The organism is Candidatus Cloacimonadota bacterium (assembly GCA_020532085.1).
In the GTDB taxonomy this organism is placed as follows: Bacteria; Cloacimonadota; Cloacimonadia; order Cloacimonadales; family Cloacimonadaceae; genus Syntrophosphaera.
In genome coordinates, this window is record JAJBAV010000010.1 from 1 (window position 1) to 57,671 (window position 57,671).

37 protein-coding genes and 1 tRNA gene (1 of these 38 running past the window's edge) are annotated in these 57,671 nt (G+C 55.9%); 7 read left to right on the forward strand and 31 right to left on the reverse strand.

All coding sequences use genetic code 11. The features are described from left to right. Positions 1-1,349 (forward strand): DUF3987 domain-containing protein (locus tag LHW45_03930; GenBank protein MCB5284725.1); only part of this gene is annotated, 1,349 nt, incomplete at its 5' end. 803 nt (positions 1,350-2,152) lie between these two features. Here the strand turns inward: LHW45_03930 and LHW45_03935 are convergent. After that, positions 2,153-2,290: a hypothetical protein gene (locus tag LHW45_03935; GenBank protein ID MCB5284726.1), complete on the reverse strand. Its 138-nt coding sequence runs from the start codon at positions 2,288-2,290 to the stop codon at positions 2,153-2,155. A 530-nt stretch (positions 2,291-2,820) separates the two neighbouring features. Here LHW45_03935 and LHW45_03940 point away from each other — a divergent pair. Next, the gene (locus LHW45_03940; protein MCB5284727.1) at positions 2,821-3,267 is read left to right on the forward strand and encodes a hypothetical protein; all 447 of its coding nucleotides are present in this window, start codon (positions 2,821-2,823) and stop codon (positions 3,265-3,267) included. A 108-nt stretch (positions 3,268-3,375) separates the two neighbouring features. On the opposite strand, the gene LHW45_03945 is transcribed toward LHW45_03940, so the two are convergent. The 21 genes from LHW45_03945 to radA all read right to left on the reverse strand — a co-directional run bounded on the left by LHW45_03945 (position 3,376) and on the right by radA (position 30,338). After that, positions 3,376-4,959 carry a serine protease gene (locus LHW45_03945; GenBank protein MCB5284728.1) on the reverse strand — a complete coding sequence of 528 codons (1,584 nt, stop codon included), beginning with the start codon at positions 4,957-4,959 and terminating at the stop codon, positions 3,376-3,378. Between the two features lie 77 nt (positions 4,960-5,036). Further along, complete coding sequence (locus LHW45_03950; protein MCB5284729.1) at positions 5,037-8,078, reverse strand: type I restriction endonuclease subunit R; 3,042 nt, start codon at positions 8,076-8,078, stop codon at positions 5,037-5,039. Positions 8,079-8,175: 97 nt separating this feature from the next. Then, entirely contained in the window at positions 8,176-8,994 is an 819-nt protein-coding gene (locus tag LHW45_03955) for a hypothetical protein (protein ID MCB5284730.1), read from the reverse strand. A 23-nt stretch (positions 8,995-9,017) separates the two neighbouring features. Then, positions 9,018-10,835: a DUF4209 domain-containing protein gene (locus LHW45_03960; GenBank protein ID MCB5284731.1), complete on the reverse strand. Its 1,818-nt coding sequence runs from the start codon at positions 10,833-10,835 to the stop codon at positions 9,018-9,020. A gap of 8 nt (positions 10,836-10,843) precedes the next feature. Continuing rightward, a complete protein-coding gene (locus LHW45_03965; protein ID MCB5284732.1) occupies positions 10,844-12,043 on the reverse strand; it encodes a restriction endonuclease subunit S in 1,200 nt (399 codons plus the stop codon). A gap of 4 nt (positions 12,044-12,047) precedes the next feature. Beyond that, the gene (locus tag LHW45_03970) at positions 12,048-13,598 is read right to left on the reverse strand and encodes a type I restriction-modification system subunit M (protein MCB5284733.1); all 1,551 of its coding nucleotides are present in this window, start codon (positions 13,596-13,598) and stop codon (positions 12,048-12,050) included. Between the two features lie 479 nt (positions 13,599-14,077). Further along, complete coding sequence (locus LHW45_03975) at positions 14,078-15,856, reverse strand: ABC-F family ATP-binding cassette domain-containing protein (protein ID MCB5284734.1); 1,779 nt, start codon at positions 15,854-15,856, stop codon at positions 14,078-14,080. 12 nt (positions 15,857-15,868) lie between these two features. After that, a tRNA-Arg gene (locus tag LHW45_03980) sits at positions 15,869-15,945 on the reverse strand. A gap of 41 nt (positions 15,946-15,986) precedes the next feature. Continuing rightward, positions 15,987-17,414, reverse strand: a complete 1,428-nt coding sequence (thyX, locus tag LHW45_03985; protein ID MCB5284735.1) for an FAD-dependent thymidylate synthase — start codon at positions 17,412-17,414, stop codon at positions 15,987-15,989. A 5-nt stretch (positions 17,415-17,419) separates the two neighbouring features. Beyond that, complete coding sequence (gene deoC, locus LHW45_03990; protein MCB5284736.1) at positions 17,420-18,193, reverse strand: deoxyribose-phosphate aldolase; 774 nt, start codon at positions 18,191-18,193, stop codon at positions 17,420-17,422. Next, entirely contained in the window at positions 18,190-19,233 is a 1,044-nt protein-coding gene (gene rlmN / locus LHW45_03995) for a 23S rRNA (adenine(2503)-C(2))-methyltransferase RlmN (protein MCB5284737.1), read from the reverse strand. The genes deoC and rlmN overlap by 4 nt, the downstream gene beginning before the upstream one ends. Further along, entirely contained in the window at positions 19,227-20,096 is an 870-nt protein-coding gene (locus LHW45_04000; GenBank protein ID MCB5284738.1) for a Tpl protein, read from the reverse strand. The genes rlmN and LHW45_04000 overlap by 7 nt, the downstream gene beginning before the upstream one ends. Then, positions 20,089-21,297 (reverse strand): hypothetical protein, encoded by a 1,209-nt coding sequence (locus LHW45_04005; protein ID MCB5284739.1) that lies wholly within the window; start codon positions 21,295-21,297, stop codon positions 20,089-20,091. The genes LHW45_04000 and LHW45_04005 overlap by 8 nt, the downstream gene beginning before the upstream one ends. Positions 21,298-21,318: 21 nt before the next feature. Next, positions 21,319-23,376: a PBP1A family penicillin-binding protein gene (locus tag LHW45_04010; protein ID MCB5284740.1), complete on the reverse strand. Its 2,058-nt coding sequence runs from the start codon at positions 23,374-23,376 to the stop codon at positions 21,319-21,321. Next, positions 23,360-23,908 (reverse strand): Gx transporter family protein, encoded by a 549-nt coding sequence (locus tag LHW45_04015; GenBank protein MCB5284741.1) that lies wholly within the window; start codon positions 23,906-23,908, stop codon positions 23,360-23,362. The genes LHW45_04010 and LHW45_04015 overlap by 17 nt, the downstream gene beginning before the upstream one ends. Positions 23,909-23,917: 9 nt before the next feature. After that, positions 23,918-24,643, reverse strand: a complete 726-nt coding sequence (locus tag LHW45_04020; protein MCB5284742.1) for an ATP-binding cassette domain-containing protein — start codon at positions 24,641-24,643, stop codon at positions 23,918-23,920. Further along, positions 24,630-25,034 (reverse strand): VanZ family protein, encoded by a 405-nt coding sequence (locus LHW45_04025; GenBank protein ID MCB5284743.1) that lies wholly within the window; start codon positions 25,032-25,034, stop codon positions 24,630-24,632. The genes LHW45_04020 and LHW45_04025 overlap by 14 nt, the downstream gene beginning before the upstream one ends. A gap of 3 nt (positions 25,035-25,037) precedes the next feature. Beyond that, positions 25,038-26,315, reverse strand: coding sequence for a hemolysin family protein (locus tag LHW45_04030; protein ID MCB5284744.1), 1,278 nt, complete (start codon positions 26,313-26,315; stop codon positions 25,038-25,040). Beyond that, entirely contained in the window at positions 26,308-26,769 is a 462-nt protein-coding gene (ybeY, locus tag LHW45_04035; GenBank protein MCB5284745.1) for an rRNA maturation RNase YbeY, read from the reverse strand. Before ybeY ends, LHW45_04030 begins: the two co-directional genes overlap by 8 nt. Continuing rightward, positions 26,766-28,880: an HDIG domain-containing protein gene (locus LHW45_04040; GenBank protein ID MCB5284746.1), complete on the reverse strand. Its 2,115-nt coding sequence runs from the start codon at positions 28,878-28,880 to the stop codon at positions 26,766-26,768. The genes ybeY and LHW45_04040 overlap by 4 nt, the downstream gene beginning before the upstream one ends. A 93-nt stretch (positions 28,881-28,973) precedes the next feature. Then, complete coding sequence (gene radA, locus LHW45_04045) at positions 28,974-30,338, reverse strand: DNA repair protein RadA (protein ID MCB5284747.1); 1,365 nt, start codon at positions 30,336-30,338, stop codon at positions 28,974-28,976. On the opposite strand from radA, the gene LHW45_04050 reads away from it, so the two are divergent. From LHW45_04050 to LHW45_04065, 4 genes are read left to right on the forward strand one after another with little or no spacing between them, the layout of a single operon-like run. Beyond that, positions 30,304-30,735, forward strand: coding sequence for a glutathione S-transferase N-terminal domain-containing protein (locus LHW45_04050; protein MCB5284748.1), 432 nt, complete (start codon positions 30,304-30,306; stop codon positions 30,733-30,735). The two genes, radA and LHW45_04050, sit on opposite strands and share 35 nt — an antisense overlap. Before the next feature lie 14 nt (positions 30,736-30,749). Then, a complete protein-coding gene (locus tag LHW45_04055; GenBank protein MCB5284749.1) occupies positions 30,750-31,205 on the forward strand; it encodes a MarR family transcriptional regulator in 456 nt (151 codons plus the stop codon). Next, complete coding sequence (locus LHW45_04060; GenBank protein ID MCB5284750.1) at positions 31,205-31,636, forward strand: OsmC family protein; 432 nt, start codon at positions 31,205-31,207, stop codon at positions 31,634-31,636. Before LHW45_04055 ends, LHW45_04060 begins: the two co-directional genes overlap by 1 nt. Next, on the forward strand, positions 31,633-32,154 hold the full coding sequence (locus LHW45_04065; protein ID MCB5284751.1) for a thioredoxin family protein: 522 nt from the start codon (positions 31,633-31,635) through the stop codon (positions 32,152-32,154). Before LHW45_04060 ends, LHW45_04065 begins: the two co-directional genes overlap by 4 nt. A 117-nt stretch (positions 32,155-32,271) precedes the next feature. Here LHW45_04065 and LHW45_04070 read toward each other — a convergent pair whose 3' ends face one another. The 6 genes from LHW45_04070 to LHW45_04095 form a co-directional block, all read right to left on the reverse strand. After that, entirely contained in the window at positions 32,272-32,838 is a 567-nt protein-coding gene (locus LHW45_04070; GenBank protein ID MCB5284752.1) for a hypothetical protein, read from the reverse strand. 54 nt (positions 32,839-32,892) lie between these two features. Further along, positions 32,893-35,502 carry a DNA gyrase subunit A gene (gene gyrA, locus LHW45_04075; protein MCB5284753.1) on the reverse strand — a complete coding sequence of 870 codons (2,610 nt, stop codon included), beginning with the start codon at positions 35,500-35,502 and terminating at the stop codon, positions 32,893-32,895. A 17-nt stretch (positions 35,503-35,519) separates the two neighbouring features. Continuing rightward, the gene (gyrB, locus tag LHW45_04080; protein ID MCB5284754.1) at positions 35,520-37,418 is read right to left on the reverse strand and encodes a DNA topoisomerase (ATP-hydrolyzing) subunit B; all 1,899 of its coding nucleotides are present in this window, start codon (positions 37,416-37,418) and stop codon (positions 35,520-35,522) included. Positions 37,419-38,371: 953 nt separating this feature from the next. After that, positions 38,372-40,336 carry an OmpA family protein gene (locus tag LHW45_04085; protein MCB5284755.1) on the reverse strand — a complete coding sequence of 655 codons (1,965 nt, stop codon included), beginning with the start codon at positions 40,334-40,336 and terminating at the stop codon, positions 38,372-38,374. Positions 40,337-40,352: 16 nt separating this feature from the next. Then, positions 40,353-41,315 carry a hypothetical protein gene (locus LHW45_04090; protein ID MCB5284756.1) on the reverse strand — a complete coding sequence of 321 codons (963 nt, stop codon included), beginning with the start codon at positions 41,313-41,315 and terminating at the stop codon, positions 40,353-40,355. Positions 41,316-41,325: 10 nt separating this feature from the next. After that, positions 41,326-52,119, reverse strand: coding sequence for a chitobiase/beta-hexosaminidase C-terminal domain-containing protein (locus tag LHW45_04095; protein ID MCB5284757.1), 10,794 nt, complete (start codon positions 52,117-52,119; stop codon positions 41,326-41,328). A 2,199-nt stretch (positions 52,120-54,318) separates the two neighbouring features. Here LHW45_04095 and LHW45_04100 point away from each other — a divergent pair. Then, a complete protein-coding gene (locus LHW45_04100) occupies positions 54,319-55,467 on the forward strand; it encodes a class I SAM-dependent RNA methyltransferase (GenBank protein ID MCB5284758.1) in 1,149 nt (382 codons plus the stop codon). A 4-nt stretch (positions 55,468-55,471) separates the two neighbouring features. On the opposite strand, the gene LHW45_04105 is transcribed toward LHW45_04100, so the two are convergent. The 3 genes in view from LHW45_04105 to LHW45_04115 are tightly spaced (at most 6 nt apart) and all read right to left on the reverse strand, a layout consistent with a single transcriptional unit that may run on beyond the window. Beyond that, on the reverse strand, positions 55,472-56,257 hold the full coding sequence (locus LHW45_04105) for an MBL fold metallo-hydrolase (protein MCB5284759.1): 786 nt from the start codon (positions 56,255-56,257) through the stop codon (positions 55,472-55,474). Positions 56,258-56,261: 4 nt separating this feature from the next. After that, complete coding sequence (locus LHW45_04110) at positions 56,262-57,212, reverse strand: HD domain-containing protein (GenBank protein MCB5284760.1); 951 nt, start codon at positions 57,210-57,212, stop codon at positions 56,262-56,264. 6 nt (positions 57,213-57,218) lie between these two features. Then, a protein-coding gene (locus tag LHW45_04115) for a T9SS type A sorting domain-containing protein (GenBank protein ID MCB5284761.1) crosses the window boundary here: on the reverse strand, positions 57,219-57,671 show its 3' end. Its footprint extends 1,449 nt past the window's final position; only the last 453 of its 1,902 coding nucleotides appear in the window; its start codon lies off the right edge, out of view; its stop codon occupies positions 57,219-57,221.

A 57,671-nucleotide genomic window follows, 5' to 3' on the forward strand; every position in this document is an offset into this window, starting at 1 on the left:
TCACCATGCGTAGAGAACTGATAGAACTCTTCGGGAAGAAGCCCTCCGTGGATCTGGACCTGGACAAAGTCCCGCTGCTGCTGCGTGACTACATCAAACTAACCTCCAAAAGCACCGACTGCCATCCTGGCCTGTTGATCAGCGCCTGGCTGCCCCACATCGCCGTCAACCTCGGCAACCGGGTCTTCATGCTCTCCAACTCCAACCGCATCTATCCGAACATCTGGAGCTGCCTGCTTGGACCTTCCTCCATTTCGCGGAAAACCACGGCCATCACCTACGCCGGATACACCATCAGACCGCACGAGGAGCTCTACGAGGACATGCCCCTGGACGTGTACGAGGCGGAAACGCAGCTGCTCTCCAACGTCACCTACTCCAAGATGCTCTCAATGCTGTCCCTGAACGGCACCCGGCTCTTCATCCACCACGAGCTATCCGCCTGGCTGGCCGAAATGAACAAACACTTCAATTCCGGCTATAAACAGACAATCACGGAGCTCTACGACGGCGTTTCGAAGACCGTGAGCAACCAAACCAAGACCGAGAGGATCCGCAAACCCGCCCTGAGCATCTCCACCGCCACCACCGAAGCCTGGATGTACCGCAACATCCGCGAAAACTCCGACCAGCTCGGCGGCTTCCTCCAGCGCTTCATCTACTTCGTGGTGCGGGACATCAACCTCGAGGACATCGACCTCGATACCAAGGAAGGCGAGGACCTGGAGGAACGTTTGGCCATTTACGAAGGCATGTTCAAACACTTCCGCGCCATCCCCGGCTCCCACAGGATCAGAATGTCCGATGAGGCCGTCGCTTTGCGGGATTCGCTCTACAAGGCCCAGTACAAGACCTGGTTCGCCAAAAACAACGACGACCTTATGAGCTACTTCACCCGCATCTATGACGGCTATTTCTACAAGTTCTGCGCCATCTTCAGCCTGGTGGAAATCTGGGAGGAGCTAGGCGAGGCCATCCAGCGTGGCTGTTGCGAACGCTTCTTCGAAGGCCTCCGCGTCTCCGAGGAAACCGCCGCCCAATGCCTCTACCTCTGTGATTTCTACTTCGCCAACACCATCCCCTTCCTGGAGATCGTGAGTGAACAGGATAAGCTGTCCGGAGAACGGAAACTGGTCGAACTGCTGGTGAACAAGTACAACGGGAAAGTAAGCCATACAGCCCTGATGAACATGTCGCACATGAAGAAGCGGGAGTTCAAAGAGTGCATAGAGTCATTAATTGAGAGAGAAGCCATAACCGTCGATACATTCCAGGCCAGAAACTACCATAATACCAAGTACTACATCCTGGCCGAGGAGATCCTCAAGTCATTTCAGTCAACCGGCTGAAATCCATGAACATACCAGCATGAGGGCGGTTTCGGCCGCCCTTCTTTTTGGAGGCAAAAAAGCAGTGTGGTTTTAGTTCCCGCTTTTTTGCTTCTCGTTGAATGACAGCAGGTTAGGAGGCAAAAAAGCAAAAATCACCTCTCTTATATATATCCAGTTTCAGGCCCCCCCCCGTGCTGAAATCCCCGCATAGAGGTGTTGATGCTAATGTAGTTTTATATATTATATAATATATTACTATTATATATATATTATATCTATATACATCTTATACATCATCTTAGCATATCCTTCTATCTGATCCAGCTCTAAAACTTCTCTATATGTATAAGAGACCCCTTTTTTGCTTTTTTGCCTCTTAACTCATTGTTATACAATCATAAGCAAACAAGCAAGCTACTAAACAGCTTTGCTTTTTTGCCTCTCGTTTCTTCTCAAAAGCCCCGCCAGGGGCGATATAACGATAGCGAGGGTGTGAAGTGACCGGGGTCCCCGCGGAGGAGCGAAGCGATGCCGTGGGGCGGGAACGCAACCCCTCGAACCAGTACCAAAACCAATATCTGAGCCCCTTGTGGGCGACATACCCCAAATCACCTGTTCTGTCGCCTCTGCGAGGCTTGGTGTTTGTATGGCCTCATACGAGGGGCTACGCTTCGCTCCGCGCCCTCGCTATCGTTCTGCCGCCTCTGCGAGGCTTGGTGTTTGTATGGCCTCGTACGAGGGGCTACGCTTCGCTCCGTGCCCTCGCTATCGTTCTGCCGCCTCTGCGAGGCTTGTCTTTGCCAACCACCCGCCCCAAACTGTCATTCCGGGATGGGGGCTTCAGCCCCCGGGGCCCAGTCGGGGTCCTCGCCGGACAACTTGTTGGCCGGTGGGGTGATTCGAATCCAGGCCTTGCGGGAATAGCCCACAGAGGGTGTCGATCCAGACTGCGTCTGCATCGACACCGCCTTTGTCTGACAGCAGTTTGTATTTGCCATCTGGATTCCGGGACCCCGGCGTTAAAACGCCACCCCGGAATGACAGTCCGGTTTGAACCCGTACAACCAATCAGCGTGAACCCTTTTGTGTAAATTCGTGGAATTCGTGGATAAACTCCTCTGTCTCTCTGTGCCTCTGTTTTTATTGATCCGCGTAAATCATAATAATCCGCGTCATCTGCGTTCTATTCTTCTTTTTCCGTGACGAATCCCTCTTTTGTTACCCACTATATATAGGGGCTCTCTGTGCCGCTTCCCATCCACATCCCATTCACTTCCCGCTGACTTCCCAACGCTTCAATGGGAACTGAACGGGAGGCGGGCAAGAGGTTGACACGCAAGCTGTAAGATGGAAAAAACAAACAGAAAAAACAGAGGCACAGAGACACAGAGAAATGATCCGCGTAAATCATAATGATCCGCGTCATCAGCGTTCTATTCAATTCGTGCGAATTCGTGCCATTCGTGGACAAATACAAAGGAGGAAAAACATGAAAGTCTACTTCAAAAACATGCTGCAAGCCTATCACGGCGCCTGCGACGGACTGATCTACTACTACAATCCCCGGCTCAACCGCCTGCTGGTGAGGCCGCACGTGAAACCCCGGCTGAACGAGAACAACCGCCGCTTCGCCGCCATCGCCCGCAACCTGAAGCGGATCGCGCCTTCCCAGGCCTTCATCACGGACATGACGGTTTACACCGACATCCACAGCCGCCACGCCAGGGAAGGAGACCGTATCTACAGCACCTGGTACAGCGCCTTCCTCAAAATGATGTACGCGCTGCAGGCCTCGGATCCCGGCATCGACCTGGAATTTCTGGAGCGGGTCCACATCGAAGCCAACGACCTCCCCTGCCGCAGCGTCAAACGCGCCGTGTCAGCGGGATTGCTTGAGCCTGTGCCAGGCTATGAGCTGCTCGACAAGCTGATGTGAGGAGGATAAAGAAATTAGCCGGAGTTATCTACTCCGGCTAATTCTATATTTAGTCTGAATCCATCAATAAGTCATCAGGCTACGATTGACAGATAGGTAGCTGATATTCTAATACTCTGCCTCTATGATAAATACAGCTGATTTGAAATTCTCCACCATTGAAGATAAGTTCGTTGACGCCTGGCTTTTTTTCTCCATTACAATGTTTTCGTCCAACAATTCAACCAGATTTTTCAAGTATGATATCTTGACTGCGTATGAGACATTTTCTGCGTTCTCAATTTTTGCGTTGACGATCCCGATTACATTCCCACGAGAATTGAACAAAGGCCCCCCGCTGTTACCAGGTTGGGCGGGGGCGCTGATTTGATAGCTTGACACATCGCCCTGATATCCAGTTACTGAGCTTATGATCCCATTTGTAACCTTGATCTCATTCCCCATTACTTTTGTTAAGGGGTATCCCATGCAAAACACAGATTCACCCGTTTTGTTTGTTGTATCTTCAAATCCATATGGTATTCTCATTGTATTCATAGTACCGGCCAATCCTGGAACTTTCAAAATACAAATATCGTTTCTCTCATCTGATAACTCAATAGTCGCAGATAACCGAGACTGACTACCATCGTTAGAAATCACATAAACATTCTTGGAATTTTTCACAACGTGCAGATTGGTGGCCACATAACCGCCACCGCTGATTAAGAATCCAGACCCCACGGATGTTTCATAAACAGAAGAAGAGCCCATTTCTTCTGAGTTTGGATAGTCTTTAATATAAGTTGACGAGGTCATTTTTTTATGTTCTTCTTGCATACTGAGCTCAAGAAGCCCTTCCGGTGTTATAAATGCCGTAGAGGGCAATTCCAGTTTTGTATCAGTATAATAGACTATCGAATATACATTGGAGTTGGCTGTTTTTCTCAATTTAACACGTATTTCTCCTTTATACCAAACAAAGTTCTCATCCAAGACTATAGCGTAATAATCGTATTTATCATCTTCAACAGATATTATAGCTATTCTGGATCTGTCAAATAGGGCTTCTCCGCCCATCGCCAGAGGAGACCAAATCCCTTCTATCTGATTTAATCTTAGTAGATTGTTATCCAAATAATCTTTAACTTGATTTATATCCTTACTGTAAAACCTATATTTATCTGATTCAATTTTATCTATATAATTCCTTAGATATCCGATCATTAGATTTTCATCATATCCTTGATAGTATCGTTTTAAGATTGATGTTGCTTGATTGTACATATCTGCCTCTCCATATACGTTGGCAGACACTTTAAACCTCATCACCTCACTAAAATCAGTAGTGCCTAATTGAACTGCTTCCAAGGTTATAAACAAGTTATAAAACTCATCTCCACCGTAGCGGTTGAGATAATAGTTATACGAGCATGTTAGTGTGGCTAGTTTATCGTTCATCTCCATTTTTCCAAATTCATCAAGATCAATGGGAATTATGCCCGCGTTTCTGAAAGCATTCTCAACTTCCGAATTTGGACTAATAAACACCTTGTTATTGTTGTTGAAAACAACTACATATTTGAACCTATTAAGATTCTTGTATGTCATCGGTGGTTTTTCTACATACCCCTGCGATACTGCACATCCAGATAAGAACATAGTCATCAGTACTGTAATGATTATTCCTAGGTAAATCACAATACTTTTCATTGATATCACTCCTTGCGAAAGACAGTTTATGTATTGCTTAAACAAGCATGTCGATCCTTAAACAAGCCTTCCGCAAATCACGCCGCGAAATCTCCGCAGATAAGTTCGGCTTGTTCGATCACCAGGTCGGTGGCTTCCTCGGTTTTGTCCGGGGGATAGCCGTATTTCTTGAGGATGCGTTTCACCATCACGCGCATCTTGGCGCGGGCCTGTTCCCGCACCGCCCAGTCGATGGTGACGTTCCGGCGCACGCTGTCGATCAGCTCCAGGGCGATCTTTTTCAGGGTCTCGTCGCCGAGTTCCAGCACGGCGCTGTCGTTGTTGCCCAGGGCGTCGTAGAAGGCCAGTTCATCGTCGTTCATCTTCAGTTTTTCGCCCCGTTTTTCCGCATCCTTTACCTCTTTGGCGATCTTGATCAGTTCGGCAATGATGGCCGCGGCCTCGAGGGTGCGGTTCTGGTATTTGCGGATGGTTTCGGCCAGCATTTCGGCAAAGGAGCGGGAGAGAACGGCGTTTTTGCGGAAGCGGGCCTTGATCTCGTCGTTGAGAAGTTTTTTCAGCAGTTCCACGGCCAGGTTCTTGTGGGGCATGCGGCGCACCTCCTCCAAAAACTCGTCGGAAAGGATGGAGACGTCCGGTTTTTCCAGTCCGGCTGCGGCGAAAATATCCACCACGCGGTCGCTGGAAATGGCTTTGGAGACCAACTGGGCGATGGCGCTTTCCATTCCCAGGGGATCATGGTCCGCCCCGGAGCCGGAGGATTTGATGACGGCGGCCTTGACGGACTGGAAGAAGCCGATCTCCTCGCGAATTTCCAGGGCGCTGGGATGGGGGACGCTGAGGGCGAAGGCCTTGGTGAGTTTGGCCACCGTTTCCACCAGCCTGGTTTTACCGTTTTCCTGGGCCAGAATGAATTCCTGAGCCGGAGCGATCAGATCCAGCTTGTCCTTGGGTGTTCCCCGCAGCCAGGCGCTCCAGTCGAAACCGTGAAACAGCCGCTGGCATTGTTCGTATTGTTCCATCAGAACGGCCAGGGCTTCGTTCTGGTCGAGGGTGATGGTCCCTTTGCCCTTGGCCTGGGTGTAGGTGGCCAGGGCCCTCTTCAGTTCTTCCGCCAGGCCCAGATAATCCACCACCAGGCCGCCGGGTTTGTCCTTGTAAACCCTGTTTACGCGGGCTATGGCCTGCATCAGGCCGTGGCCGTGCATGGGCTTGTCCACATACATCGTGTGCAGGCAGGGAACGTCAAAGCCGGTGAGCCACATATCCCGCACAATAGCGATCCGGAGAGGATCGGCCGGATCCTTGAACCTCTCGGCGATCTTGTCGCGGCGGTCCTTGCTGCGGATGTGGCCCTGAAACTCGAGGGGATCGGCCGGATTTCCCGTCATGACAACCTTGATGGCGCCCGCGCGGTCATCCGGTGAATGCCAACCGGGACGCAGTTTTGTAAGGGCCTGGTACAGCTCAACGCAGATGCGGCGGCTCATGCAGACGATCATGGCCTTGCCTTCCAGGGTCTCGCTGCGGGTTTCCCAGTGGGCAACGATATCCGCGGCGATGAGATCTATCCTCTTTTGCGAGCCGACCACCGCTTCCAGGGCGGCCCACTTGCTCTTCAGCTTTTCCTTCTCGTCCGGCTCCCGGTTTTCGGTGATCTCCTCAAACTCCGGGTCCAGCTTGGGTTTCTCGGCTTCGTCCAGTTCCAGCTTGGCCAACCGGCTTTCATAATAGATCGGCACCGTGGCGTTGTCCAGCACCGCCTGTTGAATGTCGTAAACGCTGATGTAATCGCCGAACACGGCCCTGGTGTTGCGGTCGGTGAGTTCCACCGGGGTGCCGGTGAAAGCGATGAAACTGGCGTTGGGCAGGGCGTCGCGCATGTTTTTGGCGAAGCCGTCGATAAAATCGTACTGGCTGCGGTGGGCCTCATCGGCGATCACCACGATGTTGCGCCGCTCGCTGAGCAGAGGGTAATCCACACCCACTTCATCGGGCATGAATTTCTGGATGGTGGTGAAGATCACACCGCCGGAAGCCACTTTCAGCAGATTCCGCAGATCGGCGCGGTCATCCGCCTGTTTGGGCGTCTGGCGGATCAGGTCCCGGCAACTGCAAAAGGTGCGGAAGAGCTGATCGTCCAGGTCGTTGCGGTCCGTTATCACCACAATGGTGGGATTTTCCAAAGCCGGATGTTGAACCAGCCTGCCGGCGTAGAAGGCCATAGTGAGGCTCTTGCCGCTGCCCTGGGTGTGCCAGACCACGCCGCAGCGCCTGTCCCCCTGCCGGGATATGGCCTGGATGGTCTTGTCCACAGCCGCGTTCACCGCGTGGAACTGGTGGTAGCCGGCCAGCTTCTTGATGGTGCCGGAGCGGTTTTCCTCAAATACGATGAAATGGCGGATGATGCTAATCAGCCTGGATGGCTCGAAGATCCCCCGAAGCAGCACTTCCATTTTGGAGGTCTCGCTGTTCTCGATCTCCTCGCCGGAGATGGTGCGCCAGGGCATCATCCGCTCCCGGCCGGAACTGAGCGTTCCCACCCGGGCGTCCAGGCCGTCGGTGATCACCAGCAGGGAATTGTAGGCAAAGAGCGAGGGGATCTGGCTGATGTAGGTCTGGATCTGATTGTAGGCGCTCCAGATAGTGGTGTTCGGGTCGGAAGGATTCTTCAGTTCCAGCACCGCGAGGGGCAGGCCGTTCAGGAAGAGCACGATGTCCGGGCGGCGGATGTGCTTGTCCTCGATCACCGTCATCTGGCTCACGGCCAGAAAGTCGTTGTTCTCCGGGAAAGCGAAATCCACCAGCCTGGCCGAGCTGTGAACCGTCTTGCCTTCCAGCCGGTAGGAGACTGGAACCCCCTCCACCAACAGCTTGTGAAAAGCCCGGTTCCTGTCCAGCAGCGAGGGCTGTTTGAGCCGCAAAACCTGATGCGCGGCCTCCGCCAGACAATCCACGGGTAACGTGGGATTGAAGCGGGCCAGCATGGCCTGGAGGGTCTCCAGACGGAGCAACTCAGGAATGTCGCTATCTTCCAGGAGATGGGGATAGGACTTGATCTGATAGCCCAGATCTTCCAGGAGATGCAGGGCTATGGATTCAACGGATTTTTCGAGCATTTTTCTATCCAATTATCACTTAATCACAAACTGTAATCTGAACGACAAAGCACTAGTATCTCATAAACAAGTTTTTGGTGTTGGTTATATTTTGACATCATTGTGTCATGTGTTTGTAATTCTTTTCAACATAATCTTCAGGGATAGGTTCGTTTATTGACCTGATATGGTAAACTATTCTATGACCGTACAAAGATGATTTGCAGCTTCTACTACATAACCTGCACATAAAATATACTGTCACTATTAAAGATAACGCGAAACCAATGTAAACGGCTAAAGGGAAGTTTAGCATCAACGGCTTCTTAATAATAGATACGAGTAAGAACCAGATGAATGTCCAAAAATTGATAATCCCCCATAACGTCATATTGAATAGACTTACAGTCAAATTGATTTTGGAAACCGAGGGAGGTTTTGTTTTACTTGTTATCATTTTCCTCAATTCCTTTTCAGAGTTTGTGCTTTTTAGTGTTTTTTTATTGACTTCGTCTATTGAAAACATGTGTAGCTTATAAGATGGACCCATTATCGAGTTTTCAAGGTAATCAATCTGATATTCCCAATTTTCTTGCCAGTATTTGCTTCCTTTGTTTACGAGGAACCATGCATATGAAAGAAATAGACCCACACAAGAAACAAAGTATAAGACAGCAGTCTGCAATTCTTCCATTGGTTGTTCAATGTCCATTATTTTCATATCTAATGCTATTTTACCAAAAAGCGTCCATATCAAACTAATAAATACCCAAAAGTAGGCCGCCCTGCGCCAATATAGGTTTATTTCCAACTCACGGTTATCTTTAGCGTTTTTAAGAGCTTCTGGTGCTTTTTCTTTTGAAAACCCGATATCAATCATATAAGGTAAAGGATTCTCAAGTGGTACATCCCTTGATTCGCATATGTAATCTCGCATAACTACTCCAATATAGAATACTACTAATCTTGATTTAACGTCTGTTGTTGTCTGATATTTGACAATACAAGTCGCAGGCAAAAATACCATGTATACACTGAAGAGTAAGTAAATCCAACATAAGAATCCACCAGACCATGAGCTATTTCATTCCGCATGTTGAATCCTACAGGATCCGTAAACACAGCTTTCGTCTCGAATAATAGGTCATTATCGAGCACTTGACTTATGTCCTTGTCCTCTAACAACTTGCTTAGGCTTTTTTCTGTCTCAATACCATTCTCATCGGTGAATGTCGTTTTAATACCATTCCTCTTCATCGAAATCCTTACATAGTTTTCAACTTGTGGTGTTAATAAGTGCACCGCAGTAAGAAAATCACTTTCGAATCCACAGTATATTCCTTTGGCCCACAATAACATTCTGTCTTTGGGCACAGCTATGGATAATGAGCACAGGTCTATCATAGTAGACAAAGAGATAAGATGTTCGGCATTCAGTATCTTCAAGGCCGGTAAAATCATGACACTTACAGAGAAAGAAATGTTGTGAGCAAAGTCTTCTAACATCTGAACCCATAAAGCCTTCTTGTTTTGTGGGCCGTCAGGATCGTTTAACGAGATGCCAGATGTTTTGCATACTACTCTTCCATCCCTTGAATAGTGTGTTTTAGAAACCAGGGCTGATAATATGCTATCTTTCATTCTTTCTATAGCTTTTTCACTGTATTCTTGCTCTTTCTGTTGTTCAATAAGGGAAACAAAGGCATAGATTGCATCTGGTAAATTATGTCCTTTAACATGACCTTCAACAGCGGTTAGTATTTCAGTCACGTTCATAGTCGGTGAGGTTATAAGATTCATTTCTGTTGTTGCTTGTTTGTTTGCCCCCTCAATCATTTCATATAGCTCTTTTATTCTATCTTCGCTTACATATTGAATTCGAATTTTTCTTGGGATTTTTCGGTATGCTTCGATAGCTAAATGGTAATATTCTGCAGCAAACATACTACTCGTTGCAGAAGTCCCCTGTTCAACATAAGACTCGGCAATTCTACATTTTATTTCAAACAATCTTGGGTCATTATAGTTTTTTTTCGCAATTAAATCAAAGGCTCGATCCAACAGAGTACGCTCTGAATCTAGTTTGGTTGTATGTGATGATTCTAGAAGTATTTCAATAACTATATCTGTACTGCTTCCAAGACCATTCCTTATCAATAAATCAGACACGATGTCGACAATTCTATGATTCTTAACATTATTTCGAAGTGTCTCAATTAGATAGTCGTGAATTTTGGTAACTCGATCTCTCGTTAAATCTCTATGGATATGACATAAATATATCGCACGTTTGTATGGATTCTCACATTCAAAATAATGTTCGTTTTCTTCAAATCTATAATTCAAATAAGCATCTATAGCTATTAATGCATAATCTGGATTTCTAGGATGCACAATGTACCAACATATATCTGCTATTCTAGACCTCAATCTATAATCGCTGATTTTCGATACTATCTCTTGGAAGAAAGTTATATCCGTTAATAAAAAATCCTCTGGAAGTGCAGACCTCCTGCCCCCCATCGAACAAAAAGGTTTGTAAGGTTCATTAGGGCTCTCCGGTACTAACATCATTGAACTTGCATCTGCTAAAAGCCATAGGACCTTACCTTCCTTTAACTTTCCATTATCAATACATTCTTTGGCAGCATTGGAGAAGTGCTCATGAAAGGAACTAATGTCTTTCTCGTGTAGTCTTTCAATGATCGCGTCCACTCCAGCATTGATATAATCTTCTAAATGAACATCTAGCTTCTCATCATATCTGTATTGTATCATGGGCTTCCTCAGGAGTTATGGAAAAAATGCTCGAATAATAGCGTTCGATTGTTTGATAATATCGACGATTGAGAAACGTTGGTATTCATATAGCATAGAAATGATTTCATTAAAGCGCCATATTTCAACATAGTATTTTTATCAGGAACTACTATATCCATACACCCCATAATATTGTCCCATTTAGCGTATGGTATTGTGCTCCCTTCAGAATGATTAGTAGCATGCTCTATTGTTTTTTTCTGGTTTATAAGCATTAATGCATATCCAACTTCTTGAGGCCGGGCTCGTAGTACAAATGCAGTTGTTCTGGTTGTACCCTCAAATGGTGCTATACAAACTTTATGAAAATACGGCCGCATAGCTCCAAATAAAATGTCCCCTTGATCGAATATTATCAAACTGCTTTGAGCTTTTACACCTGGTAAGGAGTTCCATAAACACAACGTTTTAGGAGATATGCATTCTATGGGGACGTATGGCATTGATTCCTTTCTCTCAGATACACTTACTCTGTTTACAACGTTGTCCACTAATTCTTTTAACTGCCCTAACCTCCATCCTTTTGGAACCAGTCCCAGTTCGGAATCAACCATTTCCCCGCCGGAGGTTTTGTATGGTTTGCCTTCCTCATTGGGGAATTCGAAATCTATGAACCAGTGTTTGAAAAGGGCCTGGGCAATCTCCTCCAGGGTTTTGTTCATCCTGCGGTTGAGTTCGATCTTGTCATCCAGGGTTCCCAGGACCTGGGCAATTTCTTTTTGGGTTTCTATGGGAGGAATATTGATTTCGATTTCCCCAATTACATCAAACGTTATTTGTGGAAATGTGCCTGAACGGCTTTCTGCTTGAGCCTGTAAATAATCAATTGTGGTTTGAGATTTAAGGTATTGATATATATACCGTGTATCATATAATTGCCGGACCCTGAGAACCATTAGCTTTGTAGATACAACATATTTGCTACATTCATCATTCACATAGGCGAATCTTTTGTTTTTTGGCCTTATTTCACTGTACAAGATATCATTTTTACGTATTCTTTTCTTAGCTTGACCGGGAAGATTTTTGGCAGGCATACTTACTCTATTAATAACATAGCCGTCGTAGATATCTGATGTATTCAAAAAAATTGCTATCTCATCAGGACTAGTAAATTTGTAAGTGTCCGACACAGAATCAATTACTTCTCGTAGTTTTACTAACATGTGTTTAGAAGCCCAACTTCTTCAGATTGGCTTTGATCTTTTTTTCCAGCCGGGCGGATTCCTCGAACTGGGCATAAAGTTCCTCGGTCAAGCGCCGCATCTTAGCTTCGAAGGGTTCGCCGTCTTCATCATCCCTGAGCGCCATGCCCACATAGCGGCCGGGGGTGAGCACATGGTTTTGGCTGGCGATCTCCTCCGTGGAGACTGATTTGCAGAATCCGGGGATGTCCTGGTATTCACCCGCGTCTTTGTCTCCCCGCCAGGCGTGATAGGTCCCGGCGATCCTGTCCAGGTCATCTTCTGTGAGTTCCCGGTGGATCTTGTCTATCATCTGTCCCAGTTCGCGGGCGTCGATGAAAAGAGACTCTCCCCGGCGGTCCCGGAAGCGGCCGTTGTTTTTGCCGCGGGAGAGGAACCAGAGGCAGGCCGGTATTGAAGTTGAGTAGAACAGGTTCCCCGGCAGGGCGACCATGCAGTCCACCAGATCATCTTCAATGATGGCCTGGCGGATGGCGCCTTCGCCGGATTGCTGAGAACTCATCGAGCCGTTGGCCAGCACGAATCCGGCCAGCCCCTCCGGGGCCAGATGCCAGAGGAAGTGTTGGATCCAAGCGTAGTTGGCATTTCCTTCGGGCGGAATTCCGTATTGCCAGCGGGGATCCTTGGCCAGTTGGTTTCCGCCCCAGTCCTTCATGTTGAAAGGAGGATTGGCGATCACGAAATCGAACTGGCGGTCCTTATGGAGGTCCTTGAGAAAGCTGTCCCCGTTTTCCGGACCCAGATCGGCCTCTATTCCCCGGATGGCGAGGTTCATCTTGGCCAGGCGCCAGGTGGTGGGGTTGGATTCCTGTCCATAGATGGCAATGTCGCCGATGTGTCCGCCGTGGTCTTCGATGAATCTCTCGCTCTGGACGAACATTCCCCCGGAACCGCAGCAGGGGTCGAAGATCCTCTTACCCGGCACCGGGGCCAGCATGGCCACCAGAAGCTGCACCACACAGCGGGGGGTGTAGAATTGGCCGCTCTTTTTCCCTTCGGCGCTGGCGAATTTGCCCAGAAAGTATTCATAGACCCGGCCCAGGATGTCTTTGGAGCGGTTTTCCTTTTCGCCCAGGCCGATTGTGCCGATCAGGTCCATCAGTTCGCCCAGTTTGGCCTGATCGAGGTCCTGGCGGGCGTAGTTTCCCGGCAGGATGTTCTTCAGGCTTTTGTTGTCCTTTTCTATGGCGGCCATGGCTTCATCGATCAGTTTGCCGATCTCCGGGGTGTGGGCCTTGCCCTGGAGATAGTTCCAGCGGGCGGAGGACGGCACCCAGAAGATGTTGGCGGCGGTGTATTCATCCCGGTCCTCGGGATCGGCCAGGGGTTCCTTCAGCAGTTGATTGTGGTGTTCTTCGAAGGAATCGGAGATGTATTTAAGGAAGATCAGCCCCAACACCACATGCTTGTATTCAGCCGCGTCCATGAAGGGAAGCAGCTTGTTGGCGGTCTGCCAGAGAGTCTCTTCAAAGCCCAGATTGGCGCCGCTGGAATTGTTTGCTGCGCGTTTTGCCATGTACAAACCTCTTTACTTATCGTGTAAAAAAAGACTTATTTCAGACGATATGAACCGGGGATATCTGTCAAGCGGGATTTTTCTGGAGAGGATTATAGTGCGGAAAACAAGGGTCAGTTTGGTCTGGATTCGAATCCCCCCACCGGCCAACAAGTTGTCCGGCGAGGGCTGGATTCCGGGGCCCCTGTCGCTGGCGCGACTTCCCCGGAATGACAGCAAGGCTGTGTCTTCAGAACAAACAGCGGAGCGGCAGCTTCCCCGGAATGACACAGCGGGGCTGGGCGTAATCGGAGTCGCGGGCGTCCCAGCCTGCGAAGGACCGGAGGGGCTTGTTGTTTTAACCAGGAAAGGTCCGTTGGACCTTGGCAGACGGGGACGTCTGCCGCTCCTGTATCTGTGTCTGCCGCTCCTGTATCTGTGTCTGCCGCTCCTGTTATCTGGCAGACGAGGACGTCTGCCGCTCCGATCCGGCGCGGGGTTTAGCTTCCGGCTTTGTCGTCGAGTTCCAGCCAGCGCTGGAGCTTGTCCTGATGGAGGGCGTGGAGGCTTTGCAGATCGGCGCTGATGCGGGCGTAATCGAGGTGGGAGAGCTGTTCGCCGGGTGAATTGAGGGTGTCCTCGAGTTCCGCCACGCGTGCTTCGAGGCTGTCGATCTCCCGGGTAAGGAGGTCGAACTCGCGCTGTTCGTTGTAGGAAAGGCCTTTCCGGGCGCGTTTGGGACGCAGGAGCAGAGCTGGGGCAGCCTGTTCAGCGGCTTCCTCGCGCTGGAATTTCTTCACCAGCAAATAATCGGAGTAGTTGCCGGGGAATTTGCGGATGGAAGTGCCTTCGAAGATGAAGAGGTAATCCACGCAGCGGTCGAGGAAAAAGCGGTCGTGAGAAACCACGAGGAGGCAGCCGGCAAAGGCGTCCAGATAGTCCTCGAGGATCTCCAGGGTGCGGATGTCGAGGTCGTTGGTGGGTTCGTCCAGGATGATGAAATTCGCGCCGAACATGAGGGATTTGAGCAGGTAGAGGCGCTTGAGCTCACCGCCGGAGAGGGAGGAGAGTTTCTGCTGCTGCATTTTGGCGTCGAAGAGAAAGCGCTTCAGCATTTCGGCGGCGGTCACCTTGCTGCCGTCGCGGGTCTTGATCACCTCGGCGTATTGGGCGATGTAGTCGTAAACGCTGAGGAGGGGATCGAAGCTTTCGTCCTCCTGCCGGTAGTAGGAAAAATGGGTGTTCACGCCCACTTTGACGCTGCCGAGGTCGGGCTCCACCTCGCCGGTGATGACCTTGAGCAAAGTGGTTTTGCCGCAGCCGTTGGGTCCCAGGACGCCGATCCGCTCGCGGGGCTGGAAATTGTGGTCGATATCGGTGAACAGCTCCTGGGAACCGTAACTTTTACTGAGTTTATGCAGCTCCAGGATGGTCTTGCCGAGGCGGTCCGTCTGAAAGGAGATATCGAGCTCGGCGTTGGAGATGAGGTAGCTCTTGGAAAGGAGTTCGCGCACGCGGTCAACGTGGTTTTTGGGCTTGGTGGCGCGCGCTTTGGCGCCGCGGTTCAGCCAGTCGAGCTCTTTTTTGAGCTGGGCCTGGCGGCGGGTTTCCTTGCGCTGGGCCCCGGTGGCGCGGATGAGGTGGCCGCGCACGTAGGCGGAATAATTGCCCTCGTGGATGTGGCAGCGGCCGTGGGCGATCTCCAGAACCCGGGTGCAGACGGCATCCAGGAAATAGCGGTCGTGGGTTACGAAGATGACGGTCTTTTTGGTTTCGGCCAGCAGGTCCTGCAGCCATTCGATGGCTTCGAGGTCCAGGTGGTTGGTGGGTTCGTCGAGCACGAGGATGTCCGGTTCGGCCACCAGAACGCGGGCGAGGTCGGCCTTGCGGCGCTGTCCTCCGGAGAGGAGGGCGAGGGGTTTGGCAAAATCCGTGAGACCGAGTACGGTGAGCATGGCCTTGTAGCGGTGTTCCTCGTCGCTTTCGGCGGCAAAGGGGACGGGTGGCTGGATGTAGTCCAAAACGCTCATATCCGCGGTTTGCGGAGCTTCCTGAGGCAGATATCCGAGCTTGAGGCCGCTGCGGATGACGAGGCTGCCTTCCGTGGGATCGATCTGGGAAGCGAGCACTTTGAGCAGGGTGGATTTGCCGCAGCCGTTCACGCCCACCAGGCCGATCTTGTCGCCGGAATGGATGCCGAGGTCGAGCCCGGAAAAGATCACCTTGCTGCCTATCTGCTTGGCCAGGTTGGCAAGGGTGATGACAACTTCGGAGGCCACGATCAGAAAACCTGGCGTCCCTGAGGCGATTCGAACGCCTGACCTTCACCTTCGGAGGGTGCCACTCTATCCAGCTGAGCTACAGGGACGCGGAAACTTGTTAACATCGATTTTGAAAGGGGCAAATCTGTCAATCGTTTTGGAAAGCGCGATCCGCCTTACAGGCGTCGAATTCGCTTTTCCCGCATAGGAATGCCGTGGCCTGGGGAGCCACGCCGCGAAGCTGTTCGGCAATGGCGTGGGCCAGGATGTTGATCTCCCACTGGGCGTGTTCGTCGCAGCGGAGGCGGATGAGGTGGTAGAGCTCGCGGAGGTTCATTTTCACCAGCACCTTCACGCGATCGGCGTTGAGGCGCGCGTAGCAGGCAAGCTCGTCCGAGATCGAGGCCAGAGCTTTCTTCAGGTCCATAACCCGGGGCAACAGATCATGCCATTGGGAGGAGCGGCCTGCCTCCCCGATCACCTCGGGCAGCACCCAGAGACGCGAACTGGGATGTTTCTGCCTGATCACGGATCCCACCCGGTGGCGTTTGAACTGGGCCCAGCAGCTTTCCGTCAGGCTGAGCTCAAAAGAGAAATCCACCAGTTCAAAGGCGCGGGGCATCTTTGTCCAAGGGCGGATATCCGCGAAGACCTGGTCCCACATGTCCTGTTTCACCTTGGCAGCAAAGCCGGACGTGGCGTCGAGGCATTGCTGCCAACTGCCCTGAGTTTGTTCATACAGCAGCGCCGCGAGGATCGTGTCATCGGCGTTCGGGGTATGTGTCAGCAGGCGCACGAGCTCCTCATCCTGAAAATCGTCGCGGGGAATTTTGGGGTTGAGGGCGCGGAAACTTCCCGTGAAAGGTTCCGCCTCCACGTGGCGGACCAAGGAGGGGCATACTTCTCTGGCCGGCTTCAGCAAAGCGGCGTGCAGTTCCCGGGCTTCCCTGAGCGGACTGGCGATCAGGCGCCGGAGCAGGTTTTCCAGGCTGCGGGCGTTGAGGGTCATCCCCAGCTGGGTGGTGGTGGCCAGAGGCAGGATGTAGCGGGCGTCTTCCTTGGCCATGCCGTCCCGGGCCTGAGCGGCAAGCTCCGGAAAATCCGAGGCGTACAAGCTCTTCAGGGCTTTGTAACTGGCCTGGTATTCGGCGAACAGCGCGTCCATAACGCTGATGTATTCACGCCTAAGAGCGGAATGGGCCGGAAGTTCAAGCTCAGCCGGGATCACGTAGTCCCTGGCAAAGGTAACATAGCGCTGGGATTTTTCGGTGAAAGAGGCGAAGCGCAGGGTTTCCAGGCTTTCGGTGAGGAGACGGGAAACTCCGATCACATCGAAGTTGAAGACGGCGTGTTCGGCCACGGAGGCGTGGCCCAGGTCAAAGACGATGGCCTGGTTCGATTTTCTCGCCTGGGCGACATCCGCCAGCGCCTCCGCGCGCAGTTCGGAAACGGATTTGGCGCTGCGGCTGATGCGGGCGTAAGCGGCTGAGATCACCTCCGGAGTGGCGGAAGCCTGGTCCAGAGAGCGGATCAGAGAGCTGTCGATATTGTAGCCGGCGAGGGTGACTTTCAGCATATCGCTCAAAGCAGGGCGGTGACGCTGCTGGCGCCGATGCGGTTGGCGCCGGATGCGATCATGGCCAAAGCTTGTTCGTGGGTGCGGATCCCGCCGGAGGCCTTCACGCCGATCTTGGGGCCCACCGTCTGCCTCATCAGGCTTACGTTGGCCACTGTGGCCCCGGCAGGGCCGAAACCGGTGGAGGTCTTCACGAATTCCGCGCCGGCTTTCTTGGCGTAGAGCGAGCAGGCGATGATCTCCTCTTCCGATAGGAAACAGGTTTCCAGGATCACCTTGAGCAGCACCCTGTTGCTGCGGCAGAGTTCCGCGATGTTGCGGATGAGTTCAAAGGAATGCAGGATGTGGCCGCTTTTCACGGCACTGAGGTTCTGCACCATGTCCAGTTCCTCGATGCCGGTGTTGATCACGGCCAGGGCCTCCGCGGCCACAGCGTAGGTATAGCCGGCGCCGAGGGGGAAATTGATCACGGTGCAGGACTTGACGGCGGCGGAAAGGCGCAGTTGCAGGGGATGGGAAAAGTGGGAATTAACGCAGACGGAGGCGCATTTATGGTCGTTGGCGAGGTCGCAGAGGGCGTTCACCTCGGCCTGGGTGGCGTCGGCGCGGAGGAGGGTGGCGTCGATGATGGAGGCGATCCCGGCGGCGGGGTCGTAAAGCTGGTCCGGCTTGGCGGCACGGCAGACGGCGCAGCCCAGGCAGATGGCGTGGGCGCCGCCGCATTTGCAGGGAGGATTGTCTCCAAAGAGACGCCGGGCGATGCTTTCGATCTGGTTCATGAGGAAACTCCTGTGGGTTTGTTGATGGCCCCCGCGACCAACTGGCCGCAGGCCCCGCTGATATCCGCGCCTTTGCTGCGGCGGAGCATCACAGCCTGGGGCAGGTCGCGCGCGTGGCCCATGAAAGCCTCGATCTCGGCTTCCGTGGGGGCCCGGAACGGCAGGGAGGGCACGGGGTTGTAAGGAATGAAATTGAGCTTGCAGGAAAGGTCGCCGCAGAACTTGCGCAGGGCTTTGAGGTCCGGGGCGGCCATGTTCACATCCGGAATGATGATGTATTCCAGGGTGATCCGGAAGGGGCTGTGCTGCTGATAGTAGAGCAGGGCTTTTTTCAGCACCGGCAGGGGAAACTTGTGGTTCACCGGCATCAGTTGGCCGCGTACCTCATCCCGGGCGGAATTGAGCGACACCGCCAGCTTCACCTTGAGGCCGGATTCGGCCAGACGCTGGATGCCGGGCACGATCCCGCAGGTGGATACGGTAACGCGGCGCGGGCTGAAGGCCAGGGCGCGGGCGTGCTGGATCAGTGAGACGGCGTCCAAAACGTTGTCCAGATTGTCCAGCGGCTCGCCCATGCCCATGAAGACAAGGTTGGTGAGGGCGGGATCGGCCTCAGAGGCTGCCAAAAGGATCTGCTGCACGATCTCGTGACCGCCCAGGTCTCGCTTCCTGCCCATCCGGCCCGTGGCGCAGAAAGCGCAGGCACGGGCGCAGCCCACCTGGGTGGAAACGCAGAGGGTCTGTTTCCTGGCCTGGGGCATCAGCACCATCTCGATCTGGGCGCCATCAGCCAAAACCAGCCGATATTTGGCGCTGCCATCCGCGGAGAGTTTTTTTTGGGCGACAAAGGGCATGGCAAGATCGAAAGCGCCAGTGAGGGCGGCGCGGAAATCCGGGGCCAGATCGGTCATCAGGGTGGGATCGAAGACGTATTTGCGGTAAACCCAGTTCAGCAGCTGGCGCACCCGGTAAGCCGGGAAAGCGGCGCTGAAAAAGCTCTCCAGCTCTTCCGGCCGGATCCCGTAGAGGCTGCTCAGCATGGCTCGATGTCCGGCACGGAGATGACTTTGAGTTTTTGGAAGCTCTCCAGATCCACCTCGGTGAGGCTTTGATCTTCGTCTGAAAGGTGGATCCGCTGGTTCAGGACATCGGTCTTGAACACGTACATCCGCTTGCCTTTGAGCTCCACGCAGGTGCCGGGGATGGGATAGCCGCGGGATTCCTCCACGTAGAAATCCTCCTCGAAATTGAGGCAGCAGAGCAAACGCCCGCAGGGACCGGAGATCTTGGCCAGGTTGCCGGCCAGGTTCTGGTCCTTGGCCATCTTGATGGTGACCTGGTTAAAGCGTTTCAGAAAATTCCCGCAGCAGTACTGGAGTCCGCACATGCCATATCCGCCCAGGCGCTTGGCCTCGTCGCGCCCCGTGGTTTGATGCAGTTCGATGCGGGTGCGGAAAACGTTGGCCAGTTCACGCACGAAGACCCGGAAATCGATCCTGCCCTCGGCAGTGAAGAAAAAGGTGAGTTTGTTGCCATCGAACTGATAGATGGTCTCGATCAGCTTCATTTCGAAGGAATAGCGGGAGAGGATGTCGGCGTAGGTTTGGGCGGCTTTTTCCTCTTCCAGGGGCAGGCTGCGGAGCTTTTCTAGGTCGAGTTCGGTGGCGACGCGCCTGATCCTGTAAACCCGGCCGGTTTGTGGCAGTTGGGCGCCGATCTCGTCTCCGGACACGCTGAGGTGGGTAACCTGGGCGATGTCCTCACCGCGCTCCACTTCCACAATGATGAGGTCTTCCGGAGCGATGGGCAGATTTTGGGTGTTTTGGTAATAACCCAAACGGCCGGTCCGGAATTCCACTTCCATGTATTCCTGGATGGGCACTTCAAGGTTGCGCTCAGACACCGGACCTCCCGTGCAAAACGCGGAACACTTCAGTTTCGGCGGGGCTGAACTCCAGATCGCGGCGTGCTTTCACCAGGGTGGCGGTGGCGCAGAAACGATCGAAGCGATAGCTTTCAAGTTCAGAAGCCTGGCCCCAGGAAAAGTCCGGGATGAAGCCCGAGATCAGGTGCGGACCCCAGAGGTTGGAGCCAACGCCGATCACGCAGCCAGTGTTGATGCTGGTGTTGATGCCCAGTTTGGCGTGATCGCCAATGAGAGCGCCCAGGAACATGGAGCCGGAATCGACCCGGGAACCGCTGAGATAGGAGTAAAAACCCACGCTGCCGTAGGTGTTCTTGAGGTCGCTGTTGTTGGTGTCAGCACCGAGGTTGACCCATTCTCCGATGAAGCTGTGGCCCAGAAAACCGTCGTGCTGCTTGTTCGAATAGGCCTGGAAGATGCTGCCCTCCACTTCTCCGCCGACCTTGCAGACAGGGCCGATGGAAGTGCCGCCGTAAACCTTGGCACCCACGCGGACCAGGGATCGTTTACCTATGTAGGCCGGGCCTGTGATCACGGCGTTGGCCAGCACCCGCGCGCCCTGATCGAGTACGATCGGCCCGTCGGAGGCGTCCAGCACCACACCCGGTTTCAGATCCACGTTCTCACCTATCCAGATGCTGTAGGGATTCAGGGCGGTGACGCCCAGTTCGGTTTCAAAGTAGTTGTCGTTATCGTAGAAAAGGTGCTCAAAATCGAAGCGCAGCAGGCGATCGTTGTCGTGAATGATGTCGCTGAGGTTGTGGTAGAGCTCCAGATCGGAGGGCAGCAGCGTGTAGCCTTGGCCGGCAAGACCGTCCAGGGTGGGCAGGGCCGGTGTCTCTTTCAGGGTGCGCAGGGCCAGGATGACCTCCCCCTGGTGAAGACAGTGGCCCGCAGGCAGATTTTTCACGGCTTCGATCGAGGCCTGATCCACCCGCAGGCGCGAATTCACCAGCAGGGTATGGGCCGGGGCGGGTTGGTTCACGCGCCACTCGGGTTTACGCTCCCGGTATAGCTCTGTCAGCAGGGGATCCGTCCAGACGGCGGTATCGTCGGAGTCTTCCAAAAACTGCTGCAGCCTCTGCCGCAGCTTGAGAATGCCGCAGCGCAGGTCGCCCACGCTCCGGTTTTCGGCCAGGGGAAAGAAAGCCGCCCGGTGCTGGTCGTCAAAAACTAACATGGTTCACACTCCTCACGGGGTTCAAAGTTCCTGCTCAAACTGGTCCTGGAAATTGTAGCTGGGCGCGAAATTGTAGGACAGCGAATCGCGCGACACCACCGGTTCATAGCCTTCGATGAAGACTTCCGAGATGCCGCCGCCCCTCACTACGAAACCGGTGTAGGGATTGATGTTCAGATGCACGATCCGGGGCGGTTCCACAAAGGTGTAGCGGGAATCGTTGGCACTGGGGGTGCGGCCGTTGTTGTCGATCTGGATGGCCTTGGTCATGATCGGCCCCCAAATGCTGGCCGCGAGGGCGGAACCCGATTTCAGGTTGCGGTTGTCGAATCCCGTCCAGATGCCCAGAGTGTAGGCCTTGTTGAAGCCGATGAACCAGGAATCGTTGTTTTGATTGCTGGTTCCTGTCTTGCCCGCATTATCCCAGTAATAGCCGTTCCGCGAGGAAGCCCCGGTGCCGGATTTGGCAACAGTTTGCAGCATGCTGGTCATCAGATAGGCCACCTGAGGCGAACAAACGTTGTATTTCTGCGAGTTGATCCGCTCGATCAGCTTGCCGTTCATGTCCTCGATCTTGGTCACGAAGACGGGTGCCGCGCGCTTGCCGTCGTTGGGAAAGGCCGTGTAGGCGGCGATCAGGTTCAGCGGGGTTACTTCATAGGCCCCGAGAGCCGCGGTGAGATCTTTGGGATCGGCTTTGAGGCCAAACCGGCGAAAGGCGTCCCGCACCGCGGGCAGTCCGATATCCTCGGCGCACCGCACCGCCCAGGTGTTGTAAGACCACTGCAGAGCCACGCGCATACGCGTGTTTCCGTGGTAGGAGCCGCCGGAGTTTTTGGGAGACCAGTTGCCGATGGTGATCGGGGCGTCGGGCAGGATCTTGGCAGGATGGTAGCCCTTTTCCACCGCGATGGTGTAATAAATGGGTTTGATGGATGATCCCGGCTGCCTCCTGGCCTGGGTCATGCGGTTGAATTTGCTGTGCTCGAAACTGCGTCCGCCGATCAGCACGCGGACGTATCCGGTCTTGTTCTCGATCAGGGCCAATCCGCCCTGGATGTATTTGGTGTCGATATCCTGGGCGTCTTTGGGGACCGATGAATAGCGGTTGGGAAAACCGCCGCTGTTTTCCACCCGTCTCAGGTAGGCGTTGAACAGGGAATCCGCGGCCGAAGACATCTCCGAATCCAGGGTGGTGTAGATCTTCAGCCCGCCCTCGAAGAGGCGTTCGGTGCCATATTTGTTTTCCAGATAGGAGCGCACCTGCTCGATGAAATAGTCCGAGGCGAACCGGGCGTAGCTGCCTCCCCGCTGGGAATTGACAGGAGAGGCAAGGGCTTCCTGGTATTGTTCCTCCGTGATCTTGCGGGTTTTGAGCATGCGCCCCAAAACGAGGTCACGCCTGCTTTTAGCCCGCTCGGGATGCTTGAAGGGATCATAATAATTGGGGCGCTGGATCATGCCCACGATCAGGGCTGATTCCGGCAAGTTGAGATCGCGGGCGTGTTTGTTGAAATAATAGAGGGAGGCCGTCTCCACGCCGTGATTTTGGGAGCCCCAAAAGATCTTGTTCAGATATATCTCCAGGATCTCGTCCTTGGAGAAAGTGGCCTCGATCTTCAGGGACAGCACGATCTCGCGCATCTTGCGGGCGATGGTTTTATCCAAAGTGAGAAACATGTTGCGGGCCATCTGCTGGGTGATGGTGCTGGCGCCTTCCGAGAAATCACCCGTTCTGATGTCGGTCATCAGAGCCCGCACCATGCGAATGGGGTCCACGCCCAGGTGATAATAGAAGCGTTTGTCTTCCGTGGCGATCAGAGCGTCGATCAGATGGGGAGGAAGTTCCTTGAGGGAAACCAGCTTCCGCTTCTCGAAGGCGAACAGGTAGATCATCCGGCCGCTGCGGTCGTAAACCTCGCTGCCGGTGCGCAGGGTGTAATTCTTCAGCTCCACCGTGGGCGGCAGATCGTCCTGATAATACCACAGGGCGCCGATGAACACGCCGATCAAGACGCACGCGGCGATGCCTCCGATCAGGAGGATGCTGCGCCATTTCTGTTTATTCTCTTTCTTCATGATATCCATTCTTATGTTTTGCGAATCTTTCTTTTACCCTTAGCAGGACCCAAGCTGTGAGGATTCCGCTGAGCAAGCCTAAAAACAGCAGCAATGGTGTCAACACAAAAACTTGCGTGCCCGGCAAAACCACCGTTTGAACCAGCACGAGTTGCACAATGTTGTGCGCCACCGCCCCGCTGACACTCACCCCGTACTCCGTGAAGCCAAGGTTCGCGGCAAGGGCGGCCCACATGGCGAAAATGGCCGCGAGGCCTCCGCAGAGAGAGAGCAAGGTGGCCGGAGACAACAGGGTGAAGGTGACGGCTCCCGCGACCAGAGATTTGGTGATGGCCACCACGAACGCCTGCAGGGGTTTTCTTTCGAACAGCAGATGCATCACCACGATATTGGAAAGGCCCAGCCGGAGAAAAGGCAGCGGCAGCAAGCGCATGATCAGGTTTTCAAACACATGGATGCTGCAGGCTGTGGCTGTGAGAAAAGCCAGCATCAGCAAGGGATTGGGCTTGACGGTCCGCAGGGTTGAACTCACGGCAGCATCTCACTCACCGATCCGCAGGAATTGCCTGATCAGGGGATCCCCGGTTTGCCACAATTGGGCCAGTGGCCCGTAATGGAGCACCCGGCCTTCGTCCAGAAACAGCACCTGGTCGCCGATGGCCTCCAGATCGCGGGTATCGTGGGTGATGGTGATCGTGGTGGCCCGACCGGAGGAGATGATCCGGGTGATGTAATAGATGATCTCAGCCGCCGTGATCGGGTCCAGGCCCGAAACCGGCTCGTCGAAGATTATGTAGCGCGGATCGTAAACCAGGGCCCTGGCGATGCCCACGCGCTTGCGCATGCCACCGCTGAGTTCGGCGGGATGTTTGTCCATGATGTCTTCCAGGCCAACCACGGCCAGGCTTTGGGCCACCTTTTCCCTGATGGCGTCGTGTTCCAGTTCACCTCTTTCGTAGAGGGGCAGGGCTACGTTCTGGAACACAGTGTAAGAATCCAGCAGCGCCGAATTTTGAAAAACCATGGCAAAATCCTGGCGAACATTGAAGCTGAGGTGGCTGGCAGCATCGAAAACATCCCCACCGTCAACCCTCACGGTTCCACCGTCTGGATGGAAAAGGCCCATCAGGGTCTTGATCAGCACAGTTTTCCCCGAGCCGCTGCGCCCAACAATGATCAGGTTTTGGCCGTCTTCCAGCCTGAAACCAACATCTTGCAAGAGGACCTGGCCGCCAAGGCTCAGACAGAGGTTATCAACTTCGATCACGGAAGATCCAGTATGCCCCGAACGCCAGGACCAAACCCGCGGCGTTGGCGGCAAAATCCCAAACCGAGACCGACCTTTGGGGGATGAGATGCTGATGCCATTCATCCAGACCAGCTGACACCAGCAGCGCCAGGTAGATCCACCCGAGGTTCTGGGAACCCCACTCCACCCGGATGACCGCCCGGTTGGTGAGCAATCCCAAGACCAGGTAAACGCCGATATGGGCGAGTTTATCCAGACTGAGGAGCTTGGGCGCGGGCAGGCTTTTACCCGGTAAAGAAGAGACCAGCCAAATCAGCGCCAGCCAGATCAGTGGCGGCCAAACAGTTCTTGCGAAGAGGTTTTTCCCCCTCGAGCCGTTCAGGCCCGGGGCGTTTTGGTGGTCAGGCATGCGTCACTCGTTTTCTGCTTCCAGCAGAGTGATCTCCACCTGTTTTATGCTTCTTCCGTCACTCTCCAGGATCCTGAACATCAGGGCGTTGTCCAGCACGTGGGTCTCCCCTGCCGCGGGCACGTGATTGAACTGGGACAGCAGGTATTCCGCCACGTTGTCGTACGCGTCGGTATCTATGGAGGAGTTGAATTCCTGGTTGAACTGGCGGATGTTGAACACACCTCTCACCCGGCAGGTTTTGGCATCGATCCGAACCAGTTCGGGCGATTCGTCCCGATCGTATTCGTCATGGATCTCGCCCACGATCTCTTCCAAAATGTCCTCGAGGGATATGATGCCCGAGGTTCCGCCGTATTCATCCACCACCACGGCCATCTGCATCTTTCTGGTTTTGAACTGGTTGAGCAGGGTCTGGACTTTCATGTTTTCGGTAACGAACCAGGCGGGCCGCATCAGTTCGCTGAGATTGGTTTTTTCCGGAAACAGCAGCAGGTCCTTCACATAGATCACGCCCACGATGTCATCGATCGTTTCGCGATACACCGGGATGCGGGAGTGGCCGCTGGAGATGATCAGATCACGCAGATTATCCAGGCTCTGTTTCACCTCGATCGCCTTGACCCTCACCCGGGGCACATAGATCTCGGTGAGCTTGGCTTCCCTGAAGCGGAACAGGCCGACCAGCATCTGCTTTTCGTTTTCGTCGAGGCTGTGTTTCGAATGCTCGGATTGGATCAGATTGTGAAACTCCTCCGCCGTGAGCCTGGACATCATGTTTTTATCGGAACTCTGCCGGCTGGAGATCAGGAGGCTGAATTTATCTATCAGCCAAACGGGCAGATAGAGGATGTAACTGATGATCTGCAAAGGCAGGCTAACAACCCGGGCATAATTGTTCGCTGTGGCCAAAGCCACCAGTTTCGGAATGATCTCGCCGAAGGTGACGATCAGCAGAGTGGAGACGATCACCTGCACCGTTACCGAAAGGGAGGTGTCAAAGCCCCGTTCTTGGGCGATCTTCAGGGCGAGAAGGGTGGTCAGGGACGTAAACCCCATGTTCACGAAAGTGTTACCCAGCAGGATCGTGATCAAAAGCTGCCGGGGCCTTCTCAACATGCCCAGGATCCTTTTCGCGCTCGCGTGTTTGCTGTTTTCCAGCTTCTTCAGATAAATGCGGGGCAAAGAGAAAAAGGCGGTCTCGGATCCCGAGAAATAGGCTGAGAGCAGCAAGAGAATGAATATGACCGGAATCAAAGGTAATATACTACCGTCATCCACTTTGGTGTGTACCTTCCATTTTGCTAATGTAGTATGCTTCTTTTACTTTCATCTGTTTAAAGTCTCCCGCGCGAATGTGGTCATAGCCAAATCCGTGCAGCAGGCCATGGATAAATATCTCCATCAGTTCTTTGTTTATGCTTTTGGGACCCTTTTGCCGCTGGAGTTGTTTTATGTCAATCAGAATATCGCAGATCACGGTCCCGAGCTCCAATGAAACCTCGCCGGGAAGGCCTTCCGCGCCGTTGAAGCAGAGCACGTCGGTCACCGCGTCATCACCCCGGTAAAGCAGGTTGTACCGGCGGATCTGTTCGTCAGTGCAGATCAGCACCCCGATCTCGCATTCACCCTTGGGCAATTCCTCGGCGCAGACCAGTTCTGCCGCGGCCCGCAGGGGTTCCGGATCCACCTGGATCCCGGTCTCGTTCTCAAAGGTGAAGGTCAGACAGCTCAAGATGGCTTTGCTTCCGGGTAATCCAGGCGTTTGCGGAAAACGCTTTCCAGCACGGGACACATGGCTTTCCGGGCCAGGGCCAGATCTTTGAGGGTGATGGGCGCTTCGTCGAACTGGCCCTCCCGGATCAGGCGCTGAATGGTGTCGTCAACCAGTTTGGCTATCTCAGCGTCGGTGGCGGCACTTTTGGATTTGCTGGTGGATTCCACCACGTCCGCCAGCATCACCAGGGCCGCTTCCTTACTTTGGGGCAGGGGCCCCGGATAGCGAAAGGCGTCCAAATCCGCAACCTCTCCCTGGCGCTGGGCAGCCTCCAGAAAATAGCGAATGTAGCTGGTGCCGTGATGCTGCCAGATGATGTCGACCACAGCTTTGGGGATGCGGTGTTTTTCGGCCAGCACCGCCCCTTCTTTCACGTGATCGCGAATAATGTCCGCGCTCTCTTCCGGCGTGAATTTGGAGTAGAATTCCGCCGACTCTTCATTGTTCTCGGTGAAGATCTCCGGATTGACCGATTTGCCGATGTCGTGGAAATAGCTGCCCACCCTGGCCAGGGAGGAATTGGCACCGATGGCCGCGGCGGCACGTTCGGCCAGGTTGCCCACCATCAGGCTGTGGTGATAAGTGCCCACGGCGTTGGTGGCCAGCCTTTTCAACAGGGGATGGTTGAACTCCTGCAGTTCCAGCAGCACTTGTTTGGTGGCGCGGTTCCATTTGTGCTCAAAAAAGTTTACCAAGGCCAGACAGCCCAAAACGGAGATGGTGGTGGAAACCAGCGAATACCCGGAGATCCGGAACAGGCTTTGCGTTTTTTCCACCAGGTTGTCACCTGTGTAAGAGATCAGGGATAGCGCGCTGTTGATCAAGTTCACGGCCAGATAGAGGAACAGCCAGATCTTGATGAACTTGTGCCGGGACTGGAATCTATGGATCAGGGCCAGGGTTATCAGGGTGGATAACAGCAGCAAGGCCATGCCGGAAGCGTCCCAGTTAATGAATGGACCCAGCAGAAGAACGGCACTGGCAGTGTAAAAGTAGCCCAAAGTGTAACCCAACAGGATGGCTGCTGGAAGGATCACCAAGGCAAACGGCACCAGGCTGGCCTGCAGCCCCAGAACATCGTTTGTGAGCAAAGCGGCCAGTATGATCGCCAAAAAACCGGCGTTGAGCACCGCCGCGCCGGCAAGGCCGTGCTCTTCCCGCAGTGGTGACAGCCAATAATGCAGGTTGAAAGTGAAAACGACGATCAAAATGAAGAGCAGCAGCCCCATGAAGCCCAGCCACTGCAGCAGCGTGGATTTCCTTTCCCCCCGGGCCTGATATTCGCGGGCCAGGGAGTTCATCTTGTTGATGTCTTCCTGATTCAGCCTCTGATTGAGGCGGATGATCACCTCGTTCTGCCGGACCATGCCGCTTACCCGGTCGATGGAATCCAGCAGCTGTTTTTGCAGCTCCGCGTAACTATCAGCGTCCACCACCAGATTTGCCAGGATCAGTTTCCCGGCATTATTGTCCACCAGCATCGCCAGGGAGGGCTCCAGTTTCTGCAGAATGAGGCGCTTGGCCTCGGCCAGTTCAAAATATCGGGTCAGACTGCGTTGCTGCGTGCCGCCGTCTGTTTTCACCCGGATGCTGTCTCCGCTGATGCCCGCATAGATGCCGGCCCGGTACAACTGCTCCAGCGCTTCCTTGATCCTGGCATGGGAAGCGGCTATGCGCTGTTTGTCGCCTGTGAGCAGCAAGCCGGGATTGTCCAGCTGGAACCCCTGCTGCCTGCCACTGAGTGCCACTGCCCCGGGATCGGAGCTGTCGGCGGCTTCGTAGATGAGGTCAAACAGCCGGTCCAGGCTGCTGTAGGCCTCAAACTCCACATCCGGACTAAGCAGATACGGTTTTCCCGCCTGGGCCAGTTTGGCGGAATACTCTTCCTGAACCTGGTCCTCGGTCTTGAATACCGGAAAGTCGAAAGGCGCCAGGATGTCGTATTCGGCGATCTGGCCTTCGGAAAACTGAAACTCAGGATAGTCCTGCCTGCTGGCTTTGGTGAGCTGATACAGCCCCACCACGCTCAGAGTGATGATAACTGTCAGCAAAATGAACTTTGAACTCATGGGTTTAGCTTTCTTTCCCCGGTATTTCTGTCAAGGGGCTTCGCTGAAAGCGGGGCGATTTTTCAGACTCGCGGTAACTGCCTGGCTCCGCAATCATTTGTCCAGCGCTCCATACAGCTCTTTGACATCACGGACCCGGAACATCTTCCCCTTTTGCCTCAGCTTCGCGTGAGCCGACACAAACACCTTCTCGTAGCCCAATTTGACTGCTTCGTTGACCCGGGAGTCGAGTTGGGACACCGGCCGCACTTCGCCGTTCAGGCCAACTTCCCCGATGAACACCGATTTTTCCGGCAAGGGCTTGTCCTTGAGGCTGGAAATTATCGCTGCCAAAATGGCCAGATCAAGACCGGGATCGGAGGAGCGGATGCCCCCCGCGAGATTGATGAAGACGTCGCTGGAGCGCAGATACAGGGCCAGGTTTTTTTCCAGGATGGCCAGCAGGATGGCCAGCTTCTTCTGTTCCAGCCCCACCACCACCCTCTGGGGCGTGCCATAGTTGGAGGCGGTCGCCAGGGATTGCACTTCCACGATGAATGACCGCGAACCCTCCATCACGCAACCGATGGCGGTACCGTTGTGCTCTCCGTCGTTGGAGAGAAAGATGTGATTGGGATTGGGCACTTCCACCAAGCCCAGATTGGTCATCTCAAAGATGCCGATCTCGTTGGTGGAGCCAAAGCGGTTCTTCACAGCCCGCAGGATCTTGTACTGGCCGCGCAGTTCGCCTTCGAAATAGAGCACCGTGTCCACCATGTGCTCGATGATCTTGGGCCCGGCCACAAAGCCTTCCTTGGTCACGTGGCCCACCATGAACACGGGCATCCGCAGGGTTTTGGCGCTACGCAGAATGCGGTTGCTGGTTTCGCGCAGCTGGGTGATGCTTCCCGGCAACGAATCCAGGCTGGGCAAGCTCACCGATTGGATGGAATCCACGATCAGGATGTCCGGCTGGCTTTCCTCTGCCGCCTTGAGCATCAGCTCCGCGTCGTTGGTGCACAGCAGCCAGATGTTCTCGCTGCCCACGTTCAGCCGGGTGCTGCGCAGATGGATCTGCTCAGCGCTTTCCTCGCCCGAAACGTAGAGCACTTTCCTGCCCTGGTTTCCCATCCATTGCGAAAGCTGGAGCATGAGGGTCGATTTGCCGATGCCCGGCTCGCCGCCGATCAAAACCAACATTCCGCTCACGATGCCGCCTCCGATCACCAGATCGAATTCCCGCACTCCCGTGGCGGCGCGGGCATCCCCGGTATATTTAAGGTCCCGGATCCGCTCCGGTTTGGGCAACTGCAGGTCGGAAACACCACCCTTGCTGGCTTTCCCGGTTACCCTGGTACTCTCCTTGAGGGTTCCCCAGCTTCCGCAGGAAGGACATTTCCCGCTCCACTTGGTGGTTTCGAAGCCGCAATCCGCGCAAAAAAAGATGGTCGCCATTTTTTTCTCCTTGCTTTGTGGCATTTTTTCCACAACCCAAAATATGGCAAGTTTTTTTTCCAATCTGCGTTTGGGCATCCAGGCCACCTTTTCAGTTCACCCGAAACCATCGCAGGCCGGAAAATTTTTCTTGCTTAATCTAATAGTCTCATTATTATTGTATTCAGAGGTTCAGAACAGTATGAAGGCTAAGATCATCGTTTTTGGAACACCAACTTGTTCTTGGTGCAGAAAAGTGAAAGATTACCTTTCCTCACATGGTTTTACCTATAAATACATCGATGTTTCAAAGAACGAACAGGCTCTGCGGGACATGCAGCGTAAAACTGGTCAGCTGGGTGTGCCTCAACTCTGGATAAACAATACCGCGGTGGTCGGTTTTGACAAGGACAAGATAAACCGTCTGCTGCAAATACAATAACTAAGGAGAATGCCATGAAAGTCAACGCTGAACATTTTCACGGAATGATCACCCGACTTCAGGTGGTTCTGAGCGAGATCGACTATGCTCAGAAAGCGTGTCTGCAGGCTGGAAAAATGGAATGCCAGCTGCTCAATCATCTCTTCGCGGTGAAGGAACCGGTCAACATGAACGAGCTGGCCAAGGTCCTCAACGTTTCCCACAGCCGCATCACCAGGATCATGGACAACCTGGTAAGCAAAATGCTCGTGATGCGCAAACCCTCGGAAAAGGATCGCCGCTGCTGGTTCGCCATCATCACCGAAAAAGGCAAGAAGTTGGCTGAAAACAGCCGCCAGACGGTTGTTGACCATCAAAAGAAGATCATCACCCAGATCCCCGAGAAAGACGTGGATGAGGTTTACAAAGCCCTTAAAACCTATGTAGAAAAGTACGAGGAAGTGCTGAAAGCTACCACAGTGGACATTTGATGAGCAGCAAAACAACCCTCACCTGGACCGGCGGCATGGCCTTTGACGCCGAAGCCAACGGCCACCACCTGACCTTGGATGCCGATGCCGAATGGGGCGGAAAGGATCTCGGTCCGCGCCCCAAACCCTTGTTACTGATCGCCCTGAGCGGTTGCTCGGGCATGGATGTGGTTTCCCTGCTGCAAAAAATGCGCGTGGAAAACTACAAGTTCCGCGTTGACGTGGAGGCCGACTCCACCACAGAACAACCCATCACCTACCACACCATCAGGGCTGATTTTCGCTTTTGGGGTGAAAACCTCCCCCCCGAAAAAGTCCTCAAAGCCGTCAGGCTTTCAGTGGAACGTTATTGCGGAGTGCATGCCATGCTCTCAAAAGCGGCCAACATCATGGTTCGAACTTTCATCAACGACGAAGAGGTAACATCGTGAATAAACTCATCATAATGCTGCTGTTAAGCATGGTCCTGATAGTAGGTTGCCAGGCCGAAGATACTGAAATGAAGCCTGCCGAAGCTGAAGTACAAATGCCTGAAAGCGCTGAAATTACCTATGAACCTGGCACGTGGATCTCGGACTACCAGCTCGCCCTGAGCCTGTCTGAAGAACTCGGCCGTCCCGTTCTGATCAATTTCACCGGCTCCGACTGGTGCCAATGGTGCTTCAGACTTAGGGATGAGGTTTTTTCGCAGCAGGAATTCCTTGATTATGCCGGGTCAAACCTGATCCTGCTGACCATCGACTTCCCCAGCAAGAAAAAACTTCCTCCCGCGGAAGCCCAGGCCAATCAGGCCCTGGCTGAACAATTCGGCATCCAGGGCTTCCCCACCATCCTGTTGATCAACTCCCAGGAAGATGTCATTGCCCAGACGGGTTACCAGCAAGGCGGAGCGGGAGCCTACGTTCAGCATTTGCAGGATCTTCTGCCTGCAAACCAAAGCGACGAATAGCAGTCCAGCCTGTCACCGCGTTGTCCATCGCGGTTAAATGAATTGCGTGGATCCAGCCTTGGATCCACGCGATTTTTATCAGGTGGCAATGATCCCGATGAATGCCGGGAAATGCTGTCAGCGCCTTTGGAACAGCACCCGGGTGCCCAGGGCGTCAAACACAAAGCTGTCCGTCCGGTCTATCCTTTCATTGTAGAACAGGTAGCCTTCCTTCACCCCTCCGGGCAGGATGTCGCCGAAGCTGAAGTAGCCGTTCATTAGCTCGAAATATCGTTCCCGGGCTCTTTCCAGGGCCAAATCCTGCGTTTCCGCGGTCATCGGCGCGAAGGGATCCTCAGGCTCATTCAGAAATAATCCGCTCTGCAAACTCCCCAGCACCAGCGACAGGGGAACAGGGTCGTGCTGCTGCTGCGTGGAGATGCTAAAACCACCCCGGGGCAGGGAAACCGTCCGCGGGGATTTGTTTTTCACCCGCAGATACAGGGTGAAGAAGTTTGCGGCAACTGGCTGAGCTTCACCGGAATAGGCCTGAGGCCGCGCAAACAGGATCAGGCTGTCGGCATCGATGATGGCCCAACCTTCCTCCACCGAGTATTCTGCCGCGGGCTGAGGCAGGTAAGGCTTTAGCAGACAGCCACCCAGGCTCAGCAATGCCAGCCCCAGAAACCAAAAATCTCTTTTCATGGAAAACCTTGATCCCCCTCTCCGCGCGGGAAAGGGGGATCACATGCTTGTTGATTATTCTGTGTCTTCTTCGATGTCGACGTCAACTTCATCGTTGTCGTCATCCATTTCTTCTTCTTCGTCGTCAGCGGGTTCGTCATCGGCCGGCGCGGAAGGCAGCGGAGGCGCGTTTTTCAGCTTCTCTACCTCCACGTCCAGCTCTTCATCATCCAGATCCGGCGGGATGAGGGTGATGTCGCAGACCTTGTCGTTGTCGTAGAGATTGATCAGTCTTACGCCCTGGGTGTTGCGGCTGATCGATTTGATCTCGCTGATCTTTTGCCGGATGATCTTGCCATCCTGGGTAATGATCATCAGGTCCTCGCTGTCGTCCACGATCATCAGCGCGGCCAGGTGGCCGTTGCGTTGGCTGGTTTTTAGCGTGATCACGCCTTTGCTGCCGCGCCGGGTGGTGGGATAGGCTGAGGTGAGGGTGCGTTTGCCATAGCCGTTTTCGCTGATGGCCAGGATGGTCTTGCCGCTGGGGTTGCCGTTCTCGATGATATCTTCCTGGGAGATGATGCCCATGGAGATCACGTAATCCTCGTCGCGCAGCCGGATGCCCCGCACGCCTTTGGTGAAGCGAGCCGTCTGGCGGAAGTCCTTTTCGTTGAAGCGGTTGCAATAACCGTTCTTGGTGGCCAGGATGATGTCGTCGTTCCCCTCGGTGATGCGGGCGTCGATCAGTTCGTCACCCGGCATCAGCCTGATCGCCAGGATGCCGCTGCTGCGCGGACGGCTGAAGGCCGCCAGGGCGGATTTCTTCACCGTTCCGTTCTTCGTGCACATCACCACGTTCTGCTCCGGACTGAAGTTCTTCAGGGTCACAAAGGCCCTGATCTTTTCCTTGTCCTCGAACTTCACCAGGTTCACCACCGCCTTGCCGCGGGCTGTTCTGCTCGCTTCCGGGATCTCGTAAACCTTCAGCCAGTAGCATCTGCCGTGGTCGGTGAAGAGCAGGATATAGGAATGAGTGGAGGCCACGAAGATATACTGGATGTTGTCCTCGTCCTTCAGATTGGTGCCCGTGAGGCCGCGTCCGCCGCGTCCCTGCACCCGGTAGGTATCCACGGGCAGGCGTTTCACATAGCCGTCGTGGGTGATGGTAACCACCACCAGTTCGTCGGCCACCATGTCCTCGGGATTCAGCATTCCGCTGTAGTTCTCCAGGATCCTGGAGCGGCGGGCATCACCAAACTTGTCGCGGATCTCCTGGGTTTCCCCTTTGATCAGTTGCATGCGCAGGTCCTTGTTTTCCACCAGATCGCGCAGCCTGGAGATAACTTTAAGCAGTTCGCGGTATTCTTCCTCGATCTTCTCGCGCTCCAGCCCGGTGAGGCGCTGCAAACGCATCTCCAAGATGGCTTTGGCCTGCACTTCAGAGAGGCCGAATTTCGCCTGCAACTGCTCGCTGGCCTCAGGCGGCGTCTGTGACGCGCGGATGGTGGCGATCACCTCGTCCAGGTTGTCTAGGGCGATCTTGAAACCTTCCAGGATGTGCAGCCGGTCCTCGGCGTTCCTCAGTTCGAACAGGGTGCGGCGCAGCACCACGTCGTGCCTGAACTGGATGAAATTGTTCAGCATGTCCTTCATGCTTACCACCTGGGGCACGCCGTCGATCAGGCAAAGGTTGATCACGCCGAAGGTTGTCTGCAGCTGGGTGTATTTGTAAAGATGGTTGAGCACGGTGTTGCCGTCCGCGTTTCTCTTCACCTGGATCACCAGGCGCATGCCGTCGCGGCCGGATTCGTCGCGCACATCGCTGATCCCATCTATGCGTTTGTCCTTCACCAGCTCCACGATCCGCTCGATCAGGGCGGTTTTCGTAACCTGATAGGGTATGGAGCGGATGATGATCGATTCCTGCTCATTCTTGCCGATCTCGATCTCGGCCTCGCCGCGGATCAGCAGGCGTCCCCGCCCGGTCTGGAAATAATCCCTGATCCCGTCGGAACCCAGGATGAATCCTCCCGTGGGGAAATCGGGGCCCTTGATGTATCTGCGCAGGTCCAGGATCTCGATCTCCGGATCGTCGATGAGGGCGATCATCGCGTCGCAAACCTCGGCGATGTTGTGTGGCGGCATGTTTGTGGCCATACCCACCGCGATCCCGGAGGAGCCGTTGATCAGCAGATTGGGTATGCGGGCGGGAAAAACCACCGGTTCCTTGCGCGTATCGTCATAGTTGCCTTTGAAATCCACCGTGTCTTTTTCCAGCTCGTCCAGCATTTCCATCGTCACTTTCTGCATCCGGGCCTCGGTGTAACGCATGGCCGCGGGCGGATCGCCGTCGATGGAGCCAAAGTTTCCCTGCCCGTCCACCAGCGGATAGCGCATGTTCCAGGGTTGGGCGAGGCGCACCAGGGTGGGATAGACCACCTGTTCGCCGTGGGGATGGTAGTTACCGGAGGTATCGCCGGCGATCTTGGCGCATTTGCGGAAATGCCCGCCGGGAGAGAGGTTCAGCTCGCTCATCGCGAAAATGATGCGCCGCTGCGAAGGTTTCAGCCCGTCACGGATGTCGGGCAGCGCGCGGGCTACGATCACGCTCATGGAATAATCCAGATACGCCTGCCGCAGGTGGTCTTCTATCTGTACGTTCAGTATTTTTGTCTTATCGTCCATTCTTCACTCCAGCTTCTTTAAATATCCAGGTTCTGCACATATTTGGCGTTGGCCTGGATGAATTCGCGGCGGGGTTCCACTTCATCGCCCATCAGCACGGTGAACATCCGGTCGGCTTCGATGGCATCGTCCATTTTCACCGAGATCATGATCCGGTTTTCCGGGTCCATGGTGGTTTCCCAAAGCTGGTCCGGATTCATTTCACCCAAACCTTTGTAACGCTGGATCACAACGCCTTTGTCTCCCAATTCGCTGATGGCGGTGTCGCGCTCTTCCTCGGAAAACACATATCTCTTCTGCTTGCCCTTGCGCACCAGGAACAGCGGCGGTTTGGCTATGTACACGTGTCCGTGCTCGATCAGGGGCTTCATGTAGCGATAGAAGAAGGTGAGCAGCAGGGTGCTGATGTGCGCTCCGTCCACGTCCGCGTCGGCCATGATCACGATGCTGCCGTAGCGGATCTTGCTCACGTCAAAGTCCTGCCCGATCCCGGCGCCGATGGCCAGGATGATCGGCTGGATCTTGTCATTGTTCAAAACCTTGTCCACACGGGCTTTTTCGGTGTTCAGCATCTTGCCCCAAAGCGGCAGGATGGCCTGAAAGGAACGGTCCCGGCCCTGTTTGGCGCTGCCTCCCGCGGAGTCACCCTCCACCAGGAACAGCTCGGTCTGGCTGGGGTCCGTGATCGTGCAGTCGGCCAGTTTGCCGGGCAGGGAGCCGCTTTCCAGCACGGATTTGCGCCGGGTGAGTTCCCTGGCTTTTCTGGCCGCTTCGCGCGAACGCGCGGCCAGGATGCTTTTCAGGGTGATGGTTTTGGCTTCGGCGGGATGTTCCTCGAAATAGGTCATCAGCTTTTCGTAAACCACGGAGTTCACAAAACCATCCACCTCAGAGTTTTGCAGCTTGGTCTTGGTCTGGCCCTCGAACTGCGGATTGCTCAGCTTCACGCTGATCACAGTGGTGAGGCCTTCGCGGATGTCTTCGCCGGATGGCGATACCTTCTCGTTCTTGAGCAGGTCGGCGTTTTTGATGTAGGTGTTCACCGCGCGGGTGAGTCCGCTCTTGAACCCGCTCAGATGCGTGCCGCCCTCGGTGGTGTTGATGTTGTTGGCGTAGCTGAAGATGTTTTCCTGGTAGCCTTCGTTGTACTGCAGGGCCAGCTCCAGTTCCAGGCCTTCGCGTTCAGCCCTGGCGTAGATGGGTTTGGCGCCCAGGGGTTTCTTGTTCTGGTTCAGATGCTCCACGAAGCTTTCGATGCCGCCTTCAAAATGGAAGTCGTGCATCCGGTCGGTGCGCTCGTCCTTCAGGATGATGCGCACGCCGCGGTTGAGGTAGGAAAGTTCGCGCAGGCGGGTGGTGAGGTAGTCGAAACTGAATTCCACCGTCTCGAAGATGCTGGCGTCCGGCTTGAATTTGATCACCGTGCCGCTGCGGTTGGTTTCGCCCAGGACCTTCACTTCCGTCATCACCTGCCCCCGCTCGTAGCGCTGGTAATAGAGCTTGCCGCCTGTGTGTACGCGCGCTTCCAGATATTCCGAAAGGGCCACCACCACGGAAACGCCCACGCCGTGAAGTCCGCCGGAAACCTTGTATGTGTTGCTGTCGAATTTCCCCCCGGCGTGCAGGACGGTCATCACCACCTGCAAGGCCGAGATCTTCTCGTCCTTGTGTTCGTCCACCGGAATGCCGCGGCCGTTGTCGTCAACTTCGACCTCACCCTGGGAGGTGATGGTGACTTTGATCTGGTCGCAATATCCCGCCAGGGCCTCGTCTATGGCGTTGTCCACAACCTCATAGACCAGATGGTGCAGGCCGCGTTCGCTGGTGCCGCCGATATACATCGACGGGCGCTTGCGAACGGCTTCCAGGCCTTTCATCACCTTGATGTTACTTGCAGTATAGCTGTTTTCAGGCATAATTTATTGTCTCCTAATATGTTGCACTGTACTAAAAATCTTGCTTCCACGCTTCCGCGCGCCATAACGGCACGCGCTTCCATATATGGTTGCCAGAAAAACAGATATGCCATTTTTGTCAAGCACAATCCTTATTATTTTCCATATTTTATCTGCCTATTTTCCAGCTACTTACAACAAGCGTTCCCAGGACCGGGAAATGTTTCCGCGCGCCCCTTACGGTCCGAGACCAAAAATCACGCCCATTCTGGCCTCATTTTAGCCAATTTTCAGCTTTGTCCCTACAGATATAGAGGCTTTGACCAAACTCAAACAATGACAGCGTGATCCGGCCAGACCTCCAAATTTTGCATTTCCGGCCCCTTTACAGCGATTGTTCGTCCACCACCTTCCCGCTCAGAATGGCCAAAATCCCCGGGTCGCCCCCAATATCAATACGGTATCAATACGGAATCAATACGGATTTTATCCGTAATGATTCCGTATTGATACCGTATTGATATTGGGGGCGAGGGCGGGCAAAAGTGAAAAAGGCTCTCTTTCAAACCAAGTGGGTGGAAGTGATCAACCAGCCAGCAGCCTGGAGGGCGACAGCTCATAGCGAGGGCGCGTAAGCCCCACGTTGCGCGACAGAACGATGATCAATGAAAATTGCCACCACCCCACCCCGAAACGCACCGCGTTTCGGAGTGGGGCGGTGGCCTTGAAAATCAGGTTTGAGATGCACGGTGTACGAGGGGTTCCGTCGCGGCTGAAGCCGCGCCTCCACACCCTCGCTATCATTCCGCCGCCCTCACGGGTTGTACCCACTTGGTTTGAAAGAGAGCCTTGAATAATCATAAGCCAGGATCGGCAAACCCTGAGACGCACTCTTTGAGCGTTTGAGATCCGGCCGCAGAAATGCCGCGCCCTCAGGACGCGGCATTTCTGTGAACGGGGGATGGCGCGCGAGCTTACATTTGCAGCAGGATCTCCACTCTGCGGCTCTTGCTGAGCGCGGAGGGTTCATACTGGGGATCCAGGGTGCGGGTGTTGCCGTAGGCTTTCCAGGAGATCCTTTTTTTGGCGATGCCTTTGTTGATCAGATAATCGGCCACAGCCCGGGCGCGTCTTTCAGAAAGATCTTTGTTGTCGGCCGCGGAGCCAGGTTCCCAGGCATGCCCGAAGAGCTTGACCTTCAGGTCCTGATTGGTGAGCAGGCTCATCACCAGGAGGTCCAGTTCCGCGGTGGCCTTGGCTGCCAACTCGGCGCTGCCGTTTTCGAAGAGGATGTCAGGCAGGCTGAGGCTGCCCTTTTTCTCCATTTTTTGCAGCACGATGTCCAGCCTCAAAGCGGTTGAACCTTCTTCCGGCCTGATCTCCTGGCTGTGAACCAGGTAGCCGGGAGTGCTTACCAGCGCGGAATAAACCGCTGCGGGAGGCAGGGTGCCCAGGAAATTACCCAGGGAATTGGTGTTCAGCACCTCCAGATTGCGTTGGTTTTCAGTTTCGCTGTTGATCTGCACTTCGGCCGCCACAGGGTTGCCGAACTGATCGAGCACGGAACCTTCGATCCGCACCAAAACCGGCTGGACGGGTTCCGCGGGAAGTTCGAAGCTCTGGGGCTCCCGGCCCAGCGGGGCGGGCACAAAATCCGGTTTGGGCAGTCCCTGCCTGATGGTTTCCAGGCTCTCGTCGATGCGCGAAAAGATCGTTTCGGCGTCCGCGGGTTGCCTCTGGGCCGGCACCACGTATTCGATATCCACGTTGCGAACGGAACCGTCCGCTTCACGAAGGAGATAGCTGGTGGGCGTGGCGAGCGCGAAATTGATCTGGTAGATCTTTTCGAAACCGCTCACCTGGCGGTCGGAACTCATATAGCCTTCGTTGCTGCCGCGGGCGTGGTAGAAATAGCGGTCGTTGCGGGTGGAATTAACGGGCAGGCCCAGGTTTTCGGGCACAGACCAGTCCTGCCAGTTGGTGCCGATGCGGTAAGCCTTGAAGAGGTCGTATCCGCCGAAGCCGGGATGGCCGCGGGAAGAGAAATAGAGGGTCCTGCCATCCCAGTCCAGGAAAGGTGTTTGTTCGTTTTCCGCCGTGTTGATCTGCGGTCCCAGGTTTTGGGGCTGGGTCCAGATGCCGCCGATCTTTTCGCTTACATAGATGTCAGTTCCGCCATAGCCGCCTTCGCGGGAAGAGGCGAAAAAGAGCAGCCGGTCGCGAAAGACCATGGGGTGCGTTTCCACCTGCGAGGAATTGAGCTGCGAGATGTTTTGGGGTTGAAACCATTTGTCGGTGCGGGGCACGAAATAGATATCGCCGTCACGTTTGTTGGCTTCATAATTGCCAAAGATCCAGGCTCCCTGGGGATCCGCGGAAAAGCTGCCAAAAGCTTCGTTCTTGTCAGTGGAAAGAGCTTCCACCAGCTCCGGCTGGCCAAATCCGGATCGGACGATCTCCACGCGCCAGACGTTTTCCTTGCCTTTCCTGGCCGGACGGAGGGATGTGAAATAGAGATATTTTCCCTCGGGATCGAGGATGGCGCCGTAATCGGAATTGCGGCTGTTTACATAATCCGGCAGGGGGCGGATGTTCACCCGGCTGAAGATCTTTTTCTGGCGCTGCACGATGCGCAGGTAGCTGTCCACCTGGGCCTGATACTCCGAATCTCCGGAAGACCTGTATTGATCGAACCACCGCATCGCGCTGGCGGTATCGGCCACGGCGATGTGCAGCCTGCCCAGCCAGTAATGATACTCTGGCACCTTGCCGTCGGCGGAGCGGTCCGCGCTCAAAAATTCCCGGATGGCCCGGTCATATTCGCCGCGTTGGTAATACTCCAGGCCCTCCTGCGCGTAGCGCGAGCCCGGAGCCCTGATCTGGCCGAAGGCCAAGGCTGACAAGCCGATCAGCAGCAGACAGATCGCTGTTTTTTTCATCACCGCTCCCATGGGGTCAGAACCTCAGGATGAGGGACAGAATGTGGTCGTTGCCGAAAACCTCGTGGTTGTTGTAGCGGAACACATAGTCGAGCTGGAAATTGCGCAGCTTGATCCCGGTTCCGGCGGAAAGCCGGCCCCGGTTATAGCCCAGGCGCAATCCGGTTTGCAGGGTGGAAAGCGTTTCCTCCCAGGAACTCTGCTCGCTCACGGAGACCACGGACAGCTTGGAATCCGCCTCGGGATCGCTGCCTATTGAGGTCCAATACTCGGCCCCGAAACAGAAGTAGGGGTCTTCGTCCTTTTCCAGTTTGGCATCGGCCGCCAGGGTCAGGCCTTTCAGCGGATACGCCGCCAAGCCTGCCGAGATCTGATAAGGGATCGTGGCGTCGTCGAATTTGCCATACAGGTCGCGAGCCATCGCCCCCACCTCCAGATACTGGTTGATGTCAAGTTTCGCGCCGAGGTCCACTCCATATCCGGACAGCGTTTCGCCGTCCAGAGTGCTCAGATAGAATTTGGGGCTGAGGCCAAAGCTGAATATGCCCACGCTGTTGGCATAGCTAAGCGTGAAGTTGTTTTCGCTGTCGGAGAAAGTGCCGGTGGGGTTTCCGTTGTCGTCGTAGCCGTCGATGTCCAGAACGTTCGCGTTCACCCAGGACAGCCCCAGCGCGCCGAAACCGAAGCGGTTGCCGAAGGACGCGTAGTTGTGGCTGCGGTTGTAGCCCATGTTCACATTGATCATGGTGCCCACCTCGAAATCCTTCATCCGCGTCAACCCGGCCGGGTTCCAGTAGCCGGACACGATGTCGTTGGTTACGGTGGAGCCGGCCTCGCCCATGGCGATAACCCTGGCGCCGACTCCCATGCGGGAATAGGCCAGCAGCGAGTTGTTCATGCCCTGGGCGGAGAGGGATGTGGCGGCAAGCGCAAGCAAGACCACAGGCAGGATAAGGTTCATAATGTTTCTCGTTTTCATCTTTGCCTCCTTATTTGACCGCGATCTTGATCACGCGTTCGGACCTGTTCACGCCGTCGTTGGCGACCACACGGGCAAAATAGGTTCCCCGGCCGACTTTGGCACCGGAGGTGTTTCTGAGATTCCAGGGAATCCTGATCTGATTTGAATTCTGGGGCGGTTCAGTGATGGTCCGGACCTTTTTGCCGGCAAAATCGTAGATCGAAACGGTGAGGGTGACGTTGTTGTTGCGGTTGAGGATCACCACGATCTCGGTCTGCTCCATGGCGGGATTCGGCCAGGCGTATGAGGCGTCGCTGATATCCAGGTCCTGCGACTGGTAGTATTCCACGGTGGAAGCGCTGGCCGGGCTTTCAGCCCCGTCGTACACCGCGGTAACGTAATACTCGTAGGAAACGTCCATTTCGATGCTGTAGTCGTCGAAGTAATAGTTACCGTCCACCTGGGTGTTCACCAGAGCGGTGTTGATCTGGGTGTAGGCCGTTTCCGCCAGTTTGCGGCGGTAAACGTTGAAGCCGTCCAGACCTTTGCCCGCCCCGGGCAGGTTCCACAACACGCGGATGTAACCGGCATAGCTGAAACCACGCACATCCACCGGCGCGGAGAAGATGGTGTAAGTGGCGCTGGCCGCCGGGCTGGGGGTCCAGTCGGTTTTGAAGGCCCGGGCCGTGATCACGAAGTTCTGAGCGTAGTTGGGCACGATCACGGGATCGGTGTAGAGCTCGGATGCAGCCGTGGGATCGCTGCCGTCCGTGGTGTAGCGGATCTCGGCACCCTCGGTGGGAGACGAGACCACCACGAAGACCGGCGCGCCGTAAGTGCCTCCCGGAGGTGAGAATACTGGCGGGGAAACCGTTCCGGTTATGGTGTAAACAGCGGTTTGGGTTTCCGAGGGGATCCAGCCGTCGGCAAAGCCCCTGACCTTGAGGGTGGTAGTGGCATTTTGCGGCAGGGTGATCGGCGCTGTGTAAGCCGCCGAATAAACCGTGGGCTCTGTTCCGTCCGTTGTGTAACGGACGGTGGCGTTCGCCGGCAGGGTGGCCGCGGCCAGGGTTACGCTTTGCGAGGTTTGGTAGGTTCCGGGTTCTGGACTGAACATGGCTTGCGGCAGCTGCACCTGGCCCGTCACGTTGTATACGCCGCTTTGTACCACGCTGGGCAGCCAGCCGGTTTTGTAAGCGCGGAGCTTGATCGTGTAACCGATGGAGTTCAGGCCAATGTTTACAGGAGCCGTGAACTCTGGCGAACTTTCGGTGGGATTGGTTCCGTCCGTGGTGTAGCGGATCGTTCCGCCGGCAGGGTTGGTGCCGCCGGAGGGGCTTACGCTGATGGGTTCTGTGTAAGTTCCCGGAGCGGGATCCAGATAAGGCGGCAGCAGCTGCATCTGACCCGTGAGTTGATACAGCGCGGTATAGGTCGGGCTGGGAAGGTAGTCCTGTTTGGCCGCCTTGACCTTGAGGGTATAATCGCCGGGAGCGGTGAGTTGGATCGGTTGGGTGTAATGCGTTGATGACGATTCGGGCTCAGTGCCGTCCAGAGTATAGAGCAGCGTTGCTCCGGCGGGCACGGTCTGCGTGTTCAACACCACCATGATATCCGAGGCATAGGTTCCGGCAACCGGGGTGAAGACAGGATCGGGAATGGTGGCTGTTCCAGTGAAGGTGTAATTGGCAACATACACAGGGCTGGGGGTCCAATTGGTGGCGTAGGCCCTTGCGCGCATTTCGATGTTGGTGAACAGCGGGAACTGCATCGGCGCGGTGTAGAGGTCTGAAGCCGGCGTGGGGTCAGTGCCGTCGATTGTGTAGCGAATCTGGGCTCCGGCGGGAACCACGTTGCTACTGATGCTTACTGTCTGCACAGTGGCATAGGTGCCGGGGATGGGATCGAAGACCGGCGCCTGGATACTGGCCTGGCCGGTGATGGTGTAGGTCGCGGTATGGGTGGCGCTGGCGATCCAGTCTGTCTTGAAGGCTTTCACCTTAAAAGTGGTGTTGCTGTTCAAAGGCAGGCTGAGCGGGGCAGTGTACATTGTGGAAGAAGCCGTGGGTTCCGTGCCGTCGGTGGTGTAGCGGATGGTCGCGTCAGCCGGGATAGTTTCGGAGATCGTGATGATTTGTCCGGTCTGGTAGATCCCTTCGGGGGGGGTGAACACCGGAGTCTGGAACACGATCTGGCCGGTGATCACGTAGGTGGCGGTGGCAGTCGCGCTGGGGGTCCAGTCGATCTTGAAGGCTTTCACGCTGATCGTGGTCGTGCTGTTCAGGGGCAGATTGATCGGCGCGGTGTAAGCCGGGGAATTCTCCGTGGGCACCGAGCCATCCAGAGTGTAGCGAAGGGTGGCGCCAGTGGGTGTGGTGTTCGTGTTCAGCGCTACCGTTTGCGCGGCTTGGTAAGTTCCAGCGGCGGGCGTGAAGACCTGGGCCGGCAATTGCACCTGGCCGGTGACGGTGTAAGTGGCGGAATAGACCTGGCTGGGGGCCCAGCCGGTGAGGAAGGCCATGGCTTTCACCGTCATTGTGGTGCTCAGCGAAACGATGATCGGAGTTGTGTAGATCGGCGAAGAGGCTGTTGGAGTGCTGCCGTCGGTGGTGTAACGCACCGTTCCTCCCGCCGGACTGGTGGTGGTGTTGATCACCACCGACTGGGCGGTTTGATAGGTCCCGGCAGCTGGCGTGAATACGGGTTCCAGGATGCTGAGCGCTCCCGTGATATTATAGGTGGCGCTGTAGGTGGGGCTGGGAGTCCAGTTGGTGAGATAGGCCTTCACCTTGACCGTGGTCTGCGAACCCAAGGCCAGTTGGATCGCGGTGGTGTAGATCGGCGAACTCGCAGTGGGCTCTGTTCCGTCCAGGGTAAAGCGCAAAGTCGCGCCGGCCGGGGTGGTGAGCGTGTTCAGGGTTACCACTTGCGCCGTTTGGTAGGTGCCCGCGGGAGGTGTGAAGACCGGTTCAGAGATCGAGACCTGGCCGGTGACGGTGAAGACACCGGTGTGGATCTGGCTGGGTTGCCAGTTCGCGGCGTAGGCACGCACCCGGATGGTCACGCTCTGGCCGTTGCTCACCTGGATGGGGGTGCCGTAAACCGGCGAACTTTCGTTCGGGTCGCTGCCGTCCAGGGTATAGCGCAAAGTCGCGCCCGCAGGGATGGTGGTGGTGTTGATCACCACAGCCTGCGGCGAAGTGTATAGTCCCGGGCTGGGAGTGAATACCGGCAGGGTGATGGTCACAGCGCCGGTGGTGGTGTAGTTTCCGGTCTGGATGGCGCTGGGCGTCCAGTTGGCTTTGAAGGCCCGCACTTTCAGGGTCAGTGAGGTTTCCAGGGGCAGGTTGATCGGGGCGGTGTACTGCGGGGAAAGCTCGGTGGGATCGCTACCGTCGGTGGTGTAGCGCACCACCGCGTCCGTCGGGATGGTGCCGTTCACCGTGATCTGCTGGGCCGTGGCGTAAACTCCTGGCGCGGGAGAAAACACCGGCGTCTGGAAGACCACCTGGCCTGTGATCAGATATGTAGCGGTCGCCGTGGTGCTGGGGATCCAGTTATCGCGGAAACCTTTCACTTTTATCGTGGTGCTGCTGCCCAAACCCAGCTGGATGGGAACCGTGTAAGCTGGTGAGAACTGGCTGGGCTCGCTGCCGTCCAGGGTATAGCGCAAAGTCGCGCCCGCGGGGGTGGTGTTGGTGTTCAGCGTTATCGCCTGGGCTGTCTGGTAGGTCCCGCCGGCAGGTGAGAAAACCTGGGACGGAAGCTGCACCTGGCCGGTTACTGTGTAGGTTGAGGAATACACCTGGCTGGGGGCCCAACCCGCCAGGAAAGCCACGGCTTTGATGGTGGTGGTGGTGTTCAGGGGAATGCCGATCGGGGTAAGATACTGCGGCGAGGAGGCTGTGGGGGTGCTTCCGTCAGTTGTGTAGCGCACCGTTCCCCCGGCAGGCATGGTGGCGGTGTTGATCACCACAGACTGAGCTGTCTGATAAGTTCCGCCAGCCGGAGTGAACACGGGCTCGACGATGCTGAGGGCGCCGGTGATGTTGTAGGTGGCGCTGTAAGTTTGGCTGGGCAGCCAGTTGGTGAGATAAGCCTTGACCTTGATGGTGGTCATGGTGCCCAAAGCAAGTTGGATGGCGGTGCTGTAAACCGGAGAGCTGGCGCTGGGCTCGCTGCCGTCCAGGGTGTAGCGCAAAGTCGCTCCAGCCGGCATGGTGAGGGTGTTCAGCGTTACCACTTGCGCGGTCTGGTAGGTTCCTTCCGGCGGAGTGAACACCGGTTGGGCGATCGTCACCTGGCCGGTTACGGTGTAAACTCCGGTGTGGATCAGGCTCGGCTGCCAGTTGGCGGCATAGGCCCGCACCCGGATGGTGACCGTCTGGCCATTGCCGACCTGGATGGGATCACTGTAAACTGGAGAGAATTCATTCGGGTCACTGCCGTCCAGCGTATAGTGCAAGGCCGCTCCGGTTGGGATGGTGGCGGTGTTGATCACCACGGCCTGCGGCGATGTATAGAGCCCCGGAGCGGGCGTGAACACCGGCAGGGTGATGGTCACGGCGCCGGTGGTGGTGTAGTTTCCAGTGTGGATCTCGCTGGGTGTCCAGTTGGCTTTGAAAGCCCTCACTTTCAGGGTAAGCGAAGTTTCCAGGGGCAGATTGATCGGATCGGTGTACTGCGGGGAAAGCTCGGTGGGATCGGTGCCGTCGATGGTGTAGCGGACAATGGCATCAGCAGGCAGGGTGTCGTTCACATGGATCTGCTGCGCTGTGGTATAGACTCCGGGGGCGGGTGTGAACACCGGGGTGAGGAATGCCACCTGGCCGGTGATCACATAGGTCGCGGAAGCCGTTTCACTGGGCGTCCAGTCGGTCCGGAACCCTTTCACTTTGATGGTTGTGGTGCTGTTAGTTCCCAACTGGATGGGATTGGTGTAGGCTGGTGAGAACTGGCTGGGCTCGCTGCCGTCCAGGGTGTAGCGCAAAGTGGCGTCCGTGGGCAACAGAGGCGGGTTGATGCTGATCGCCTGGGCCGTCTGATAGGTCCCGGCGGGCGGAGCGAAGAGCACTGTGGGCAGGGTCACCTGTCCCGTCATCACGTAGGTGGAGCTGTAAAGCGGACTGGGGATCCAGTTTTCCCTAAAAGCCCTGGCTTTAAGCGTGACCGTCTGATTCAGGCTCAGATCGATGGGACCGTCATAAATCTCTGAAGTGCTGGTGGGATCGTTGCCGTCGGTGGTGTAGCGGATGATGGCATCCGCGGGGATGGGGGTGTTGATCGCCACGGTTTGCGGGCTGGTGTACACACCGGAGGTAAGGCTGAAGACCGGAGGCGTGATGATCACCTGGCCGGTAACGGTGTAGCTTTCGTGGGTGGTGGTGCTCGGTTGCCATCCGGCTTTGAAAGCCTTGGCATTGATGGTCACCGTGCTGTTCAGCTGCACAACTATCGCCGTGGTGTAAAGTTCGGAATCCTCATCCGGCTCGCTGCCGTCAGTTGTATAATGGATGGTCGCTCCGGCGGTGGCGGTGGTCAGGACCACGGGTGTGGCCTGCGTGTAGATGCCGCCGGCGGGGCTGAAGCTCACGTCAGCCACGGTGCCGGTCACGTTGTAGCTCGCGGATACCACCGGGCTGGGGTTCCAGCCGTCGCGGTAGGCAATGGCCTGGATGAAGAGGTTGGTGTCGGAAGGTATGTTGATCGGGGCCAGATACTCTGTCCCTTGCGTGGGAGTGGGCACCGAACCGTCTGTGGTGTAGCGGATCTGAGCGTTTTCCGTGGTGGTGGATATGCTCAGGTCGATGGGCTGGTAATAGGTTCCGGAGGGATGGGAAAACATCGGCGCCGCCACTTCCGGAACGATGATATTGATCACATAGCTGGCGTTGGAGATCAGCGAGGTGTTCATCCCCGTCTTGAAGGCGATGGCCTTGATCGTGGTGGTCTGGGAGATGTTAACCGGGCTCAGATAAAGGTTACCCACGGTCTCGGAAGGCTCGGTGCCGTCAAGGGTGTAGCGGATCGAGGCCTCCGGGGTCTGGGTGCTGATGGTCACCTGCACAGGTTCGCTGTAGATACCGGCGGGGGGCGCGAAAACAGGCGTCTCCACCGTTTCGATCGGGATCACGATCACATACTGCACGGTGGTGATCGGCGAAGGATCGTAGCCGTCCTTGAAGCCGCGGGCCTTGATGATCACGTTGTTGGACACCGTGAAACTGCCTGTGTAAACCGTGCCGTTGTCCAGCGCTGGATCCGTGCCGTTGGTGGTGTACACCAGCGTCGCTTCCGGTGTGGCGGTGGAGATGGTCACGGTCTGGACCGTGTTATACACTCCGCTGGGCGGCTGGATCACCGGCGTGGCCACATCCGGCAGCGGGATGTTGATGTCGAAGGTCGCGCTGGTGATGGCGGAGGGATACCAGTTGGTTTTGTCTGCCACGGCCTTCAGCTCCAGATCGTGGTCCACCAGCACCGGGATGAAGGGATTGTATGCCGGGCTGCTTCCCGGAACGGGATCGCTGCCGTCCAGGGTGTAATAGATCTGCGCGTCGGGGGTTATGGTGCTCAGGGTCACGTTCTGGTTGGAAGTGAAAGTGCCGCCGTTGGGAACGATGCTCACCGGGCTGGCGAAGAAATTGTAGGTCGCGCTGCTGATGTTGGACGGCAGCCAGTTGGCGCGGTAAGCCCGGGCTTTCAGAACCGTGTTTTGCTGGATCAGCAGAGGGCTGCCGTAAACCAGGCCATTCGTGTCGCTCGGATCAGTACCGTTGGTGGTGTAGTAGATGGTCGAGCTGGCCGGAAGGGTGGTGATGCTCACGCTGAAGGGAGCGGTGAAATCACCCGGGGCCACTGAGAAGAGGGGATCGGACACAGGCCCGTTGATCACGTAGCTTTGGGACACAATGTTCGAACTGATCCAGTCGCTGCGGTAGGCGATGGCTTTCACTGTCGCGCTGGCCGTCAGCTCAAACGGGGCCAGATATTGGTCTCCATACTCCGGGGTGGGATTCGAGCCGTCCAGCGTATAGCGGATGCTGGCGCCGGCTGTGCCCACGCTCATCGAGATGGTTTGCGCCGCGGCGAAGCTGCCGCCGGAAGGCGTGATCACCGGATTGCTCACCACGAAGAAATACTCCGCGGTGGCCACGTCGGAATCCAGCCAGTTGTCCAGATAGGCATAGGCTTTCACCACTGTGTGGCCCTGGATAGGGAACGCCGCGGTGTAGGTGAAGCCATTCACCAGGCTGGGTTCGCTGTCGTCCAGGGTGTAGCGGATGGTGGCCGCGGCCGGGATCACGCTGATGCTCACGGTCTGCGGGGCGTTGTAATAGCCCGCGGTGGGACTGATGATGGGCTGGCCCACCGGACCGTTGATCACATAGGAAGCCGTGGAAACGGGGGAATCGTTCCAACCCTCCAGCCAGGCGAAAGCCCGGATGATGGTATTGGCTGAAACGGTGACCGGGCCGTCATAAACTGAACCGTTGCCTTGGGCGGGCGTGGTGCCGTCGAGGGTGTAGATGATCTGCGCTGTGGCCGGTACTGCCGACAGGGTAACGGTTTGCGCCGTGGCATACTGCCCGGAGGGCGGGTCAAAGACCGGAGCGCTCACCGTGCCGGTGATGTAGTATTGCGCGTCCGTGATCCCGCTGGGATTCCAGCCGCTTTTAAAGGCCTTGGCCCGCAGCAGCACGTCGGCAGCCACCAGCACCGGGTTCCCGGTCACGTAGGTGCTGCCGTTGCTCTGGCTGGGTTCCGTGCCGTTGGTGGTATAATAGATGGTGGCATCGGGCGGATTGACGGATATGTAAACATCCACAGGGCTGGTGTAGGTGCCGGCGCCGGGGGTGAACACCGGATTGGCGATGTTGCCGATGATGGTGTAGATGGCGCCGTAGATCTCGGAAGAACGCCAGTCCGTGCGGAAAGCCCTGGCCCGAAGGGTGGCGCTGCTGTTTATGAAGACTGGCCCTTCGTAGGTGGAGCCATAAGACAAAGTTGGCTCCTCCCCGTCCAGAGTGTATCTGATCACGGCATCCGCGGTGGCGGAGGTGATGGTGACAGTGGTGGAAACCGAATAGGTGCCGCCGTCGGGTGTGAACACAGGCGTGGCCACTGTTCCGGTAACCTGGTAGCTGCGCTGGGCCACAGCGCTGTTGATCCAGCCGGCCTGCACGGCGATGGCTTTGATGGTGAAACTGGTCTGAAGGCCTATCTGGATGCCGGTTCCGGGGTCATAGAGGGTGGAGGCGTCCGTGGGTTCGCTGCCGTCGGTGGTATAGTGGATGGAGGCCTCAGGCGCGCCCGGAACGCTGAGGTGGACTACGATCGGATCGAAGTAGAGGCCTTCCGCGAGATCAAAGACCGGCGCGGGCAGGATGCCTATGCTGTAGGTTCCTTCCGTGATGGTGCTGGGATCCCAAAATTCCTTGAAGGCACGGGCCCGCACCTGGTGCAGTCCGTTGCCCAGGTCAACCGGTCCTTCATAGAGGAAGGACGCGCGCGTGTTCGGGGCCGGTTCGCTGCCGTCCAGGCTGTAGTAGATCACCGCGCCGTCGGTGCTGGAAGTCATCGTGAGCTGGAGCGCGGAGGAAAAGCTGCCCGGCTGGGGATCGAACACAGGCGCGGCCACGGTCCCCGTAATTGTGAAAAGGCCGGCTTGGATGTCGCTGGGATAGAGGCCGGGATACTGGGCCAGGGCCTTGATGGTGGTGGTCGCGTCGATCTGGATGGGCCCGGTGTAAAGCTGCGAAGTGCCGGGGTCCGGATCGCTGCCGTCCAGCGTGTAATAAACCGACGCTCCGGAAGGCAGGGTGGAAGCGCTGATGCTCACAAAGATCGGAGTGGTGCTGTAGCCCGGGGCGGGATCGAACACGGTGCCATTGGCATAGGTAAGCATCACCGTCTTGCTGCGCACATCGTAGTAGTAGCTGTAGGTCTCGCTGGCCTGCCAGTCCGCAAGATAGGCCTTGAAGGTGATCCAGCTGGGGTTGGTGAGCTGGATCTGCTGTCCGCTGCCGTAAACTTGCGCGTTGGGATTGTCCGGGCCGGGCAGGCTGTTGTCCAGGGTGTAATAGACTGTCGCGCTGGACGGGGCCACGCTCAGTCCGGTGATCTCCACCCCCAGATACTGGCCCTGGTCGATGAGGTAAAAATCACCGTCCGGCAGCGGCGGCGGCGTCATGGTGTGGGATACGATCTGCACCGCGCCGGTAACGATGTAGGTTTGCGCAGCCACCGTGCTGTTCAGCCATCCTTCCCGGGTGGCCAAAGCCTTGATGGTGAGGGTGGTTTCCGCCCCCACCGTGATCGGCAGCACGTATTCCAGGGTTCCCGGAGCGCCCGGGCTGGGATCGCTGCCGTCCACCGTGTAGTGGATCACGGCCGCCGGATTGGCATTGCTCAGGGCAACCTCCACCGGCGCGTAATACAGCCCGCCCAGAGGCGCGAACACAGGCTCGGCCAAGGTTCCGGTGATCCGGTAGCTTTCACTCTCGATCTGCGAGGGTGGGAAACCCGGATAGCTGAAGAAAGCCTGGATGGTCACGTTGTTTTCCGCGTTCGGAAGGGCGTCCACCGCTATGGGAGCGGTATAGACCGTGGATGCTTCCGTGGGCGTGCTGCCGTCCGTGGTGTAATGAATGACGGCGGTTTCAAATCCCGCCGGCGGTGCCAGCGTCACGCTGATCCCGCTGGTGTAGGTGCCGCCCTGGGGATCGAACAGCGGTCCGTTCGGGCGCACGATAATGCTCCAAACCACGCTGTCGGTGGCCTGGCCGTCCGAGACCTCGCAGCTGATGCTCTGCGTGCCGGGAATGTCAAATTGCAGGTCCAGACCGGCTGTGGTGGAAACCACATCGGAGAAAGGCACGCCGTTGAGGCTGCCGCTGTGGGTCCAGGCGTATGTAAGCGCGTCGTTATCCACGTCGTCCGCGGTCACGGAAAAAGCCAGTAAACTTCCCTGGTCGATGTTTTGGGTAAGTTCCTCAGGTTGCCAGAGGCTTATCTCCGGGGGATCGTTGACCCCCAAAACGTTGATGTAAATGGTCTGCGAGCTGAACGCGTTTGACTGCCGGTCCACTGCCGTGAGTTCGTAGGTCGCCATGCCGTTGTAATCCAGCTGGGGCGTGAAAGTAACCAAAGAACCTGTGGAGGGCGGTTCCTGGGTCACGTCGATGGGATATTCGGCAAACAGCACATTGAGGTCAAAGTTGGTGGGATCGGCCGAGTCGATGCAGCTCACGTAGTTCTGAAACTCTATCTGCAGCGCCGTTTCTTCGTTGGTTACAAAGATGTTCCCATCCGGCAAACCGCTCCAGACGGGGGGGTCTGGCACGGAGGTCACATTCACGCGGAAAATGCCATAGGCGTAATCGCCTGTCAAATTGTCTATTGCCTTAAGAATCAGAACTTCCGATCCAAACCAGTTCTCTTCTATGGGTTGGAACTGAAGTTTCAGGGTATTGCCAGGGTCCGGAACGGTTAATGTGAAATACTCGGACGGATACAGAAGATCCAAGGTCAGGGCGATGTTCTCCGGATTGTTGATGTGCCGGGTGAAATCTTTGGTCCAGGCCAGATCTTCGTAAAAGAGGCCTGTCTCGGGATCGTCAACATCGGTCAAATCTGGAATGTTGTATTCTTCCAAGCCGGTGTTGAAGGAAAAGCTCGTCCGCTGGGAATCATGACCGGCGATCAGCTCCAGGATTTCCGGAGGAATTTCCGGATTGGCCTCAGCGGCCAGTTCGCTTGTTTGCGCGAAGAGAGCGATTGCGCTCAGCAACACGACCAAAACCAACAAAAATCTATTCATGCTCTATCTCCTTCCAAGACTGCGCGGGGCAGTGGTTGACAATGTATGCGCTCCGTGGCGCCGGGCAAAACGCCGGTTCCACGGAGCCTGACAAAATGTTGTGCAAATACGGACTTTTAGTCATAATGTCAAGTTATCGCCCCTTTTGATGCTGTCAATGAATATTTTGTCCGCTTCGCCCCCTTTTGTAGAAATAATTCCAGCCTCCCGTCATCCCGCGGCTGGGGCAGACCGGGTAACCACCCACGGCATATGGCCTGCCAGGCTACTCTGGATATGGCTTTGAGGCCATCCAGCGTGGCTGCTGCGAACGCTTCTTCGATGACTTCCGCGTATCCGAGGAAACCGCCGCCCAAGCCCTCTACCTCTGCGACTTCTACTTCAACACCACCATCCCCTTCCTGGAGATCGTGAGCGAACAGGACCGCCTCGCCGGAGAACGCAAACTGGTGGACCTGCTGGTTAGCAAATACGGAACACCAGTTTCAACTGGTCGGACCGCCGGATTCATCCGGAAATCTTCTGCTGCGTACCAGGCCTGTCAGTCCATCGGCAAAAACCGGATGAATCCGGTGGACCGACCGGATAAATCCGGTGTTCCGGTTCCCACGGAATTCGCTGACTGTCCTCTCCTGACGGCTTCGAGAGTTTGATTGACATATTTACCGCCATCAGTTCGTCAGATTTCTGTTCCATGAACCATTCTTTCACAACCCTTCACAAATGGCTGTGAATAGTTCTAACCCTTTATAGAAAAGGGTTTGAAGCCATTCTTTCACAAAATATCGGTACTCCTCTCTCTCCGGGATAGAGTCCTTGTGCATTATGCTAATCTTTATATTATATATTAAACTATGATACATATATTATCTATATCTATATATATGACATATGGTTATACATCTGCATCAGGGATTCCTGCATCATTGCTGCGGCGGGAGGGGAGTAGCGAATTTTTGTGAATGGTTAGCCTGTAACGCTGATCAGTAAAGGATTAGAACTATTCACAACCGTTTGTGAAGGGTTGTGAAGAGTGTGAATTTGCCCATTGTGATTCTTGATCCCTTCCCTCCCCTAAAGCCCCGCAGGGGCGATACATCTTAGCCCGGGGTGGAAACCCCGGGTCACCAATACAAATGAGGCAGATCAGCCCCGCAGGGGCGACACATCTTAGCCCGGGGTGGAAACCCCGGGTCAAGGGGACATAAATAGGTTACGAAGCCCCGCAGGGGCGACACACTAACCTAATCTGTTATTTTGCAATCATTTGTGCCGCCCCTCCGGGGCTTGCATTCATCCTATGTCTCCACACCCCAGGGTTCCGCTGCGCTTCACCCTGGGCTAAGTTGTTACGCCCTCTGGGCTCAACCCCTTCCCGCCCCTCGATCCCCCACCCATGTCCAAGCAACGTCCAAGCCATGCCCGAAACCGGAGATCGGCGGGACGTCAGCAGCGCGTGGGGAGGGCGGACAGAAGCGAGGGAGGCCAGACAGAGCCCCTTGTGGGCGACAGAATCCCCCGTAAATTATATCGCTCGCGAGGGGCTTATGTTTTCTTTGGGCTACGATCCCGAGGGGCTTGCCTCGCTGCGCTCGTCCGCATCCTCGCTATCGTTCTGCCGCCTCTGCGAGGCTTGTCATTGCCAACCAACGCCCCGAACCCGCGTCATTCCGGAACGCAGTGACGGAATCCAGCCCTGGCGGGAATAGCCCAACCCAGACTCAGGCCACCTCGGGGTCCGAAATCATCGGCGTAACGCAAAACAGCATAATCACAACACGGAGGCACGGAGACACGGAGAAAAGAGGAAAAGGTGGTGGTTGGTCGGCTTAGCCTGGCGAACGGCGAACGCAGAGAGCATGGGCGAAAGGATATTTTGGCGGTAACATGCTTTGTTGCCGGCGATGCTCGTGACTCACTCGAAGCCAGCCCCCACGCTCCCTCCCTTCCACCCCCTCTTTTTCTCTGAGCCTCTGAGCCTCTGAGCCTCTGTGTTAAAAAATTCCATGGGAGGAACCACATGAAAGTCTGCTCAAGAACATGCTCAAAGCCTACCGCGGCGCATGTGACGGATCGACCTATTACTACAATCCCCGCGGAACTTCCCGGCCCACCCCGACGCTGGGATGACGGCGTGGGCGCCCCCCCCTTCGTCCCGATTTTGATTGACAAACCGGCCCTTTCTTTTCGTCTGGAGTGATGAAAACAATTGAGTATCAAGAAAAGGGAAGCTATTTCGCGATAGTGGCGGGAAGTTTGGAGCGCCACGCGGCGGCGGAACTGGGCGAACTCGGCGCCGGGGTGGGCCGGGAAGTTCCGCGGGGACTGCATTTCAGTTGCGATCAGGAAACGCTGTACCGGGTGCTTTACACATCCAGGCTGGTCCAGAGGGTGCTGGCGCCGCTGGCCACCTTTGCCTGTCCAGACGAAAAACTGCTTTACCGCAAAGCGCGGGACCTGATCGATTGGGCCTCGTTGTTTCCGGTGGACACCAGTTTTGGGATCCAGGCCAACGTGAGTTCCAGCAGGATCCGGCACTCGCTTTACGCGGGCCAAGTGCTCAAAGACGCCATTTGCGACAGCTTTCGCGACAAAACCGGGCAGCGTCCGGATTTCAGCACCAGGCAGGCACCGGTGAATTTCAACCTCCACCTCCACGCCGACCGGGCCACCATTTCGCTGGACCTCTCCGGCGTGAGCATGCACAAACGCGGCTACCGCAAGGCTGGCGGCGCCGCCCCGCTGCAGGAAACCCTGGCCGCCGCGATGATCAGATTGTCGGGTTGGGATGGCTCCAGAAAACTGCTGGACCCCATGTGCGGCAGCGGGACCATTCTGGCGGAGGCTTTGATGCATTTCTGCCGTGTCCCGGCGGCCTGGCTGAGGCAGGACAGCGGTTACCAGTTTTTGCCAGACCACTCCCCGGACCTCTTCAAGAAAGTGAAAGCAGCCGCCGACGCGGAGATCCGCCCCCTGCCGGAAGGCCTGATCCAAGGTTCAGACATGCACGCGGGCAATGTTCAGACCGCCAGGGAAAACCTGGCCCTGCTGCCGGGCGGGGACAGAGTCGAGCTGCAAGCCTCCCGGTTTCAGGACCTGGGGCGGGAAAGCGGCCGCTGCGTGATCTCCAACCCGCCTTACGGGGTGAGGCTGGAGGACAGCAGCAGCGCGGAACGGCTCTACAACGAACTGGGGGATTTCCTCAAGCAAAAGTGCCCGGACAGCGAATCCTACATCCTTTGCGGCAACAAAAACCTGGTGCCGCAACTGCGGCTGCGGGCGCACTGGAAGAAGAATCTGAAGAACGCGGATCTGGAAGTGGTGCTGGCGAAGATCGTGGTGCGCTAGGCACTCAGATATTCAGCAGGGGGGTGTGCCGATACTGGTCCGCCACCAGCAGTTGAATGTCGCTGCGGATGGTTTGCAAATAGGCGCGCATGGTTTGCAGGGCCAGCTGCGGATCGTTGTTGATCTCACTGAGGTGGGCCAGGACAAGGTTTTGCAGTCCGTGATGCATCACCTGGCTCACCACACCCACCGCCTGGAGGTTGGAAAGGTGGCCGTTGATGCTTTTGATGCGCTGTTTCAGGGCCCAATCGTAGGGTCCGTTCATCAGCATGCGCTCATCGTGGTTACTCTCCAAAACCAGGGTGGTGCAATGTTTCAGCTTGTTCACAGCCAGCGCGGTGGGAAAGCCCAGATCGGTGGCCACGCCCAGCTTGCGTTCATCGTCACCGTTCCGGGTGAAAGTGAAGTTGCAGCTGTCCGCGGCGTCGTGGGAGGAGGCAAAAGGATGGATCTCCAGATCGCGGATGCTGAAGCCGCGGCCGGTTTCGAAGTATCTGACGCCGGCGGGAAGATCGCCGAGGCGGTGGGCGCACTGGTCCAGCGTGCCTGCATTGATGTAGAGCGGAATTTTGAGCTTGCGGGCCAGGACCCCCACCCCGCGGGTGTGGTCCGAATGCTCGTGGCTCACCAGCACGGCCTTCAGCTCGTTGTAGCCAACGCCCAAGGCGTCCAGGGCCGCCAGGATGGTTTTGGCCGCCACTCCAGCATCCAGCAGCAGCGCCACTTCGCCGGTGCGCACAAGGACGGCGTTGCCCTTGGAACCGCTCACCAGCACCGAGGTTTGGAACATCCGCTCAGATCTTGGTGAGGTGGTAATAGCGGTTGTTCAGCTTGTCGTATTCGCTCCAGACAGCGTTTTCCGGTGCCGCTTCCAGCATCTGGGCCACGCCCACGCTCTGGGCGTCCAGGTTGTCGCAGAGGTGCAGAACCAGCGCCTCGAGGGTCTGGGGCAAGCGCACGGAGGCTTTTTCATATTCGCCGTGGTGGGCCAGGATCATGTGGCGCAAATTGAGCAGGATGTCGTCAGGAAAACCGGTGATCAGCCTGGCCTGTTCGCAGATGTACTGGTCGCTGAGGCTGAGATGGCCGATCAAGCGCCCCACTTCGGTGAAATCGATCGCGGGTTTGGCGTTGTATTCGAAGATCTTGCCAAAGTCGTGCAACAACGCTCCGGAGAGCAGCAGGTCCCGGTTCACGGGATACATCACCGAAACGAAATCGCAGAGGGTGGCCACGGACACAGTGTGTTCGATGAGCCCGTGCATGTAGTTGTGATGCCAGCCTTTGGCCGCGGGGGCCTGCAGAAAACGGGCGAAGACCTCCTTGTCGTCAAAGACGGCGCGCAGCAGCTTGTGCAGCCAAACGTTCTCCACCTTGTCTACAAAGGCAAAGAACTGCTCCGCCAGGGCGTCCGGATCCTTCTTGCTGCGGGTGACGAAATCCTCGATCCTGTATTCGGAGTGGTCGGCAAAGCGGACCTGGGAAACATTCAGCTGGATCTGTTCCTTATAGCTGTTCACCAGGGCTTTCAGGTGCACCACGTCACCCGCGGCGAAAGTTTCGCTGATGTTTTTGGCGTCTTTCCAAACATTGCCGGCGATGGTGCCGCTGCGGTCCTGCAAACGCAGGCGCAGATACTGGTCGTTCTTGCCGTCGCGCAGTTCCTTTTCCGCCACCAGATAGAAGCCGTTGATCTCTTTGCCGAGGTGGTCCTTGAATTCCGAAATGTCGATGTGGTCAGTCATGATGGCTCACTTTATGATGTTTATTTTTTTGAAAACCGTGGTGGTCCCGCCACGGGGCAGGGCGATCTGAACGCGAAGCAGATAGATCCCGGAAGCGGGAAATTCGCTGGCGGCCAAAGTGATCTCCGGCTGGCCTGCCTCCAGGTCCATGATCTTCTGTCCGCGGAGGTTGTAGATCTGCAGCGGGCCCAGTTTTTGCCCCTTGTCCAGGCAGATCCGCAAACAGCCGCCGCCCCGGAGCGGGTTGGGGCTGATCCGTAGTTCCGGAACTGGCTGGACCTCGTCCTGCGCGGCAACTACATCCACGATATCGCTGTAGGCGGAATAGAGGATCCTGCCGCCGCCCGCAAGCTGCAGCCAGTAATAGAGGCGGTAGTTTTGGGCCAGCTCGGCCAGGGAAAGGTCGCTTAGCGACAGGTTGAAGTTCAGCCTTATCTCCTCGCCCGCGCCCAGAGGGCC

Excerpts from the sequence above, each read along its gene's own strand:
- LHW45_03935 (MCB5284726.1), bottom strand. The coding sequence starts at position 2,290 with ATGCAGACGCAGTCTGGATCGACACCCTCTGTGGGCTATTCCCGCAAG.
- LHW45_03940 (MCB5284727.1), top strand. The coding sequence starts at position 2,821 with ATGAAAGTCTACTTCAAAAACATGCTGCAAGCCTATCACGGCGCCTGC.
- LHW45_03945 (MCB5284728.1), bottom strand. The coding sequence starts at position 4,959 with ATGAAAAGTATTGTGATTTACCTAGGAATAATCATTACAGTACTGATG.
- LHW45_03950 (MCB5284729.1), bottom strand. The coding sequence starts at position 8,078 with ATGCTCGAAAAATCCGTTGAATCCATAGCCCTGCATCTCCTGGAAGAT.
- LHW45_03955 (MCB5284730.1), bottom strand. The coding sequence starts at position 8,994 with ATGCGAGATTACATATGCGAATCAAGGGATGTACCACTTGAGAATCCT.
- LHW45_03960 (MCB5284731.1), bottom strand. The coding sequence starts at position 10,835 with ATGATACAATACAGATATGATGAGAAGCTAGATGTTCATTTAGAAGAT.
- LHW45_03965 (MCB5284732.1), bottom strand. The coding sequence starts at position 12,043 with ATGTTAGTAAAACTACGAGAAGTAATTGATTCTGTGTCGGACACTTAC.
- LHW45_03970 (MCB5284733.1), bottom strand. The coding sequence starts at position 13,598 with ATGGCAAAACGCGCAGCAAACAATTCCAGCGGCGCCAATCTGGGCTTT.
- thyX (MCB5284735.1), bottom strand. The coding sequence starts at position 17,414 with ATGCTGAAAGTCACCCTCGCCGGCTACAATATCGACAGCTCTCTGATC.
- deoC (MCB5284736.1), bottom strand. The coding sequence starts at position 18,193 with ATGAACCAGATCGAAAGCATCGCCCGGCGTCTCTTTGGAGACAATCCT.
- rlmN (MCB5284737.1), bottom strand. The coding sequence starts at position 19,233 with ATGCTGAGCAGCCTCTACGGGATCCGGCCGGAAGAGCTGGAGAGCTTT.
- LHW45_04005 (MCB5284739.1), bottom strand. The coding sequence starts at position 21,297 with ATGTTAGTTTTTGACGACCAGCACCGGGCGGCTTTCTTTCCCCTGGCC.
- LHW45_04010 (MCB5284740.1), bottom strand. The coding sequence starts at position 23,376 with ATGAAGAAAGAGAATAAACAGAAATGGCGCAGCATCCTCCTGATCGGA.
- LHW45_04025 (MCB5284743.1), bottom strand. The coding sequence starts at position 25,034 with ATGCCTGACCACCAAAACGCCCCGGGCCTGAACGGCTCGAGGGGGAAA.
- LHW45_04040 (MCB5284746.1), bottom strand. The coding sequence starts at position 28,880 with ATGAGTTCAAAGTTCATTTTGCTGACAGTTATCATCACTCTGAGCGTG.
- LHW45_04050 (MCB5284748.1), top strand. The coding sequence starts at position 30,304 with ATGGTCGCCATTTTTTTCTCCTTGCTTTGTGGCATTTTTTCCACAACC.
- radA (MCB5284747.1), bottom strand. The coding sequence starts at position 30,338 with ATGCCACAAAGCAAGGAGAAAAAAATGGCGACCATCTTTTTTTGCGCG.
- LHW45_04055 (MCB5284749.1), top strand. The coding sequence starts at position 30,750 with ATGAAAGTCAACGCTGAACATTTTCACGGAATGATCACCCGACTTCAG.
- LHW45_04060 (MCB5284750.1), top strand. The coding sequence starts at position 31,205 with ATGAGCAGCAAAACAACCCTCACCTGGACCGGCGGCATGGCCTTTGAC.
- LHW45_04070 (MCB5284752.1), bottom strand. The coding sequence starts at position 32,838 with ATGAAAAGAGATTTTTGGTTTCTGGGGCTGGCATTGCTGAGCCTGGGT.
- gyrA (MCB5284753.1), bottom strand. The coding sequence starts at position 35,502 with ATGGACGATAAGACAAAAATACTGAACGTACAGATAGAAGACCACCTG.
- gyrB (MCB5284754.1), bottom strand. The coding sequence starts at position 37,418 with ATGCCTGAAAACAGCTATACTGCAAGTAACATCAAGGTGATGAAAGGC.
- LHW45_04085 (MCB5284755.1), bottom strand. The coding sequence starts at position 40,336 with ATGAAAAAAACAGCGATCTGTCTGCTGCTGATCGGCTTGTCAGCCTTG.
- LHW45_04090 (MCB5284756.1), bottom strand. The coding sequence starts at position 41,315 with ATGAAAACGAGAAACATTATGAACCTTATCCTGCCTGTGGTCTTGCTT.
- LHW45_04095 (MCB5284757.1), bottom strand. The coding sequence starts at position 52,119 with ATGAATAGATTTTTGTTGGTTTTGGTCGTGTTGCTGAGCGCAATCGCT.
- LHW45_04100 (MCB5284758.1), top strand. The coding sequence starts at position 54,319 with ATGAAAACAATTGAGTATCAAGAAAAGGGAAGCTATTTCGCGATAGTG.
- LHW45_04105 (MCB5284759.1), bottom strand. The coding sequence starts at position 56,257 with ATGTTCCAAACCTCGGTGCTGGTGAGCGGTTCCAAGGGCAACGCCGTC.
- LHW45_04110 (MCB5284760.1), bottom strand. The coding sequence starts at position 57,212 with ATGACTGACCACATCGACATTTCGGAATTCAAGGACCACCTCGGCAAA.